The organism is Ekhidna lutea (assembly GCF_900188325.1).
GTDB lineage: Bacteria > Bacteroidota > Bacteroidia > Cytophagales > Cyclobacteriaceae > Ekhidna > Ekhidna lutea.
The window spans coordinates 365,515-423,185 of the sequence record NZ_FZPD01000004.1; the positions used below are offsets into that span (position 1 = coordinate 365,515).

Annotated in this window: 61 protein-coding genes and 2 tRNA genes (2 of these 63 only partly in view); 35 read left to right on the top strand and 28 right to left on the bottom strand. The window is 38.9% G+C overall.

What is annotated here, in order from left to right:
* Window positions 1–467, bottom strand: the 5' end (the start) of a protein-coding gene (gene porU2, locus CHB71_RS12720) for a putative type IX secretion system sortase PorU2 (RefSeq protein ID WP_089357302.1). Its footprint begins 4,504 nt before the window's first position; the window shows 467 of its 4,971 coding nt (coding positions 1–467); its start codon is at window positions 465–467; the stop codon falls past the left edge of the window.
* A complete protein-coding gene (locus CHB71_RS12725) occupies window positions 454–1,548 on the bottom strand; it encodes a putative type IX sorting system protein PorV2 (protein ID WP_089357303.1) in 1,095 nt (364 codons plus the stop codon). The genes porU2 and CHB71_RS12725 overlap by 14 nt, the downstream gene beginning before the upstream one ends.
* 261 nt (window positions 1,549–1,809) lie before the next feature.
* On the opposite strand from CHB71_RS12725, the gene CHB71_RS12730 reads away from it, so the two are divergent.
* Together CHB71_RS12730 and CHB71_RS12735 are read left to right on the top strand one after the other, a co-directional pair.
* On the top strand, window positions 1,810–2,154 hold the full coding sequence (locus CHB71_RS12730; RefSeq protein WP_089357304.1) for a PadR family transcriptional regulator: 345 nt from the start codon (window positions 1,810–1,812) through the stop codon (window positions 2,152–2,154).
* The gene (locus tag CHB71_RS12735; protein WP_089357305.1) at window positions 2,151–4,580 is read left to right on the top strand and encodes a PspC domain-containing protein; all 2,430 of its coding nucleotides are present in this window, start codon (window positions 2,151–2,153) and stop codon (window positions 4,578–4,580) included. The genes CHB71_RS12730 and CHB71_RS12735 overlap by 4 nt, the downstream gene beginning before the upstream one ends.
* Before the next feature lie 86 nt (window positions 4,581–4,666).
* On the opposite strand, the gene CHB71_RS12740 is transcribed toward CHB71_RS12735, so the two are convergent.
* Both CHB71_RS12740 and CHB71_RS12745 read right to left on the bottom strand, forming a co-directional pair.
* Entirely contained in the window at window positions 4,667–4,951 is a 285-nt protein-coding gene (locus tag CHB71_RS12740; RefSeq protein WP_089357306.1) for a putative quinol monooxygenase, read from the bottom strand.
* Between the two features lie 2 nt (window positions 4,952–4,953).
* Complete coding sequence (locus CHB71_RS12745) at window positions 4,954–5,730, bottom strand: SAM hydrolase/SAM-dependent halogenase family protein (RefSeq protein ID WP_089357307.1); 777 nt, start codon at window positions 5,728–5,730, stop codon at window positions 4,954–4,956.
* A gap of 166 nt (window positions 5,731–5,896) precedes the next feature.
* On the opposite strand from CHB71_RS12745, the gene CHB71_RS12750 reads away from it, so the two are divergent.
* The 3 genes from CHB71_RS12750 to CHB71_RS12760 are packed head-to-tail and all read left to right on the top strand — an operon-like array spanning window position 5,897 to window position 9,480.
* Complete coding sequence (locus CHB71_RS12750) at window positions 5,897–6,859, top strand: PhoH family protein (protein ID WP_089357308.1); 963 nt, start codon at window positions 5,897–5,899, stop codon at window positions 6,857–6,859.
* Window positions 6,828–7,265 (top strand): GNAT family N-acetyltransferase, encoded by a 438-nt coding sequence (locus CHB71_RS12755; protein ID WP_089357309.1) that lies wholly within the window; start codon window positions 6,828–6,830, stop codon window positions 7,263–7,265. Before CHB71_RS12750 ends, CHB71_RS12755 begins: the two co-directional genes overlap by 32 nt.
* Before the next feature lie 49 nt (window positions 7,266–7,314).
* Window positions 7,315–9,480: a ComEC/Rec2 family competence protein gene (locus CHB71_RS12760; RefSeq protein WP_089357310.1), complete on the top strand. Its 2,166-nt coding sequence runs from the start codon at window positions 7,315–7,317 to the stop codon at window positions 9,478–9,480.
* A gap of 90 nt (window positions 9,481–9,570) precedes the next feature.
* Here CHB71_RS12760 and CHB71_RS12765 read toward each other — a convergent pair whose 3' ends face one another.
* From CHB71_RS12765 to CHB71_RS12780, 4 genes are all read right to left on the bottom strand, one after another.
* Complete coding sequence (locus CHB71_RS12765) at window positions 9,571–10,539, bottom strand: ketoacyl-ACP synthase III (protein WP_089357311.1); 969 nt, start codon at window positions 10,537–10,539, stop codon at window positions 9,571–9,573.
* Window positions 10,540–10,640: 101 nt separating this feature from the next.
* Window positions 10,641–12,662, bottom strand: coding sequence for an excinuclease ABC subunit UvrB (gene uvrB, locus CHB71_RS12770; protein WP_089357312.1), 2,022 nt, complete (start codon window positions 12,660–12,662; stop codon window positions 10,641–10,643).
* A 3-nt stretch (window positions 12,663–12,665) separates the two neighbouring features.
* Window positions 12,666–13,403 (bottom strand): shikimate dehydrogenase family protein, encoded by a 738-nt coding sequence (locus CHB71_RS12775; RefSeq protein ID WP_089357313.1) that lies wholly within the window; start codon window positions 13,401–13,403, stop codon window positions 12,666–12,668.
* Window positions 13,404–13,452: 49 nt separating this feature from the next.
* Entirely contained in the window at window positions 13,453–14,331 is an 879-nt protein-coding gene (locus tag CHB71_RS12780; protein WP_221406724.1) for a DUF368 domain-containing protein, read from the bottom strand.
* A 122-nt stretch (window positions 14,332–14,453) separates the two neighbouring features.
* Between CHB71_RS12780 and CHB71_RS12785 the strand changes: the two genes are divergently transcribed.
* Entirely contained in the window at window positions 14,454–15,062 is a 609-nt protein-coding gene (locus CHB71_RS12785; protein ID WP_089357314.1) for a DUF3575 domain-containing protein, read from the top strand.
* Here CHB71_RS12785 and CHB71_RS12790 read toward each other — a convergent pair whose 3' ends face one another.
* The 6 genes from CHB71_RS12790 to CHB71_RS12815 all read right to left on the bottom strand — a co-directional run bounded on the left by CHB71_RS12790 (window position 15,063) and on the right by CHB71_RS12815 (window position 22,384).
* Window positions 15,063–15,818, bottom strand: coding sequence for a phosphosulfolactate synthase (locus tag CHB71_RS12790; protein ID WP_089357315.1), 756 nt, complete (start codon window positions 15,816–15,818; stop codon window positions 15,063–15,065).
* 66 nt (window positions 15,819–15,884) lie between these two features.
* Entirely contained in the window at window positions 15,885–17,288 is a 1,404-nt protein-coding gene (locus tag CHB71_RS12795; protein ID WP_089357316.1) for a tetratricopeptide repeat protein, read from the bottom strand.
* 97 nt (window positions 17,289–17,385) lie between these two features.
* Entirely contained in the window at window positions 17,386–18,105 is a 720-nt protein-coding gene (locus CHB71_RS12800) for a tyrosine-protein phosphatase (protein WP_089357317.1), read from the bottom strand.
* Window positions 18,105–20,483 (bottom strand): GumC family protein, encoded by a 2,379-nt coding sequence (locus tag CHB71_RS12805; RefSeq protein WP_089357318.1) that lies wholly within the window; start codon window positions 20,481–20,483, stop codon window positions 18,105–18,107. Before CHB71_RS12805 ends, CHB71_RS12800 begins: the two co-directional genes overlap by 1 nt.
* Window positions 20,483–21,235 (bottom strand): polysaccharide biosynthesis/export family protein, encoded by a 753-nt coding sequence (locus CHB71_RS12810; protein WP_144017417.1) that lies wholly within the window; start codon window positions 21,233–21,235, stop codon window positions 20,483–20,485. The genes CHB71_RS12805 and CHB71_RS12810 overlap by 1 nt, the downstream gene beginning before the upstream one ends.
* A 39-nt stretch (window positions 21,236–21,274) precedes the next feature.
* A complete protein-coding gene (locus CHB71_RS12815) occupies window positions 21,275–22,384 on the bottom strand; it encodes a glycosyltransferase family 4 protein (RefSeq protein ID WP_179213413.1) in 1,110 nt (369 codons plus the stop codon).
* Window positions 22,385–22,451: 67 nt separating this feature from the next.
* On the opposite strand from CHB71_RS12815, the gene hflX reads away from it, so the two are divergent.
* The 12 genes from hflX (at window position 22,452) to CHB71_RS12870 (ending at window position 34,470) form a co-directional block, all read left to right on the top strand.
* The gene (gene hflX, locus CHB71_RS12820; RefSeq protein ID WP_089357321.1) at window positions 22,452–23,576 is read left to right on the top strand and encodes a GTPase HflX; all 1,125 of its coding nucleotides are present in this window, start codon (window positions 22,452–22,454) and stop codon (window positions 23,574–23,576) included.
* Between the two features lie 103 nt (window positions 23,577–23,679).
* Window positions 23,680–23,862, top strand: coding sequence for a hypothetical protein (locus CHB71_RS12825; RefSeq protein WP_089357322.1), 183 nt, complete (start codon window positions 23,680–23,682; stop codon window positions 23,860–23,862).
* Between the two features lie 119 nt (window positions 23,863–23,981).
* A tRNA-Arg gene (locus CHB71_RS12830) sits at window positions 23,982–24,053 on the top strand.
* Window positions 24,054–24,239: 186 nt separating this feature from the next.
* Window positions 24,240–25,163 carry a DUF4382 domain-containing protein gene (locus CHB71_RS12835; protein WP_179213414.1) on the top strand — a complete coding sequence of 308 codons (924 nt, stop codon included), beginning with the start codon at window positions 24,240–24,242 and terminating at the stop codon, window positions 25,161–25,163.
* An 80-nt stretch (window positions 25,164–25,243) separates the two neighbouring features.
* Window positions 25,244–27,625, top strand: coding sequence for an ATP-binding protein (locus CHB71_RS12840; protein ID WP_144017418.1), 2,382 nt, complete (start codon window positions 25,244–25,246; stop codon window positions 27,623–27,625).
* Window positions 27,626–28,984, top strand: coding sequence for a sigma-54-dependent transcriptional regulator (locus CHB71_RS12845; protein ID WP_089357325.1), 1,359 nt, complete (start codon window positions 27,626–27,628; stop codon window positions 28,982–28,984). It begins immediately after the preceding gene.
* A 125-nt stretch (window positions 28,985–29,109) separates the two neighbouring features.
* Window positions 29,110–29,610, top strand: coding sequence for a hypothetical protein (locus CHB71_RS12850; protein WP_089357326.1), 501 nt, complete (start codon window positions 29,110–29,112; stop codon window positions 29,608–29,610).
* Window positions 29,611–29,620: 10 nt separating this feature from the next.
* Window positions 29,621–29,785, top strand: a complete 165-nt coding sequence (locus tag CHB71_RS18840; RefSeq protein WP_179213415.1) for a hypothetical protein — start codon at window positions 29,621–29,623, stop codon at window positions 29,783–29,785.
* A gap of 12 nt (window positions 29,786–29,797) precedes the next feature.
* The gene (locus tag CHB71_RS12855) at window positions 29,798–30,703 is read left to right on the top strand and encodes a Cbp1 family collagen-binding glycoprotein adhesin (RefSeq protein WP_089357327.1); all 906 of its coding nucleotides are present in this window, start codon (window positions 29,798–29,800) and stop codon (window positions 30,701–30,703) included.
* Between the two features lie 87 nt (window positions 30,704–30,790).
* On the top strand, window positions 30,791–31,390 hold the full coding sequence (locus CHB71_RS12860; protein ID WP_089357328.1) for a porin family protein: 600 nt from the start codon (window positions 30,791–30,793) through the stop codon (window positions 31,388–31,390).
* Between the two features lie 118 nt (window positions 31,391–31,508).
* The gene (locus tag CHB71_RS12865; protein ID WP_089357329.1) at window positions 31,509–31,841 is read left to right on the top strand and encodes a PadR family transcriptional regulator; all 333 of its coding nucleotides are present in this window, start codon (window positions 31,509–31,511) and stop codon (window positions 31,839–31,841) included.
* Window positions 31,828–34,470 (top strand): FtsX-like permease family protein, encoded by a 2,643-nt coding sequence (locus tag CHB71_RS12870; protein ID WP_089357330.1) that lies wholly within the window; start codon window positions 31,828–31,830, stop codon window positions 34,468–34,470. The genes CHB71_RS12865 and CHB71_RS12870 overlap by 14 nt, the downstream gene beginning before the upstream one ends.
* A 36-nt stretch (window positions 34,471–34,506) precedes the next feature.
* On the opposite strand, the gene CHB71_RS12875 is transcribed toward CHB71_RS12870, so the two are convergent.
* From CHB71_RS12875 to CHB71_RS12885, 3 genes are all read right to left on the bottom strand, one after another.
* A complete protein-coding gene (locus tag CHB71_RS12875; protein ID WP_089357331.1) occupies window positions 34,507–34,917 on the bottom strand; it encodes a type II toxin-antitoxin system VapC family toxin in 411 nt (136 codons plus the stop codon).
* A complete protein-coding gene (locus CHB71_RS12880; RefSeq protein ID WP_089357332.1) occupies window positions 34,918–35,151 on the bottom strand; it encodes a ribbon-helix-helix domain-containing protein in 234 nt (77 codons plus the stop codon).
* A gap of 62 nt (window positions 35,152–35,213) precedes the next feature.
* A complete protein-coding gene (locus tag CHB71_RS12885; RefSeq protein WP_089357333.1) occupies window positions 35,214–36,032 on the bottom strand; it encodes a sterol desaturase family protein in 819 nt (272 codons plus the stop codon).
* Between the two features lie 120 nt (window positions 36,033–36,152).
* Between CHB71_RS12885 and CHB71_RS12890 the strand changes: the two genes are divergently transcribed.
* Window positions 36,153–37,421, top strand: coding sequence for a hypothetical protein (locus CHB71_RS12890; RefSeq protein ID WP_089357334.1), 1,269 nt, complete (start codon window positions 36,153–36,155; stop codon window positions 37,419–37,421).
* Here the strand turns inward: CHB71_RS12890 and asnS are convergent.
* Window positions 37,418–38,872, bottom strand: coding sequence for an asparagine--tRNA ligase (gene asnS / locus CHB71_RS12895; protein ID WP_089357335.1), 1,455 nt, complete (start codon window positions 38,870–38,872; stop codon window positions 37,418–37,420). The two genes, CHB71_RS12890 and asnS, sit on opposite strands and share 4 nt — an antisense overlap.
* Before the next feature lie 153 nt (window positions 38,873–39,025).
* Between asnS and rpoN the strand changes: the two genes are divergently transcribed.
* Window positions 39,026–40,462, top strand: a complete 1,437-nt coding sequence (gene rpoN / locus CHB71_RS12900) for an RNA polymerase factor sigma-54 (protein WP_089357336.1) — start codon at window positions 39,026–39,028, stop codon at window positions 40,460–40,462.
* 8 nt (window positions 40,463–40,470) lie between these two features.
* The gene (locus tag CHB71_RS12905; protein ID WP_089357337.1) at window positions 40,471–41,073 is read left to right on the top strand and encodes a phosphatase PAP2 family protein; all 603 of its coding nucleotides are present in this window, start codon (window positions 40,471–40,473) and stop codon (window positions 41,071–41,073) included.
* Here the strand turns inward: CHB71_RS12905 and CHB71_RS12910 are convergent.
* Entirely contained in the window at window positions 41,070–41,762 is a 693-nt protein-coding gene (locus tag CHB71_RS12910; protein WP_089357338.1) for an outer membrane beta-barrel protein, read from the bottom strand. The genes CHB71_RS12905 and CHB71_RS12910 overlap by 4 nt on opposite strands.
* A gap of 161 nt (window positions 41,763–41,923) precedes the next feature.
* Between CHB71_RS12910 and CHB71_RS12915 the strand changes: the two genes are divergently transcribed.
* Together CHB71_RS12915 and CHB71_RS12920 are read left to right on the top strand one after the other, a co-directional pair.
* Window positions 41,924–41,997, top strand: a tRNA-Arg gene (locus tag CHB71_RS12915).
* Window positions 41,998–42,253: 256 nt separating this feature from the next.
* Window positions 42,254–43,498 (top strand): site-specific integrase, encoded by a 1,245-nt coding sequence (locus CHB71_RS12920; protein ID WP_089357339.1) that lies wholly within the window; start codon window positions 42,254–42,256, stop codon window positions 43,496–43,498.
* On the opposite strand, the gene CHB71_RS12925 is transcribed toward CHB71_RS12920, so the two are convergent.
* The gene (locus tag CHB71_RS12925; RefSeq protein WP_089357340.1) at window positions 43,488–43,682 is read right to left on the bottom strand and encodes a hypothetical protein; all 195 of its coding nucleotides are present in this window, start codon (window positions 43,680–43,682) and stop codon (window positions 43,488–43,490) included. The genes CHB71_RS12920 and CHB71_RS12925 overlap by 11 nt on opposite strands.
* Before the next feature lie 146 nt (window positions 43,683–43,828).
* On the opposite strand from CHB71_RS12925, the gene CHB71_RS12930 reads away from it, so the two are divergent.
* The 4 genes from CHB71_RS12930 to CHB71_RS19230 all read left to right on the top strand — a co-directional run bounded on the left by CHB71_RS12930 (window position 43,829) and on the right by CHB71_RS19230 (window position 45,972).
* Window positions 43,829–44,602, top strand: coding sequence for a hypothetical protein (locus CHB71_RS12930; protein ID WP_089357341.1), 774 nt, complete (start codon window positions 43,829–43,831; stop codon window positions 44,600–44,602).
* Between the two features lie 7 nt (window positions 44,603–44,609).
* Window positions 44,610–45,233, top strand: a complete 624-nt coding sequence (locus CHB71_RS18935; RefSeq protein WP_221406725.1) for a DUF5675 family protein — start codon at window positions 44,610–44,612, stop codon at window positions 45,231–45,233.
* The gene (locus CHB71_RS12945; protein WP_089357342.1) at window positions 45,226–45,429 is read left to right on the top strand and encodes a hypothetical protein; all 204 of its coding nucleotides are present in this window, start codon (window positions 45,226–45,228) and stop codon (window positions 45,427–45,429) included. The genes CHB71_RS18935 and CHB71_RS12945 overlap by 8 nt, the downstream gene beginning before the upstream one ends.
* 411 nt (window positions 45,430–45,840) lie before the next feature.
* Entirely contained in the window at window positions 45,841–45,972 is a 132-nt protein-coding gene (locus CHB71_RS19230; protein WP_089357561.1) for a helix-turn-helix domain-containing protein, read from the top strand.
* A gap of 142 nt (window positions 45,973–46,114) precedes the next feature.
* Here the strand turns inward: CHB71_RS19230 and CHB71_RS12960 are convergent, their stop codons facing one another.
* Window positions 46,115–46,486, bottom strand: coding sequence for a DoxX family membrane protein (locus CHB71_RS12960; protein ID WP_089357344.1), 372 nt, complete (start codon window positions 46,484–46,486; stop codon window positions 46,115–46,117).
* A 125-nt stretch (window positions 46,487–46,611) separates the two neighbouring features.
* Between CHB71_RS12960 and CHB71_RS12965 the strand changes: the two genes are divergently transcribed.
* Both CHB71_RS12965 and CHB71_RS12970 read left to right on the top strand, forming a co-directional pair.
* Window positions 46,612–47,283: an RNA polymerase sigma factor gene (locus tag CHB71_RS12965; RefSeq protein ID WP_089357345.1), complete on the top strand. Its 672-nt coding sequence runs from the start codon at window positions 46,612–46,614 to the stop codon at window positions 47,281–47,283.
* A 2-nt stretch (window positions 47,284–47,285) separates the two neighbouring features.
* Window positions 47,286–47,951, top strand: coding sequence for an FAD-binding oxidoreductase (locus CHB71_RS12970; RefSeq protein ID WP_221406726.1), 666 nt, complete (start codon window positions 47,286–47,288; stop codon window positions 47,949–47,951).
* A 124-nt stretch (window positions 47,952–48,075) separates the two neighbouring features.
* Here the strand turns inward: CHB71_RS12970 and CHB71_RS12975 are convergent, their stop codons facing one another.
* Genes CHB71_RS12975 through CHB71_RS18730 form a run of 7 tightly spaced genes read right to left on the bottom strand, consistent with a single transcriptional unit; the run spans window position 48,076 to window position 52,006 of the window.
* Complete coding sequence (locus tag CHB71_RS12975) at window positions 48,076–48,432, bottom strand: cupin domain-containing protein (protein ID WP_089357347.1); 357 nt, start codon at window positions 48,430–48,432, stop codon at window positions 48,076–48,078.
* Between the two features lie 18 nt (window positions 48,433–48,450).
* Window positions 48,451–49,068 (bottom strand): MCP four helix bundle domain-containing protein, encoded by a 618-nt coding sequence (locus CHB71_RS12980; protein WP_089357348.1) that lies wholly within the window; start codon window positions 49,066–49,068, stop codon window positions 48,451–48,453.
* Window positions 49,069–49,118: 50 nt separating this feature from the next.
* A complete protein-coding gene (locus CHB71_RS12985) occupies window positions 49,119–49,757 on the bottom strand; it encodes an MCP four helix bundle domain-containing protein (RefSeq protein ID WP_179213416.1) in 639 nt (212 codons plus the stop codon).
* Between the two features lie 11 nt (window positions 49,758–49,768).
* Complete coding sequence (locus CHB71_RS12990) at window positions 49,769–49,963, bottom strand: hypothetical protein (RefSeq protein ID WP_089357350.1); 195 nt, start codon at window positions 49,961–49,963, stop codon at window positions 49,769–49,771.
* 39 nt (window positions 49,964–50,002) lie between these two features.
* The gene (locus CHB71_RS12995; RefSeq protein ID WP_089357351.1) at window positions 50,003–50,404 is read right to left on the bottom strand and encodes a GreA/GreB family elongation factor; all 402 of its coding nucleotides are present in this window, start codon (window positions 50,402–50,404) and stop codon (window positions 50,003–50,005) included.
* Between the two features lie 20 nt (window positions 50,405–50,424).
* Window positions 50,425–51,720 carry a Glu/Leu/Phe/Val family dehydrogenase gene (locus CHB71_RS13000; RefSeq protein ID WP_089357562.1) on the bottom strand — a complete coding sequence of 432 codons (1,296 nt, stop codon included), beginning with the start codon at window positions 51,718–51,720 and terminating at the stop codon, window positions 50,425–50,427.
* Between the two features lie 37 nt (window positions 51,721–51,757).
* On the bottom strand, window positions 51,758–52,006 hold the full coding sequence (locus CHB71_RS18730) for a hypothetical protein (RefSeq protein ID WP_144017419.1): 249 nt from the start codon (window positions 52,004–52,006) through the stop codon (window positions 51,758–51,760).
* A gap of 276 nt (window positions 52,007–52,282) precedes the next feature.
* On the opposite strand from CHB71_RS18730, the gene CHB71_RS13005 reads away from it, so the two are divergent.
* The 6 genes from CHB71_RS13005 to CHB71_RS13030 all read left to right on the top strand — a co-directional run.
* Complete coding sequence (locus CHB71_RS13005; RefSeq protein WP_089357352.1) at window positions 52,283–53,110, top strand: helix-turn-helix transcriptional regulator; 828 nt, start codon at window positions 52,283–52,285, stop codon at window positions 53,108–53,110.
* Between the two features lie 150 nt (window positions 53,111–53,260).
* Window positions 53,261–53,809 carry a YceI family protein gene (locus CHB71_RS13010; RefSeq protein ID WP_089357353.1) on the top strand — a complete coding sequence of 183 codons (549 nt, stop codon included), beginning with the start codon at window positions 53,261–53,263 and terminating at the stop codon, window positions 53,807–53,809.
* Window positions 53,810–53,900: 91 nt separating this feature from the next.
* Window positions 53,901–54,419, top strand: coding sequence for a VOC family protein (locus CHB71_RS13015; protein ID WP_089357354.1), 519 nt, complete (start codon window positions 53,901–53,903; stop codon window positions 54,417–54,419).
* 99 nt (window positions 54,420–54,518) lie between these two features.
* Window positions 54,519–56,498: a cation:proton antiporter domain-containing protein gene (locus CHB71_RS13020; RefSeq protein ID WP_089357355.1), complete on the top strand. Its 1,980-nt coding sequence runs from the start codon at window positions 54,519–54,521 to the stop codon at window positions 56,496–56,498.
* A gap of 33 nt (window positions 56,499–56,531) precedes the next feature.
* Entirely contained in the window at window positions 56,532–57,437 is a 906-nt protein-coding gene (locus CHB71_RS13025) for a pirin family protein (RefSeq protein WP_089357356.1), read from the top strand.
* Window positions 57,438–57,552: 115 nt separating this feature from the next.
* On the top strand, window positions 57,553–57,671 hold the beginning of the coding sequence (locus tag CHB71_RS13030) for an SDR family NAD(P)-dependent oxidoreductase (protein ID WP_089357357.1). It continues 640 nt past the right edge of the window; the window shows 119 of its 759 coding nt (coding positions 1–119); it begins with the start codon at window positions 57,553–57,555; its stop codon lies beyond the right edge, outside the window.

A 57,671-nucleotide genomic window follows, 5' to 3' on the forward strand; every position in this document is an offset into this window, starting at 1 on the left:
TGAAAAGCCTCCGGGGTTAATCCGGTAGTGTTTTTGTCGGTGGAGAAAGTCATCCGCTTTGCGCTTTCATTCCCAAGTTTATAGGTAAGGAAGTAAGTGGCTGAATCTGAAAACAAATTATAAAATGTATGTGATTGGTCACCAACTTCATAAAGCGGAGAGTCACTTTCGCCATTATTTCTCTGTCCATAAAACTCCAGGTAGTTTAAAGTTCCATCGCTATTTGCATTAACATTGAGGGCTACCTCCTCTCCTCTTCTAAATAGTTGGACTCTGCTAGCCGGAACACTGCTTAACGGGAAGCCCACTGCCTGTAGTTCTTCTTGTGTCACTCGGTAAAATCCATCCTCAGCTATTTTTATTTTATAATAGGATTGATTGAAATCAATCCATTCGTTTCCCATCTGACCAACCGCTAAGAAACTAATCATGCTAATTAGTATCGCTATGAGTCTATTTCTCCACATTGAAATCAACTTTTACTGAAAAAACATGTGAAAAGAGTCCGGGAGCCAAATCTCCAATATCGGTTAAAGCATAATCGATAGTGAGTTCTTTGATGGTTACACCTACCCCGAGATTTGGTTGGAAGGTCCATGATTTAGATCCATCAAAGTCTTTTATTTTTTGAAATTGATTTACACCGAACCTTAAAAAGGCTAATTTTTTGTAATCGAATGCTACACCTGCCTTCGGGTCAAGAGAAATTAAATCACTTTTAACAAGCGTGTTCCGCTTACCATCAAACGTCATATCTATATCCAAGGAGCCCATCAAACCAAATTTTTCTGTCAACTCAAATTGCCGGGAAGCTCCAAATATCAATCGAGGTAATGTTATTTCTACCGAGTTGATTGGAACATTATTGCCAGTCAATGCATAAATCTCTTCTACTTCCTCAGCATTGTGAGACCAAGCGTTGAAGGTTCCGAGTATATCCCTGGCTACCAAACCAAATTGCCAGTTTTTCACAGATTTCTGCATGCCCATATCAAATCCAAATCCCCATGCCTTAGAGAAAGCACCTACCGTTCGATGAATAACTTTCAGATTTCCACCGGTCTCGATTCCTCCTAAAAAAGGAAGCTTACGCGCATATGAGACTAAAAATCCATAATCCGCTGAAGAGAAAAACTGGATATTATCATAATTTATTGAGCCATTTGCATCCACCAGAAATCTTGTGTCCGGTATATCATCAACAGAAAATCGAATAAGAGAAAGTGCAATTTTACTTTGGTCATCAACTGAAGTGGCGAATGCTGCATAATCGTAATTCGCCAACCCTCCGAAATAGGATGAGTGCATTAAAGCCATCTGATGGTCGGACTTCATTTTGTTAAGTCCAGCCGGATTCCAGTATCCGGCAGTCACATCATCTACAAAAGAAACAGCAGTAAACCCCATCCCAAACGAACGGGCACCAACACCAATGTTCATAAACTCATTGCTATACTTCGGCGTATTATCGCGAGAATCAGGTTCATTCTGTGAATGTGCAGAATGAACGATTACCAGACCCAAAAATCCAACTAACAGGTATCTCATACAAATAGAATCATTGGCAATTTAGCGATAGCCAACGGATTGATATAGCGAACATTCGTTGAATAATATCTTATATACGACAAAGGTTTGAAAATCGTGTTTATATAATAAATCTAAGAATTCACATTACTATTTAAAGAGATTTAGTGTGTTTTGATATTTTTTCATAAAGTACTTGGCCATGCATAGTACCTTTCCGTATACAAGACCGAAACCTTACCATGTATAACACAAAGTTTGACCCGAAATGAGAAATGAAGCATGAATATTGAAAACACACAAGTTCAGATGAGAAAGGGTATCCTTGAGTTTTGCATTTTGCATATAATCTCGAGGGGAGAAGTCTACGCCTCCGATATGTTGGAGGAGCTCACTTCTGCCAAAATCATGGTAGTAGAAGGGACACTATATCCATTATTAACCCGCCTGAGAAAAGCAGGTCTTGTCGATTATAAATGGGTGGAATCCAAATCAGGACCGCCACGCAAATACTACACACTCACAAAAGACGGAGAAACATTTCTCGGAAGCCTGGATCAGACCTGGACCGAATTGGTATCCTCCACCAAAAAAATCATCGCGAACAAAAACACGAAGAAGAAATGAAGAAGAATATAAGTATCAATATTGGCGGTATCATCTTCCATATAGAGGAGGATGGATATGATAAACTCAAAAACTACCTTGATTCGATCAATAAATACTTCTCTTCCTTTGAAGACAGCAAAGAAATCATTGATGATATTGAAGGAAGAATAGCTGAAATATTCCTATCTAAGCTTGAAGAAGGCAAACAAATCATTACTCCGGAAGATGTGAATGACCTGATTGCCACTATGGGAACAACAAAGGATTTTGAAGCGTCTATAGAAAGCGAGCCTGAACCAGAGCCAAAAAAAGAGGAAGAAAAAGCCAAAGAAGAGCCGAAAGATGAACCAAAAGACTCTTACGAAAAAGCAAAGAGACTTTATAGGGACAGTAAGCGTAAAGTCATAGGTGGTGTAGCTGCGGGTATTGCCAACTATTTCGGGATAGATCCGATCTGGGTTCGCTTGCTTATGCTCGCATTCCTATTCAATATCTTTTTCTGGGGACTAAGTGGTTTTATATTCCTGACCTATATCATCCTATGGATTGCCATACCAGCCAGTGATAAACTGGAAGATGATAAAGCCATCAAAAAGCTATTCAGAAGTACCGATGATCGAGTATTAGGTGGTGTTTCCGGTGGTATTGCATCCTATTTCGGGACAGACCCTGTGGTTATAAGAGTGCTATTCGTAGTATCTATTTTCCTAGGTGGCGCGGGGCTTTTGGCCTATATCATCCTATGGATCATAACTCCTGAAGCAAAATCCATTACAGAGAAAATGCAAATGCAGGGTGAACCTGTGACTATCTCCAACATTGAAGAAAATGTAAAGAAAAGTCTGAATGTAAAAGAAGGGGAGGAAAATGTATTTGTAAAAATCCTTCTTTTCCCTTTCCGCTTGATTGCCATCATCTTCAAGGCCTTGGGAGAAATCCTCGGCCCACTACTTAAATTTAGCATAGAAGCATTACGTATTGCAGTAGGAGTTTTCCTTGTATTTCTTGGGTTCGTCCTAATGATATGCTTTACCATTTCTTTAGCGGTATTACTCGGAGTGGGGGGAGCAATGGATGCCTGGGTTCACTTTGGTGATTTTCCTGCTCAGGAGCTATTCAGTTCATTAAGTACTGTAGCAATTATTTCATGCTATATCACATCGATGGTGCCATCGTTAGCCATCCTTCTGGTTGGACTGATTGTAATCACCAAGAAAAAGGTGACAAGTGCCTTTGTAGCCTGGGGTCTGTTCGGATTATGGCTCTTAGGAATGATTGGATTGGCTGTATCGGTCCCTTCGATAATTAGAAATTATAGCGTTGAGGGCACATACCAGGAAGAGCGAAGGTTTGCGTTGAACGAAGGAATCACTGAATTGAAATTCAACGAGTTGGATTGGGACTCTTATAACAGTGTAGATCTTAAAATCCGAGGGCATGAAGATTCAGCAGTCTACTTATTGGAACTTGAATTTGATGCACGTGGATATTCAAGAACCAATGCCAAAGAGAACGGTGAAGCTGTAGACTATGTAGTGACTCAGGAAGGGGATGACTTCTACTTTGACTCAGAGATCACTTTTGGTGATGCTCCATTCCGTTTCCAGGATGTGGAGGCTACCTTCTACATTCCCTATGGAAAAGTTTTCCGAATGGATTACGATCTGAGAAAAATCCTCAGAAACACGCTTTGGATGCATGGATATAATGCCGGTGATATGGGCGACAATGATTGGGTTTTTGATGAAGATGGGCTGAGATGCCTGACTTGCGACAATTCAAAACGAAAATCTAAAAGAGGTGCATATAGTTCCGATTCTCAGAGCTATGAATTCTCAGATTTTGATGAAGTGGTTCTGATTTCACTTTTTGATTTTCAAGTAACCAGAGGAAATAATTACGCTGTAAGGCTGGAGGGAGATGACGATGACCTGGACGAGGTGTACTTGCAGCAAAACGGAGATGAGCTGGAAATCCGGTACGGAAGAAATACTGACTGGTGGAAAAACAGGAAAAGAAGAGATAAAATCAAAGTTTTCATAGAAATGCCGGAACTGGAATACCTTAAAGCCACCGGGGCATGTGAGGGGGAAATTCGGAATTTTGAGGGTTCAGATATTGAACTCGATATTGAGGGTGCATCAGAAGTATGGGCTGATTTAGATGCTGAAAACCTGCGAGTTGACCTAACCGGAGCATCAGAACTAATCCTGGTAGGAAGAGGTACAGATCTTAAAGCAGACTTGTCGGGAGCGTCAGAGTTAGACGCATTTAACTTCATTGTCGAAGATGCTAATATCAATGCAAATGGAGCATCTACAGCTAAAGTATATGTGAAAAATGAGTTGGAGGCAGATGCCTCAGGAGCTAGTAAAGTACGTTATCGAGGAGATGCGCGGGTCTCCTCTGACAGCAATGGCCTTAGCTCAATTCGAAAGGACTAAAGATATCTAACTGGTCGAGAGTCAAGAATTTGGCTCAGTCATTTAGGTTTTGGTATCCTCTGCTTTTGGTCGGGCAGAGGATTTTTTTATTGCTGATCAAGCGAATAAGCTACGGGCTTGCCTCCGAATAACACTTTCGTCTTAGCCCAGGTGTCTTCGAAAAGTGGGGAATGACGATATTTTTCAAGATCATCTTCACTCTCCCATTTACTGAATGTATAGTAAACATGATCCAGCTTCGCATCCTTGCATAATTCTAAGTGATTGCATCCGGGGAAAGTGGCTATTTTCTCTTTAACTGTTTCAAATAATGCTAAAAATTCAACTACTTTTTGTGGATCAAAGTCCATTCGGACAATTCTTATAAGCATAATCAATTCGTTGTAAATTCAATAAGTACCGGTGAATCAGTAGATAGTCCCAGTAGTTCAGAAGCATTCCCTTTATTGATACCAATTTGAAGCTGGCCATTGGAATTAAACAGAACAAAACAATCACCGGACTCTACGTCACTAAAATAGCTATGCAGACCTTGAAACTGTTCTCTCCCAAACCGAATGACATACCTCACCCCGGCACCATTAATCTCTAAAATTTTCTCAAACTCCGTCCTATTGATATTTGTTATCAGGTTTCCGTAATGATCCACCGACACTACATGACCTGCAATTTCTCTTTTCGTCACCTTCAACTGCCGGGCGAATAGCTCTGTCATTTCATTAACCACCGTTCCAACATCCTTAAGGGATTTGCCGTTTGCAAGCTGGAGTGCCGTCTTAGCGAGTACGTCTTTAGCAGGAAAAGTAGATTGGCCATTTTCTAAAACAGCAATTGTGTCCGGTTTTTTATCTGAAATCAAGCTAAAAATTCCAGAATCAAATCCCACAAACAGGTGGCCTTCCAATTCGATGGCTAGTGCTCTCGACTTTTCTCTCATGGCGTCTACCGCCACAATGTGAACGGTCTTCCCTGGAAAATCCTTATATACACTACGGAGCACATTTGCAGCATGAGAAATATCAAATGGCCGGATGTCATGCGTGATATCAGTGATGGGCTGAGAGGGTAACTCTGAGACAATGGCTGCCTTCACAGCAGCCACATAGTGGTCTACCGTCCCGAAATCAGACATGAAAGTGATTAGCGCCATTTGAGGGATTTTCAGCTTACATTTGTTCTTACAAAGCTATATATTTTACTCACACAGTGAGTTCATAAACCACTGGGTTTAGCTCAAAAAAACGCCATAAAAACAGAAATAAAATGATGCGTTATAATGAGAACTTTACATTTGAAGGATTAACAGAAAAGTTGTATTGCTGGAAAAAATAATTACACTCGAAAACGTCTCCCTGGTAGATTTCCTGGGAATTGAAAATCAGAACATCAAAACAATTGCTACGGCATTTCCTGATAGCAAAATTGTTAGCCGTGGCAATGAAATCCGTATCAAAGGATCAGCACCCCAGATTCTAAAAATCAACGAAATACTTAATTCCCTGCTTGCCCACTACCATGAGTACGGCAAAGTGACCACAGAAAACGTAAAAGATTATGTGGACAATGAGGAAAACACCATAGATGCTGATAAAGACTCGGCTGTTTTGGTTCATGGAACAAGAGGTTTCCGAATAGCTCCAAAAACAGTCAATCAAAAAAAGCTGGTAGCGGCAGTTGAAAAAAACGATCTGGTGTTTGCCATTGGACCTGCCGGGACCGGGAAAACGTATATTTCTGTGGCACTGGCAGTACGTGCGCTTAAGAATAAAGAGGTTAAAAAAATCATCATCACCCGACCAGCTGTAGAAGCAGGTGAAAATCTTGGGTTCTTGCCGGGTGACCTAAAGGAAAAAATAGACCCTTATCTACGTCCAATCTATGATGCGCTCCGGGATATGATTCCAGCTGAAAAACTTCGCTATTACCAGGAGAATGGTGTGGTAGAAATAGCCCCTCTCGCTTATATGAGAGGTCGGACGTTGAATGATGCTTATGTGTTATTGGATGAGGCGCAGAATACTACTCCCATGCAGATCAAAATGTTTTTGACGCGAATGGGCCCGCAATCCAAAGTAATCATAACCGGCGATCAATCTCAGATTGACTTACCTAAGAAGCAAACCTCCGGACTCATTGAGACAATGAAGGTCTTGAAAGATATAAACGGGATCGGTTTTGTGAATCTAGACGACCGAGATGTGGTACGCCACAAACTCGTAAAAGCAATCATAAAAGCGTATAACAAATATGACATTCAGAGTGATTCCAGCAACAAGTAAAGAGCTGAAGGATAAATCATTTGCCATTCGTGAAGAAGTATTTGTGGTAGAGCAGCAGGTTGCTCATGATGAGGAATTTGACGAATTCGAAGATGAATCCCATCATTTTGTTGCACTTGACGAAAATGACAACCCCATAGGCTCGGCTCGCTGGAGGTATACAGACAAAGGCATTAAGCTAGAACGATTCACTGCAAAGCAAAACTGGCGAGGTAAAGGACTCGGAACTGCTATTGTAAAAGCTGTGATGGATCATATCTCACAAACTGCTCAAAAAGGAACTTACCTATACCTTCACGCTCAATTACATGCCGTACCTCTTTATCTCAAGTTTGGCTTTCAGACCGAAGGTGATCAGTTTGACGAGTGCGGGATCATGCATTATTTGATGTGGCGAAAGTTGTAATACCGCTTTTTGCATTTTAAGAGTTAGATTCGCTCTTTTAAGCAACGGCATGTACTTTTGGAACTCCTATCCTTTTGTGCGATTTACCATCGCATTAATCATGGGAATTTTATGCTATGATCACTTCCCATCAATCTGGGCACAGTATCAGTGGAAAGTAATTTCAGGGATACTCTTGCTCAGTGTTTTAATTTATTTCTCCAGAAAATATAGCTTCTATAAACTCAGGCACTTCAACGGCTTATTAGCCTTGCTAATAATTTCCTTTCTGGGTGGTTACTTCACTATGATTAAATATCATCAGCAAGAGAAAAATCACTATTTAAATACAAACAAAGAGGTCAGCGGTTTTATTGGGATCATTACTAGTCCTGTAAATGAGCGGACAAATCATCATAGATATAACTTTAAACTCTTACAAGTCATAGATGAGAATGACTCAATTATACCAACATCTGGTATAATTCATCTTTACATAAAAAAAGATTCCAGCACACAATCTCTTTTATATGGAGACAAACTAGCTGTTTATGGAAAATATCATCCGGTACCAGGACCGGACAACCCCTTTGAATTTAACTACAAACAATACCTGGAACGACAAAACATTTATGCACATGCATTTGTCGATCACGACCAATTCAAGGTTGTATCCAACGAACCACCAAGCAGATTTTTTCAGTGGGCATACGACCTGAGAACTGCTTCATCTGAAGTCATTGATAAGTATATACAGCAACCCAGAGAAAATGGGATTGCCAAAGCACTTTTACTTGGCATTAAGGATCATTTGGATAATGATGTAAAACGAGCATATTCTTCCGCTGGAGCGATGCATGTGTTAGCTGTATCTGGTCTTCATGTCGGGATTATCTATTTGATTGTTCAATTACTCTTTGGCAAATTGAAGCAGACCGGCAGGTTAGGAAAATATGCTTTTGGCATCATTAGTATTCTGCTAATCTGGCTATATGCAACTGTGACTGGCTTGAGTCCTTCGGTCCTTCGAGCCTCCACAATGTTTTCATTGGTGGCCTTTAGTCAGGCTTCTGCAAGAGAGGGCAATATTTATAACACGCTGGGGTTTGCTGCATTTATCCTTCTGTGTGTTGATCCATACCTCATTTACTCCGTTGGCTTTCAGTTATCATTCGCTGCAGTTATTGGGATAGTGTATCTGCAACCAAAGTTGTATCGACTATTAAGTTTCCGGATCGTACTGTTTGATAAAGCCTGGGCAATAACTTGTGTCTCAATAGCAGCACAATTAGCTACATTCCCACTTTCAGCTTACTATTTTCATCAATTCCCAACTTACTTTCTGGTTTCAAATCTCCTTGTTATTCCTGCAGCATCAATTCTCTTAATTGGCGGCATGAGTATGCTATTAATAGAATCAATTTTACCGGCTCTGGCTAAAATCATTGGGTATTGCCTGGCTAAATTGATGTGGGGCATTAATGAGCTGATTGGACTTGTCCATTTCTTTCCAAACAGTCTCATTGAGTGGATATTTCTTGATCAGGTGGGTTTGTTTCTTACTTATGGAATAGTTCTCACCTTCATCGCTGGGTTTCACTTTCGCTCTTTCAAAACATTAACCATTTCTTCATCACTTTTTATTCTGTTCCTTTTTTGGAATCTGACAACACATCAAAATCAATCCAGAAGGCATGAATTAGTTTTCTATGAAGTCTCCGACAAAACCGCCATAGATTATATACAAGGTCATTCAGCCGACTTATATATTGATGGCTTTAATGATTCTGACCTGGAACTTCTGGCATTTCAGATAAACCCACATCGATTGGCATCCCATCTTGATCCGATTGAATATTCCATTTCCAATCTAGATTCTGACACCAGTAATTCAGCTATTAAGGCGACTTCTATAGGAGACAAGAAAATCATCATTTTTGATTCTACAACCTATCATATTGATTTCCATCAATTCATAACCGCTGATTTGGTTATCATAAATAACCAAGCTGTAAAGAGCTTAGAATGGCTGAAAAAACACTTTCAGGCAGAATTGGTCATTATTGGGAATAAAAATCCAGGTTATTACTCTAGAAAAATGAAGCAACAAGCTGCTGAGCTCAACCTGAATATACACTCACTTAAAGAAGATGGAGCGCTAACGATAGATCTAAAAAATGGCATAAAAAAAGAGCGGACTATTACGCCCGCTCTGTTCACCACCAATCCCGACTAGCATCGGGAAAAAACTTACTACCGCCTAGTAGTACTACAAATGTATATACATAAGCGTTTGCACCAAAACGAAATACTGAAAAAGATATAATTAAATTTCCCATCTAACGATTGTACCTGCAAACGTCAGACCGCCTCCAAATCCAATCATCAGCACTATATCTCCTTTCTTTATACCTCCATTTTTCTTAGACTTTGCAATAGCTAAGGGTATCGAAGCAGATGATGTGTTTCCGAATTCAGTTACACTTTCCGGCACCCGCTCCATTGGAAAGTCAAGTGACTTGACAATCGCTTCAATTATTCGAAGATTCGCACTATGAGGAACTATGTAGTCTATATCATCTAAGGTAAGTCCTGCTTTATCCACAAGCTCGCGAATCTTGTTTGGAATATTGCCTACTGCCCATTTAAAAACCGATCTGCCATTCTGCACAATTTTGCTGTTGGCGTTTATGCCAACCCCGTTTATACTATTCTTTTTATGACTCAAATAGAGGTCATGCCCTAAATCTCCATTTGTACCTGAATTAAAGGCTAAAAATTGCTCTGTTTCCCCAGGCTCAACCAAAGCAGCTCCTGCAGCATCACCGAATAAAATACAAGAAGTTCGATCCTCAAAGTCTGTGATTTTTGATAACGTTTCGGCACCAATCACCAATACTTTTTTATAGATTCCGGAATTCACAAAACCATGTGCCATCTGGAGGCCATAAACAAAACCCGCGCATGCAGCATAAATGTCGTTACACCCACAGTTTTCGATTCCTAGTTTGTATTGAACCCTTGAAGCAGCGTTGGGCATAGGCTGGTCTGGGGATGTTGTACAAACGACAATAAAATCAACGTCCGAAATTTCTTTTCCACTCCTATCTACGAGATCCTGAACAGCCTTTACACCAAGATCACTCGTATACTCTCCGTCTTTTGAGAAGCGTCTGGTCCTTATACCTGTTCGTGAAATTATCCACTCATCATTCGTGTCAATGAACTTTTCGAAGTAGTGGTTGTCTACGATTTTTTCAGGCACATATGTGCCAAATGCGGTAATTTGTGACATAATGAAAATTGTGGAATTTAAGTTTGAAAAAGATTAATCTATTGGGATAGTTGTCTGTTTCAAAAGCAAGTTGAAGTAGGAACTTCTTATTTCCAAAGAAGCTACTTACTTTCTTTTAACAATTTCTCAACTTCCTGTAATTCATCTCTCAACCTTGCTGCCTCCATGAAATCTAAATCTTTAGCTGCTTTCTCCATCTTTCGCTTAGTTTCATTGGCAAGTTTTGTCAACTGTTCTTTTGACATGTATGCTACCACAGGATCTGCAGCTAGCGTATGCTCTTCTTCCATGTAGTATTTCTTAGCTCCTTTTTTCTTATCGGCTACACCTGTTTGCCTTAGTATTTCCTCTCTATTCTTTTTCAGAGAAACAGGAGTGATCCCATGCTTTTCATTGTATTCCATCTGGATACCACGCCTCCTGTTAGTCTCATCGATAGCTAATTTCATAGAGCCTGTTACTTTATCGGCATACATAATCACTTTGCCTCGATCGTTCCGGGCGGCTCTACCAATCGTCTGAACAAGTGATCGCTCATTTCTCAAATAACCCTCCTTATCTGCGTCGAGAATGGCTACTAATGACACCTCAGGCAGATCAAGACCTTCCCGAAGTAAGTTTACCCCTACCAATACATCAAAAACACCCAACCTCAGTTCTCGTAAAATCTCAACCCTATCAAGTGTATCTACTTCCGAGTGGATGTAGCGAGTTTTCACTCCAGCGTTCAACAAGTATTTGGTAAGCTCCTCTGCCATACGCTTGGTTAGCGTTGTTACAAGCACCCTGTCTTCCATTTCAATCCTTTGCTGGATTTCCTCCATCAGATCATCAATCTGATTCTGACTTGGACGAACATCAATCACAGGATCTAACAATCCGGTTGGGCGAATCAGCTGCTCAATAATCACTCCCTCAGATTTGCGAAGTTCATAATCACTTGGAGTGGCGCTTACAAACACCACTTGATTAATCATATCCTCAAACTCATTGAAAGTGAGAGGTCTGTTGTCAAGTGCAGACGGCAGCCTAAATCCATAGTCTACCAAATTCACCTTTCTACTTCGGTCCCCACCCCACATGCCGCGTACTTGAGGAATTGTCACATGGCTCTCATCAATGATCATTAAGAAATCATCTGGAAAATAATCGAGTAGGCAGAATGGTCTGCTACCCGGATTCCTTCTGTCAAAATATCGTGAGTAGTTCTCCACTCCGGAGCAATAGCCAATTTCACGTATCATTTCCAGATCAAATTCAGTGCGCTCTTTCAAACGCTTAGCCTCCAGAAATCTTCTTTCATCTTCAAAAAACTGAACCTGCTCAACCATGTCATCCTGAATCTCCTTTATTGCTACCTGAAGCTGATCCTTTCCTGTTACAAATAAGTTTGCTGGAAAAATGCTTACAATCCGCTCATCTGATTGCTTTTCACCTGTTACTGGATCAATGCGTTGAATTGACTCAATCTCGTCTCCCCAAAAAATAAAACGATAAGCAAAATCCGCATAAGCAACAAAAACATCTACAGTATCTCCTTTCACACGAAAGGTTCCTCGCTTGAACTCTGCTTCAGTTCTACTGTAAAGGATATCCACTAAATCAAACAAGAATTTATTTCTGGGAATCCTATCCCCTTCCTGAACCCTGATGACATTTTTACCAAATTCCTCAGGATTGCCGATTCCGTAAATACACGAAACGGATGCCACTACAATAACATCTCTTCTGCCAGAGAGCAAGGCACTGGAGGCACTAAGCCGAAGCTTTTCTATTTCATCATTGATAGAGAGATCTTTCTCGATGTAAACGTTACTCGTAGGTATGTATGCCTCCGGCTGGTAGTAATCATAGTATGAGATAAAATACTCTACCGAATTTTCAGGAAAAAATCGCTTGAACTCCCCATAGAGTTGAGCTGCCAGTGTTTTGTTATGACTTAGAACGAGCGTTGGTTTTTGGACTTTTTCTACCACATTGGCCATTGTGAAAGTCTTTCCGGATCCTGTTACGCCAAGCAAAGTCTGAGCCGCCTCCCCTCCTTGTATTCCTTCAATTATTTGCCTTATTGCCTCCGGTTGATCGCCTGTTGGGCTGTATTCTGAAACTAGTTTAAAGTCCATTGATTATTCACTCCAAATATCCCAAGATTTTTCTGCCTGAAGCTCCAACATCTCCAAACCATTTTTAGTTTTTGCCCCGTATGATTTTCCCTTGACAAGAAAATTGGTTTCAGCAGGATTGTAAATCAGATCATAGAGATAGCTCCCTTTTTGGATGTTTTTATATGGGATGTCCGGAAAAGTATCTACGTTAGGGTGCATTCCTAGTGGAGTGGTATTAACTATGAGTTTGAAACGCGAAACAATCTCAGGATTTGCTTTTAATTGATCGTAAGTATAGTCACCTCCTCTAGTTGTTCGGCTTACCTGATTGTATGGAATGTTTAAATCTGTAAGTCCAGCCTGAATTGCCTTTGATGCACCTCCTGAACCAAGGATTAGTGCTTCACCTTTAAATTTTCCAATCCAGCCACGCAAAGACTCTCTAAAGGCCATATAATCAGAATTATATCCTATTAATTTGCCACCATTTTTGTAAATCACATTGGCAGCTCCCACCTTAATTGCACTTGCATCCAGTTTATCAAGGTATTTCACCACCTTTTCCTTATGAGGCACGGTTACATTCACACCAACCAGGTCCTTATATTTCATCCACAGGGCAGGAAATTCATTTAGGAATTCCATTTCAAAAAGATCATAAACATGATCCTTGAGCTTTAGTTTTTTAAACTTATCCTGAAAAAAACGCTGTGAAAAACTATGCCCTACCGGGTATCCTATCAATCCAAATCTCTTCATGAAAAAATAAAGTTACCATGAAATAACTAGTATAACGGAAATACAAGAACTACTCTGCCGCTCGACCATATCGCTCAAGCACAAACACCACAAGCATACCAAAAACCCCAATACAAATAGATGGTAGTAAAAGGCTTGGCTCATTGGTAAGTTGCTCATATTTCAAAGGAGAAATATTCCGAAATGTTATATCATCCGATAATTTCCAAGGCCAAATTTTATTGAGAGATCCCAGCATAAACCCAGCCAGAAGAGCCATGACAGTTCCTTTGTGACGTTGCAAAAGCCAATGGATTAACCTGGAAAATGAGAGCAGTCCCACAGCACACCCCAATCCAAAAACAAAAATCACTTTAAAATCAAAGACCTTTACTGCATTGAGTACATACTCATATTTAGCTAAGAGGATCAATATAAATGATCCGGAAATACCGGGCAGAATCATTGCACAAATGGCAATTGCTCCTGAAATAAACACAAACCACAGTTGATCAGGGCTTGATGCCGGAGTAAGCGAGGTAATCAGATATGCGACAATAGCTCCGATCAAAAATGACAGATAAGTAATGCCATTATTTTTTCTAGGCATCACATAGAATGATGAAATTAGAATCAACCCGAAAAAAAAGGACCATAGCAGGATAGGGTGATTATCCAGCAGGTAGCTAATTCCTCTGGAAAGAAGGAAAATACTCATAAATATCCCCGCAAATACTTGGACTAAAAACTGACCGTTTACATGATCCCATAGGTCTTTAAATTTTAATTTAAATGCCAATTGAGCAGCGGTTAGATCAAAAGATTTAATTGAATTAATCAGTTCTTCATAGATGCCGGTGATTAAAGCAATCGTACCTCCTGAAACACCTGGAATCAGATCAGCGCATCCCATTGCAGCACCTTTTAATACAAGTTTCGCATTTATCATTATGCGAACTTACTCAGTTCTATCCAAGTATTATAAATCAGGTTTGTTACATTTTTCACCTCACATTTTTAGGGGAGTCATTTCAGAATTATTACTAATAGAAAACTCACATCAAGAATATTATGAAAATTATCACCACACTCCTGACTGTTCTTATAGCCTTTTCTATATCGGCTCAAACGATTGACACTGACTATTCAAACCATAAGAAAAGGGCGATCAAGTTTGAATTCTTTTCACCACTAACAGGTAACTCAACTTTTGGATATGAGAACTACATCAAAGACTGGCTTTCATGGGAAGCAAAAGTTGGTTTCATTGGACTTGGTTTGGACAATAATGATATAAATCCATCTGGATTCTTGTTTAAGGGTGGTCCTAAATTCAAGCTCAATCCGGATTTCGTAACAGATGACTTAAAAGGATCGCATCTTCTCAGTGGAAAATATATCCGTCCGGAGCTAATATTTGCGCACTACACTCAAGATGAACCATATTATAATGGCACTTCTGAGTTTAATAGGGAAACATTTACCTCAGTTGGATTCCTAATTACCTATGGAAGGCAATATATCCTTGCCAATATTATGACGCTAGACTATCATATTGGTCTTGGCTATGGATGGGACAATTCAAATGATGGTAGATACAACTATGGCCACTCCAATGGAGACACCTCATTCCCTGTTGCTATTTCAGCAGGATTTACGATTGGTGTACTTATGAAGTAATTATAAAAAATGACTAAAAGTATCGCCTCTTAATCCGATTCTTATCGTTTCGAGTGGAATCACCTCATTAGGGGCGATATTTCCAAGATTAACGTTTGTACCACACAATTTAATAAACCAAACCTGTTGTGCTTTTTGAGGCGCCTCCCATAGGATTTTTTCTTCGGGGATTTGTGTAAGAATTTCTTCCACCAAACCCTGACGTACCTCACCAGAGTCTCTAAACAAACCAACGTTACCACTTTCTCGAGCTTCTCCGATTACTTTCCACGCTCCAGCTTCTAGCTCTGTTTCCATCTGCTGAATCCACTTATATGGAGGAATGATCTTAGCCGCATCCTTGGACCCCACTTCGCTGAGAACGGTCACTTGCTTTGCCAGTGTGCTTATATACTCACACTTGATATCATGATCCATCTCTATAGATCCATCCGATACCTCAGCATACTCAAGTCCAAACTCATCAAGAATTTTTTGATAATCAGCAAATTGATCCCTAGCAATGAAGGCCTCAAACAAAGTGCCTCCAAAATAGCATGGAATACCCGCCGATTTATAGAGTGCTATTTTCTCTTTTAGTTTTGGATATACATAAGATGTAGCCCATCCAAACTTGACGATATCAATGTAGTTCCCACTTGTTTCGATCAAATCTTCAACCTCTCTTAGACTTAGGCCTTTGTCCATGACCATAGTGTAGCCTTCGGTTCTTGGTTTACTTGTTCGCTCGGGTAGATTGTTAAGGTTATAATTCATTTAGGATTTTTGGTGCTTTGTAAAAACAAGCCTCAAAAATCAGAAATATTCCTTAGACGGTCAAGATTATTTATTATCCTGTCTGAACTGATCAATAATTCGGTACAGTGCTTTTTGGGTGGGCAGATTGGGAAAGAAATCGAAAAGCACTTCATGCCCTTCAAAATCTAACATCAAAGCAGTCTCCAGTCTGTTTATTGCATTTTTATAACTTCCTGACCCGATAAGATACACAACTCCTCTGTAGTACATCTCAGCATTGTCAGGACACTCATCAAGTCCCCTCTCTAATATCTCAATAGCTTGATCATAATCTCCCTGCTCATAATATACCATTGACCAGTCTAACCAAATTTTAGGATCTTCAGAATCCATTTCGCTGGCCTCTTTATAAGCATCAATGGAAGAAACAAGGTTTCCTGTTTTGTACTCCGCATCCGCTACAGCCTTCCAATAGTGAGCATTTTCAGAGTCAAGTTTTAGGGCTTTATTAAGAAAATGAATGGCCTCATACCATTTATCTTGAAGGGCCAAACAAACACCTACCCCATACCAAGCCTCATGATACATCTGGTCTAACTTAGTAGCCTTCTGATAATACTTTATTGCTAATTCAAGTTGTTGAAGTTTTTCATATGCCGCGCCAATATGGCAATAGGTTTCAGGTGAAGCCCCTTCCTGATCGTAGGTTTTTAGGTATGCCGCAAGGGCCTGATCATATTTACCCAGATTCATAAGGGCATTGCCCATGTTGAACCACGCACTGCTAAATTCATCATCTATGGCAGTGGCATATTCATATGCATCCACAGCCTCTTCAAATTTTGCTAATTTATTGTACACAATCCCAAGGTTGTACCAGGCATATTCTGAGTAAGGGTCCTGATCAATGAATTTCTGATAATACGACAGACTGCTTTTGAGCTCTCCTGACACATCAAGACAATATGCTAACTCATACAGCGCATTCTCATTAAGCATGTTAATTTCAATGGCCTGTTTATATTGCTCAGCTGCTTCTTTGTATTTTCCGAGTCCCTGATAGGCCATCCCGATGCTGAAGTAGACCTCATCTCTTTCTTCAACATTCATTAGCGCACTTTCATATGCCTCAATAGCCTCTTCAAATTCTGATAGTAAACAGTGAATAGCACCCTTTTGAAGCAGCAACTCCGGATCATTTGGCTGAATGTTCAAGGTTTCGTTAAGGAGGTCAATTGCATCATCAGACCTTTCCATTTTAACCAGAACATCAGATTTCTCAATGGTTATATCTATTGAATAAGGAAATTGTTCAAGTCCTAGTGTCGCGGCTTTAAGCGCATGATTTAACTTATCGTGTGTACCGTAGTAACAAATAATTTGAATCATAGCCTCCTCATCGAAAAAATGATTCTCCCTGTTTTTAAGGAATGCTTCAAACTTTCGAATCAACTCTCTCTCTTCCTTGCGTTTATGTTCCTCAGCCATATTAAAGCGTTAAAATTCGGTGGTTTTTATCAAAATGAATTTAGGGGAAAATGACATCAAAAACCTTAACCAAAGGCCTAAAAAGTTTTCCACACCCTCATAAAAGTTCCTGGTTTTTTAAACTTCCGTTCTTTATCAGTTTTTGGATTTCTGATGATTCCAGGCCCTTTTTCATAAATGGGATATGCGCTTGTCTATGCAAATCTGAACCTAAAAAGTCGACCAATCCCAGTTTAATTAAATACTTTCCTAATTTCTGAGGTACTGCTCCATAATACCCACCAATTGAACCTAAAGTAATTTGAAACATCACCCCAATTTCTTTTAGTTCCTCAAGCCAATTGATACTTCCTTCTAAAAACTGATATCTCTCAGGGTGAGCTAACACAGGTTGTAATCCAATTGCCATTAGGTCAAACATTGCTGACTCAAAATAGATGGGTTTATTTTGAAATGGAGCTTCCACCAAAATCATATTATCACCAAAAGAAAGTAAGGTATCTCTTGCTTTAACTTTCGCAATGAAGTTTTCATCTACATAATACTCTGCTGCTGCTTCTACTTCCATTTCAACATCACACCTTTTAAGCTCTTCCTGCAGCCTCTTAAGGCCAATCATTATTACCTCGGGGGTATTTGGATAGCGTGGATGTATATGAGGTGTGGTTACAACCTTATTTATTCCTAGCGCTGCTAATTCCCGAATCATATTGATGCTTTGGTCCATCGATTGTGAGCCATCATCAATATTTGGGATTAAATGAGAGTGGATGTCAACACTTAATGGATGTATCTTTTTCTTCCCAAAAAGAGCCATCAAAACAAATTTTTAATTCCATTGGCAACCTTCCTACGCTTCGATTCATCTTCTGTGTAATAACCATAACCGTAACCATAACCGTAACCATAACCCGGAGTTGAGTCAATTGAATTTAGAATGGTCGTCATTTTGTTAAACTGACCTGTTGATTTAAGATCATTCAACACTTTAACAAAACTTCTTTTAGAATAATCTGCCCTAACAATATAAAGTTGGATATCGCAAAGTTTCATTACCAGACGCCCATCTGTGACTAATCCTACTGGTGGAGTATCTAAAATGACAACATCATAAGATTTATTTAAATCCTTAACCATTTTTTCGAATGATGGCTGAAGAAGCAGCTCTGATGGATTGGGAGGTGTGGGTCCTGCTGAAATAAAGTAAAGGCCCTCTATTGGTGTTTTTTGAATGCTTTCTTTGATTGTGCTTTTTTCTGAAAGTATTGTACTTACTCCACTGCTTCCGCTAACTCCGCCAAATGCAAGATGAACCTTGGGTTTACGCATGTCCAGATCAACAACACATACTTTCTGACCTGTCATCGCCATTATGGCTCCCAAATTAGATGCAACGAACGTTTTTCCTTCGCCAGAAATTGTTGAGGTAACACTAATAGATTTAGAACCCTCATTTGGATGAATGAAATCCATATTCGTTCTAATTGTTCGTAGGGCTTCACTCAGTGAACTTTTTGAGTCCTTCTTTACTACTAGTGATGTTTGGTTTAATGCCTCCTTAGAATAATGTGGAATAGCACCCAGTACAGGCACATTTACCAGTTTCTCAAGCTCACGAACTCCGGCTACTTTGTTATGAGCCAGGTATCTAATTAAAAGAAAAACAATACTTAGCATTGAGCCAATCATAAATCCAGCCCCGATTATAAGTCCTTTTTGCGGCTTGATCGGAGCGGATGGCAGAGATGCTGGCGAAAGGATAACATTCTTTGTTACTGTACCTGCTCTGGTTATTTCTAACTCCATTTTTGAAGTCTGCAGTTGTAGCATAAATTCTTCCTGAAGATCATAAACCCTTCTATTCTTTCCATATTCTGTACCCATTGAAGGTAGCTGTGACAAGTTGCCTTCAAGAATATTCCGTCTGCGATCAATTTGTAATAACCGATCGCTTAAGGTGCCGTCATAAGAATCAAGTAAATCAGTTAGTAGTTTCTTTGATTTATCTAATTGAGTATCTAGTTGCTCAATTACAAATGAGGTTTCATTGTAGGAAGCTAGTTTTAGTTCGCGCTCTTGTTGAAGTTCAGAATATTCGTTAATTGATTCGGAAAGTGATTTTGGTAGTTGCTCTAAAAGTAGTGGATTAACCACAATAGCCCCCTTAGCACTTACTTGATTCTGAATGAGGTTCAAATCATTGATATTTCTTCTTAAATCATAGCGTTGCGAGTCTAAAATCGCCAATTGCTCGATAGTCCTATTCAGATCTGCACTTAAATTGGTCGTTCTGTTTTCAATAGTGAATTGCTCAAAGTAGTCTTCATACTCTGACAATTTTTGCTCTGTACTCTCAATCTGGGAGTCAAGAAAAGATATTTTCTGTTCAATAGCTACATTTTTGACCTCTCTCGTATAATCCAGATACAAAGAATCAATTAAATCGACCAGGTCTCTGGCTTTATATTTATTGAAATCTGAGTACGAGATTCGGATGGTCTTTGCGTTAAAGTTTTCAGGCAATACATCAAGATTGCTTTGAAGCTCATTAACTAAAGCATCCCGGCTGCTGATTATAAAAAAGTATTTGTTATCATCAGAAGGATCAAATGAGTCTGTTCGCTCAACTAGAAGGTTAAAATCCTTTGTTTTAATCTCTTCTCCAAATGAATAGGTTTCATTTACCTCTTGCCCGTTTTTTAAATAGGTAAGGATAAATGAATCTTCTGCACCAAATCGAATATCAAATGGAGTATCAAAATAAGATGTATTATGAATTTTATGAGATACTATGAATGGTGAATTTCGATATCTCTCATCAGTTAGGTAACGTCCGTAAACATGGTATGATACATCCATTTTAGCTGCCTCAGCTACTCGAGAAAGAAAAAGCTTTGATTTAATAAGCTCAATCTCTCCGGATATTTCATTCCTTTCCTGTGTATTCACAACTTCGACCAGCCCAAGTACATTTGCTTCGCTTTCAAATTCCAGCTTAACTATGGATGATGAACTATAAACAGGTTTTGTATAGCGTACGTAAACATATGCAAGAGAGGTCGTCAATAGTACAAATGCTATCATCCAGAATTTGCTACGTTTAAGTACGTACCAAAATCTCTCCAGATCAAATGATTCAAAAAAGTCTTTTTCCGACTCGATGTGTTGGTTGTTTGGCGGTAAATTATTTTCCATCACAAATTCTGAACTACAACAATTAAAGTGAGTACGCTGGAAACAAGACTAAGTGCCGGAGAAACATCTCTCAGGGTTTCAAGCCAAGGTCGTCTCCACGGTTCAATGTAAATAATATCGCCAGGCTCGACGATCATATTAGTCTTCTTCATTCCACTAATAGTTGCCAGGTTAATCTGATACACATCATCACCTCTTACCAATCTAATATTTTGTGCCTTTGAGCCCAAATCAAGACCCTCCGCAGAAGCCAAAACTTCCACAAGGTTGGTATTTTCATTTTGCAGTGGAATGACCTTTCCACCCGGAGCTCCCAAAACAAAAACCCTCCTATTAGTGATTCTCAATTTGACAAAAGAGCCCTTATACACATCATCAAATTTTTCCGCCACCTTATTTTCGGCTGCAAACAAAGTCATACCAGCTAATTCAATATTTCCAATCATCGGAAATGTGACAATTCCATCTGACTGAATAACATACTGGAATCTATCTTTGAACTGTTGCTGCTGTTGTGCTGGACCGGATACTAGTTCGAGATTTGGATCAATTAAACGCTCTCCATTATGGGTGAATACATCAAGCAAAAGAATATCATTTCTCTTTAACTCATAATTCCCCTCAACTTCATCAGTAACCTTTGAAAGGTCCTCCTCCGTAAATTCGTCATCAAAACGAAACATGATGTCTTGTTTATAGGCCTTACAGCTACTTAAAACAGCGATTAAAATAATAAATACTAAACGGTTCACAGATAAGTGTTTATAAGTCGTAAAAATAGAAGAAATATTCTATGACAGCCCGATGATTCGACGTATTGTCTGATCATACATGTCAATAACAATATTTTCATCAAACCGCTCTTCCACTAACTTACGAGAGTTCTTGCCAAGTTGCCTTCTTTCTTCATCATTTAGTGAAAGTAATAGCTTGATTTTATCAACAAGGCTTTTAGCATTCTTGGCTTCAAATAGGAATCCATTATGGCCATCCTTCACAACTTCACGACACCCTGGCACATCTGTTGTTAAAATAGGTTTGGCTAAAGCTGCTCCCTCCAATAACGTGCGTGGAGTACCTTCCCGATATGAAGGCAAAACCACAACATCATGCGCAGAAATTATTCGCTTTATTTCATCGGAATGTGAGTAATACTGAATCCAACCATTTCTTTGCCAACTATCCAACTCATTCTGAGTAATAGACCGGCTATGCTTTTGATCAAATTTGCCTATTAAGGTAAAGCTTACCCTGTCATCATCACTAAAGGTTGATGCCGCTTCTGCATATTCTCTTACTCCTTTTTCAATGATAACTCTCGATATCATTAAAAGCTTAAGAGGCTTAGCTTCTTTAAATTCTTCAGGTGCGAAATCATTTAAATCTATCCCAGATCCGGGCAAAACGCCTACCCTATCATCTTTAAGATGGATGATGCTTGTAAAGAAGTTCTTATCATCCTCATTTTGAAAAAAAACATAGCTGGAGTATCTGAACGCAAGCTTATAAAGTTTCACAGCCAGTTTGCCAATCAATCCTTCCACCAAAAAAACGGTTCCTAATCCGCTTACATTACAAATGACGGGAACTGATGTAAACTTACCAGCAAGCGAACTATAGATATTTGACTTTATCGTGTATGACAATGCTATATCGGGCTTTTCCCTTCTAAAAATCTTATGAATTTTACCGAAATAGGAAAAATCTTTAACAGGATTGGATCCGGTACTATCTAATGAAATGAGTATACACCTTACTCCCCAGTCTTCCAGATAAGCAGTGTATTCATCCTGAGGAGCTAAAACAATCACTTCATCACCCTTAGAAAGAAAGTGATGAACCAGGCCTTTCCTAAAATTGTAGATATTCCAACAAGTATTGGCAATAAAAGCAATCTTCACCTTGTAAACGCTTTGAATAGCAAACTTTTGTAAGCTATGTTTTATTGAGCAAACTTTGCATAAGAATATGATCGAAACTGCAAAAAAGAATGAACGAGGCATCCTCGTTGCTTTAGGTTCAAAATCTGAGTCTGATGAACGATTGGAAGAAATGATGGATGAGCTGGCTTTTCTATCCCAAACGCTTCAAATAGAGATTTTAGGGAAATTCACCCAAAAACTTGAACACCCTGACCCAAGAACTTTCGTGGGAAAAGGAAAGCTTGAAGAAATTAAAACGATGTGCACGGTTGACAAAGTCGATGTTGTTGTTTTTGACGATGACCTATCTCCTTCGCAGCTCAGAAACCTAGAAAAAGAACTAAAGGTCAAGATTTATGATCGAAGCTTGCTCATTCTTGACATATTTCTTAAAAGAGCGAAAACAGCACAAGCAAAAACTCAAGTAGAGTTAGCGAGGTATCAATACTTACTTCCTCGATTGACAAGAATGTGGACACACTTAGAACGACAAAGAGGAGGAACAGGAACCCGTGGTGGTGCTGGTGAGAAAGAGATTGAAACGGATAGAAGGATCATTCGTGATCAAATCAATGTCTTAAAGAAGAAACTGGAAAAGATTGAGAAGCAGTCTAATACCCAGCGAAAATCACGGGATGGAATTGTAAGAGTCGCACTAGTGGGATATACAAACGCTGGAAAATCCACACTTATGAAAATCCTAAGCAAGGAAAAGGTCTATGCTAAGGATGAGCTTTTCGCTACAGTTGATTCCACGGTAAGAAAAGTTGTTCTGAATAATATTCCTTTCCTTTTATCCGATACCGTCGGTTTCATCAGAAAATTACCACATTCACTCATCGAGTCTTTTAAGTCTACGCTTGCGGAGGTCATGGAAGCTGATATTTTACTCCATGTGGTAGATGCTTCTAATCCTTCACATGAAGATCATATGAAAGTAGTGGATGAAACATTGGCTGAAATCGGTGCTGGAGAAATCAATACTATCAAGGTTCTGAATAAAATTGATAAAACGGAAGAGCCAATTGCCAAAAATGGAAACGGCCTCTCCATCCAAATAAGTGCAAAAACTGGAAAAGGAATCCCCGAACTTCGTGAATTACTCACACAAGAAGTGAAAAAGGTACATATGAAAATCTATCCTCATTTTATGCAACAAGAAATCTATTAATTAGAGGCATGACAAAATGACCTAAAGCTCTCATTTCGCTCTCAAAAAACAAGCCTTTGGAAGGAATTTTGATTGGTCGATTTTTTATAAAAAGGAGGTTAAAATGGGAAAACTAGCTTTAGGATTAACATTAATAGTAATTGTTATTACGGTCTTCTTTATAGCGCTTATGACAATCTTGGGTATTGTTGAAGAGAAAGATCTGAAACAACTTAAAAAGGTTATTGCACAGCCAAATCAAAGAAGAACAAGAAATGTGGATAAAAATAAGCTACCATTTCAATAGACTTTTCTTAGAGGTAAACTTTTATATTTTTGTCATGCCTACTCATGGGATGATATAAGTCTTCTAGACTTTTGATTTAGACGGTTTTTTGCTCCAGTTAGGTCAATATCATCAAACATGGCCTCTTAGTTCAAGGGATAGAATAGGCGTTTCCTAAACGCTTGATCCAGGTTCGAGTCCTGGAGAGGCTACTTTTTCTATCTAAACTTCTCAAAATAAAATTCATTTTCTCATATTGAGAAACCCCGCAAATTACTCATCGAACAAATTCGCTCGTTCGTCAATGTATTAGGTGTTTTCATCCCATTGGCACAGCCTTGGCAACAATGGTGGTCACAGGAATAAAAAAATGTAGAACACTTAAAATCATTTATATCATGAAAAAGTTAAGATTAACATCGAAATTATTAGGCATTGCGTTGCTTACCAGTTTATTCGCATGTGGCGATGGAAGTTCTGAAGTATCTTCCAACGGTAAAGCAAGTGTTGCAGTAACAGATGCAACAGTAGATGCAGAAAATGTAAATAGCGTGAATCTTTCCGTAAGCGAAGTTCGAGCAACTGCTGACGGAGAGTCTAGAACAATTGCTACGTTCAATTCTCCTAAAACGTTTAACCTGATGGCATATCAAAATGGCGAAACGTATTTCTTAGGTGAAGGAGACGTTGAAGCAGGTACTTATTCAGACGTTAGATTTATTCTTTCTGGCGCATCAGATTCTTATGTAGAAATGAAAGATGGGTCGAGAAAAGATTTGATCATTGAAAATGCCACTACAACTGGATATCAAATCAATGGAACATTTGACGTTGCAGCGAATAGCACAACCAATCTTGTTGCAGATATCGATTTGAGAAAAGCGCTTGTTACGCAAGCTCAAAACAGTTCTGAGACTTCATTTAAGCTAAGATCAACTGCGCGTGTAGTAGTTGAAGATGCTACAGGTGAAATCAAAGGATCAGTTGAAGGGCAAGCAAATTCGTCTGAAAGACTTGTAGTGTATGCCTATAAGAAAGGATCTTTCTCTGCTTCAGAAGAAGATGCTCCAGCAGAAGGTAGAACCAGATATGAAGGGTCTATTAACTCTGCGGTAGTTGCTGAAGATGGATCGTATACACTTGCCTTTATGGAAGAAGGAGATTATGAAATCATTGTTGCTTCATATTCAAATACAGACGATGATGAAGATCTTGAATTCCAGGGACGAGTTGAATCAGAACTTCTGATTGACGGTTCGCTTTTCAACACACTTAGTGTGACTTCAAATACAACAGTGAACGCTAACATCATGTTGAAATAATATTCATACTATTAAAAAGGGGCCTTTGCCCCTTTTTTTTGTTACCATAACTCTTTCCACCTTTGTCTAAAAAAACATCTTTGAAAAGAAGTCGATTCCCTTATATACTGGGCACGTCACTTTTGGTACTTACCATAGGTGCTTCGTTCCTGGGTTTTTTTGCTTATACGAATCTGAACCAGATTATTGGCACCCTGGAAGATGAAGCTAAGCCGCGAGTAAACCTTCTATTACTGAACAATATCTCTATGGAACTTCAGAAAGTGGAGTACGCAATGGAGCGATATGTTTATACGAATGAAGAAAGACATATGATTGAGTTTCGTGAAAGCATTGCTTCATCAGTTCAAATTCTGGATACCCTTAAAAAACAAAACAACGAACCAATAATTCTAAATTCTCTCGATTCACTTCAGGATCTCATATTAAATAAAGGCACTATTCTATCACAGGTCGCTGACCTTGATTATGAGTCAATGGAGGAAACCTTCGCCAATTTAAAATTGCAACTAAATGACATTCAGACTAAAACAATCTTAGAGGATACCTTACTGAGAAAGAAAAGAGGATTTTTACAAAATTTATTTGGTAAAAAAGAGGAAGTAATCTCTTCAGATACAATTGACATTTATGGATCCGATGAATATCAAAATATCATTAACTCACAGTTAGACTCTATAGCTAGTCGCTCACAAAGACAAGCTTACACGCAGAAACTAAAAGAGTTTACACTGCAACAAGATCACCAGGATATTCAAGCAAGGATTACAGCGCTACTAGCTACAATGGAAAAATGGGAGATTGACCGAATAAGAAGTCAAGCTACCAACGCCCAAGGTATTGCCCGACATACAAACAAATATGTGACAATGTTTAGTGTAGCTGTGCCGCTTCTCTTACTAATCACCTTTACAGTATTGATTATTTATATCATGCGTACTAAAAAACATCAGGAGGCGCTTGATTCATCAAGAAAAAACGCATTAAAACTTGCAAAGGAAAAAGAGCAATTCCTGGCTAATATGAGCCATGAAATTCGAACTCCAATGAATGCCATTAGTGGTTTTGCCAAAATTCTATTAAAAGGAAACCTTAATGAAGAACAGTATGACTATATCAGAATCATTGATAAATCCACAAAGCATCTCACACATATCTTGAATGATGTACTTGATTTTTCAAAACTCCAAAGTGGTAAAATCAAGTTAGAATCAAAACCTTTCAATCCTACAGAGTTACTTGAGGATACGCTTCGATTAGTGGAGGATAAAGCCGAAGAAAAAAATCTTCGACTAGAATTTGAAACGCAAGACTTACCAGAAATAGTAGTCGGTGACCCATACCGGCTCAGACAAATACTGCTAAATCTGGTGTATAATGGTATAAAGTTTACTGAAAAAGGAGGAGTCTATGTTTCAGCTCGAAAAGAAAAATCGTCTAAAGGTGGTGTTCGGTTAGCATTTGAAGTGATGGATACTGGTATAGGAATACCTTTAAACAGGCAAAAACATATTTTCAATGAATTCGAGCAAGTAAACAGAGAGGACAAGCGAAAAGGAACAGGGCTTGGACTCTCCATCACCAAAAAACTTGTTTCAATACATCGTGGCAAAATCAAAGTAGACAGTGAAGAAGGAAGGGGAACAACTTTTAAGGTAGAGCTTCCCTATAGATTATCTGACCAAGCACCAGCAGAAGACATTTCCAATAGCGAAGAACCTGTACTGCAGAAAATGCATATTCTTATAGCAGACGATGAAGAATTTAACAGGAAGTTATTGATGGCCATTTTTAAGGAACATGACATCTCATATGATATTGCTGTAGATGGAGCAGAAGCCTATGAACTCATGAGTACAACTGATTACGATGTGATATTAATGGACTTTAGAATGCCAAAAATGACTGGTCCTCAAGTAGCAGAAAAAATCAGATCAGAACTAAACAAAAATCATACTACCCCGATTATTGGACTAACAGCTACTGTCTCTGATCATGATATGAAAATGGCAAAGGAATCCGGAATCAGTGAAGTACTCAGAAAACCATTTGATACGGATGAGCTACTAAATATTATTAAAAACAGCTATACATTGGATGAGCAAGCTAGTAATACACCTAGTCCTCAACCCTTTGATTTGAAATCACTTAAAAACATGGGGGATGATGAGTTTGTAAAGGATATGGTGGAGACTTTTATCTCAAGTACAAAGGAAAATTTACGCGAGCTTGACAAATGCTACAATCAAAAAGATTGGCAGCAGACTGCAGAAGTACTTCATAAGATTATAGCCCCAGCAAGACACCTAAAGGCTGAAAGTCTTGTTAAAATACTAAAATCACATGAACTCGAAGCAAGAGATGGAAAGGCCATCTCTTCACTGGAATATGAAAAGATCAAGTCATCCATCCAGGCTTTGGTTGATTCCCTTCAATTACATTTACACCAAAAAAATCAATAAATGAGTGAGCAGTCTTTTCAAATTTTTGTCGTCGAAGACGATGATTGGTACAGAAAACTACTGGTCCACACACTTTCGCTCAACCCGGACCATTCTGTAAAAGCGTTTGCGGATGGTGAGTCCATGCTCAAGGAACTAAAAAACAAGCCTCAGCTAGTTACATTAGATTTCAGGCTACCGGACTACAGTGGGTCTGAGCTTTTTGATAAAATAAAATCTGTAGATCCCGAAATAGAGGTCATCATCATCTCTGAACAGCAAGATATTGAGACAGCAATCAATCTGCTGAAGAAAGGAGCTTATGATTACCTCACAAAGACCGACGACATCAGGGATAGACTAATCCACGTTCTCAATAAGCTGGGAAAAAATAAAAAGCTGGAGGCTAAAGTAGAGTCTTTGCAGCAGGAAGTTGAAAAAAAATATGAATTCCAATCCAACATTATTGGTCAAAGCGCCGGCATCAAAAAGGTATTCCGACTGATCGAAAAAGCAATCACCACTAATATTACTGTGATGATTACCGGAGAAACCGGCACAGGGAAGGAGGTAGTTGCAAAATCCATACACTATAATGGAAAACAAAAGTCAAAACCATTTGTGCCTGTGAACATGAGTGCGATTCCAAAAGATCTGGTTGAAAGTGAATTATTCGGACATGAAAAAGGCTCATTTACCGGTGCTACAGGAAAGCACATAGGCAAATTTGAGCAAGCTCAAGGCGGTACCTTATTTCTAGATGAAATCGGTGAAATGGATATTTCACTACAAGCCAAACTTCTGAGGGCACTTCAGGAAAAAGAAATTACGCGTGTTGGTGGCTCATCACCTATAAAGGTTGATTGCAGAGTTATAGTCGCGACACACCGAAACCTCCAAAAAGAGGTAAAGGAAGGTAATTTCAGAGAAGACTTATATTATAGACTATTTGGACTGCCAATTGAACTACCTCCTTTGAGAGAACGCGATAAGGATGTGATAATTTTAGCCAAACACTTCGCTGAAGCATTCGCAAAAGAAAATGATCAGGAAATAAAGTCTTTTACAAAGGATACCCTTCAAAAACTTATGAATTACAGCTTCCCTGGAAATATCAGGGAGTTAAAGTCAATAGTTGAATTAGCGATGGTGATGGCTGATGGAAATGAAATAAGTCCTGATGACATCACATTTGCTCAAAAAGATGTACTTGCTGATGTGCTAACGGAGGAAATGAGCATGAAGGAGTATCAGATGAGGATCATTCACTTATATCTAAAAAAGTATAGTGAAGACATTAAAATGGTGGCTGACAAATTAGATATCGGTCAATCCACCATTTACAGGCTACTCAAAGAAGAAAAAGAATCCTCCCAATAGGAGATAATTTCTCAAATCGAGAAAAAATAAATTTTAAATAAATTCTTAACTATTTGATTATCTGATAGTTACAATAAAGGCACGTTGATTGACATTTCATAGTCGGAATAAAACGAATGACGACTATGAAACTTATAAAATCAATATCTATTCTAACATTGAGTTTACTGCTGATGCACCCATTAAGTGCGCAGCTAAAGACCGGAACAACTTATAATACAGCAGTCGGTGTGAGAGGGCTTGGAACATCAGGCCTTACAATCAAACATTTTACAGGAGCGAATAAAGCACTGGAAGGCATTGTTGGATTCTATCCAAATGCATTTTCAGCTACGCTTTTAGTAGAAAGATATGCACCAGCATTTTCTGAACCTGGACTCAACTGGTATTATGGTATAGGAGGTCACATAGCTACTCAATCTGATGTGATTCGAAACGATGGACTATACCGAAGAGAAACGTCTGAAGTAGGTCTCGGAATTGACGGAATATTTGGTATTGAATATAAAATTCAGGAAGTGCCTATAGCCATGAGCTTGGATTTCAAACCATTCTTTGAAGTGGCCACTGATGGCGATGCATTTATCGCTCTTGACCCTGGCTTAGGTATTAAGGTAACCTTTTAATAAAAACATTATGGAACTGATAGCTCTGGCGTATATCATTCTCGGAATTACGGTTTGCACCATTGCACATTTAAGTGCCTACGGAGAAACCTATGCAGAACGTGTACCGGTAATATTCAGACTAAACAGTTTAAAAAGGTGGCTGAAATCAATTTTAAACCTAGTGAAAATCTAAAATAACAATATTATGAAAACGAAAACTAAAAACATATTGGCTGTGGTAATAGGCCTGGCCATTACTGCAGGACTTGCAGCAGTGTTTATATCCATGCAAGAAGAAAAAGAAGAACTGACCGTACAGTCAATCCAACTGGAAGAAGAGTTACAGGAGCGTGATTCCGCTTACAATGAAATCATTGACATCATGTACGGAGTAGAAAGTAAAATCGAAAAGATTAAGCAGAGAGAAAGTCTTCTTTCTGAAGTAAGTGCAAGTGATGATTTTACCAAAGCTGATAAAAAACAAATGGTAAAAGACATGAGTATGATCGATAGCCTAATCATTGAAACCAATGAAACAGTTGCGCGGTTAGTCTCTAAGCTTGACAATGCTAATATCAATCTGAACTCATTTAAGAATCGTGTCAATAAGCTCTCTCGAGAGCTAGAGGATCGTAAAAAATCCATTGCTTCTCTAAGGGGTGAGCTAAAGGAGAAAGATGTACAGATTGCCAATTTAAATACGGACATCAAATCCCTTGAATACAGAGTGGACACTCAGGACGAGACGATTGATACACAAATGAATAAGATCAATCTTCAACAAGAGAAATTGAACAAGGCATTTTTTGCGATAGGAACCGAAAAGTCACTTGTTGAAGATGGGCTTGTCTCTAAAGAAGGTGGCTTCCTTTGGTTTGGTAAAACAAATGAACTAGACCCGGATGCTGCTAAAGAAAAATTTAGTGAGATCGACATCAGAACTACAAACCGACTGATTGTGGATGCTGAAAAAGTAGATCTGATTACTGAACACCCATCTGACTCTTATGAGATTGTAAAAGATGGAGAAATAATAAAATACATAAACATTAAAAACCCGGACAAGTTCTGGGAAATATCAAAATACCTGGTTGTAGCCGTTAAAAGCTAGGATCAGTTATGGGTTGTGGTGACTCAACGGGTCCGCGAACAGCGGGCCCTATTTTTCACAAATCAGATGGAATAAAACAATACAATTATGAAAACTAAAGCATTAATTCTAAGCATACTTTTAATCGCATCAGGAACAATCATGGCCCAAAGAAGTGGTCTTAAAGGCGGGGCAAACTTTGCCAACCTTTATGTAGATGATGTGAGTGATGAAAACATGAAAATAGGTTTGAATCTTGGTCTTTGGCATCAGGCTGCAAATGAATCATTTCAGGCTGAGCTAAACTATTCAAACAAAGGAGCAGAAGTCATTTATGATGGTGCACTAGGTAGTGGTAAATACAGATACAATCTGAATTATCTTGAGATGCCTCTATTATTTGTTGGTCATGTTGGTGATTTCAATCTGCACGTTGGCCCATATTTAGGTTTTCTTGTTGGAGTAAACATTAAAGATGTAGACTCCAATGGTAATGTAAATGGAGTGGCTCAGCTAGACAGAGATGATTTCAACACATTTGACTATGGGTTGTCCGGGGGAGCTGCTATTGAATTTGACGCAAGTCAAATTGGCTTAAGATACAACTATGGACTGAGGGAAATAGGCAAGTCTGGATCCTTTGCTGGTGAAGCCGCCAATAACGCAAAGAATTCGGTGTTTCAGCTTTATGTAGCACTTGACTTTTAAGGCTTGTTTTATTCCTCACCTGAAAAGCCTTCCCGAGTTTCGGGAGGGTTTTTTTGTTTCATATCCGTTTGTTATACGATTAGGAAACTAATTATAAATCCTTTCGTATTACCATACCATGAAGCACACACAGCTAGGTGAGTTCGAAGAGCTTGTACTACTCATTGTCGGATCACTGCATGACAATGCCTATAGCATTTCTATAAAGAATGAACTTAAGGAAAAGACTAAACGCAACCCGAGTATAGGTGCCCTTCACTCTGCGCTTAATAGGCTGGAAAAGAAAGGTTTCATTTCCTCTCATGAAGGAGGGGCAACTGCCGAGCGAGGCGGAAGACGCAAGCGGTTCTATCAAATTACGGCCTTTGGCAGAAAAGCGCTTGATCAAGTGTACGAATTAAGGTCTTCTTTATATCAAACATTACCCAACGTCAGCTATGCAGGGGAATGATCACAGTAAACATCCTCCAAGGTGGCCTGATAAGTTCTTGGGATGGTTTTGCCATGAAGAACATCTCGAAATTTTGAGAGGTGATGTGTACGAACTCTATGCTGAACGGATCGCAGAACACAGAAAATGGAAAGCAAATCTTCTCTTCTATCTTGACATAATTGGCTTATGCCGGCCATTCGTATTTAAACAAAAATCTCAAACTCCAAACACCATTGCCATGTTCAAAAATTACCTGAAGGTTACTTACAGAAACTTTGTTAATCAGAAAGTCTACTCCGGTCTCAATGCCATCGGTTTAGCAATCGGGCTGGCTTGCACTATTTTGATTTGTATTTATATCAATGATGAGCTCAGTTTTGACAAGTTTCACTCCAAATCAGATCGTATTTATCGGGTAGTTGAAAAATTTGAAAGTGAAGGTGTAGGAGAACATTCTGCCAGCCTCCCCTTCCCGACCGGGCCAGCTTTAAAGAATGATTTTGAAAGGCAAGTTGAAGGGGTTGTTAGGTTTTTCAACTTCCAGTCTCCAACATTAGCCTTGGCTAATAAAGTAGCTGACAAAGGCTTCAATGAGCCAAACATATTTTTTGCTGACTCTACATTTTTTAATGTGTTCGATTTCGAGTTGATAGCCGGAGATAAGCAATCGGCACTTGCTGAACCAAATTCAGTTTTGATCACCCGATCAATGGCAAAAAAGTATTTCACAGATGAAGATCCAATGGGTAAGACACTGGAGTTTCAGGGAAATCATCATTTATTAGTGACGGGAGTACTCGAAGACACTCCTAAAAATGCCCATTTCAAGTTTGATTTCATTGTTTCCTTTTCTAGTTTGAAAAAAAATTACGGAGGAGGGTACCCAACTACCTGGTATTGGAATCCCTGCTGGACCTATATCGTACTTGAGGAAAACACGGGCAAAGAAGAGTTTGAAGCTCAACTGGAACCTTTTGTTCTTAAATACTTCCCCGATTTTATTAAAGAAGACATTGAACTTCAGTTACAACCAATTGAGGACATACATCTCCATAGCAAACTGGACTATGAAATTACTGGCAATAGTGACATCAAAAACGTTTACATCTTTGGGCTAGTGGCAATATTTGTTCTCATTATTGCATCCATAAATTTCATAAACCTGAGTACCGCCAGAGCCAACAAGCGAGCCAAAGAGGTTGGTGTTCGCAAATCGCTTGGCAGTGCGAAATCGCAGCTTATCAGTCAGTTTATTTTTGAATCGATTGTGCTGACATTCGTGTCCCTTATTTTAGCCATTGCGATTGTTGCCCTGGTGCTTCCGGCATTTAACCAGTTGACTGAAAAAGCGGTACCACTTTCCATCCTATTAGAACCTGCTTTCTTCTTTGGCCTTATTGGTGCCGGACTTGGAATTGGACTCTTGGCTGGCTTCTACCCAGCCTTCGTACTTTCCTCATTCAAAACAATACTTGTATTAAAAAACAGTCACTTAAAAACAAGTGGCCTCAACTTTCGAAGGGTTCTAGTGACCAGTCAGTTCGCAATCTCAATTATGCTAATCATTGGAACGTTCATTGTACTCAACCAGCTCAACTACTTACAAAATAAGGATGCAGGATTTAGTGATGAGGATGTGGTAATGATACCGGTGCTTCAATCACCAATGGGCCAGCATTATGAAAATTTTAAGAATACAGCACTGCAAAGCACACACATCCACTCCTTAACTGCCGTAGAAGAAATAGTAGGTGCAAAATCACAGGTTGGCAACTACAAGTTTGAAGGAATGGAACAGTCCAAGCCTTTTCCAAGGTTTAACGTTCGTCATGATTTTACGTCTACAATGAATATCCCGCTGGTGGCCGGCAGGGCGTACGACCAATCCATTCAGACAGATGACTCTCTTGCACTGATCGTAAACGAAACGTTGGTGAAAAGCATGAACTGGTCAATCGATGAGGCGGTTGGGAAACGATTTGAATATCGAGGAGAAATGAAAGGTCAAATTGTGGGGGTTGTGAAGGACTACAACTTTGCTTCAAAGCATCATCCAATAGCTCCACTTGTATTGACTCTTAACACTCGTCCTGGAGCTTTCAATCTATTTATTAAATATGTGGCTGTAAAAATTGATGGAACGCAGGTGCAAAATGCGCTTTCAGATTTAGAACAAGCATGGGTGTCCGTTTTACCACAACGTCCATTTGATTTTTTCTTTTTAGATGATCGTTTAAACGATTCATACAAGTCTGAACAAAAACTAAGTAGTGTGACGCTTATATTTTCAATATTGGCAATTTTAGTGGCCTGCCTAGGCTTATTTGGACTGGCTACATTTAGCCTGGAGCAACGAACAAAGGAGATTGGGGTTCGAAAAGTACTGGGAATAAGTACCGCGCAAATCATGGTACTGTTATCTAAAGAATTTATGTTTCTGATAGCTGTGGCATTTATTATATCGATTCCACTAGCATATTATTCACTTAATGAATGGCTTAATGGGTTTGCGTTTAGAATTGGCATTGAAGTATGGCCCTTTATTGTAGCAGGACTAATCACTTTCATTATTTCCATGCTTACAGTTTCCTATCATGCATACAGAGCATCATCTATAAACCCCGCTAATACACTAAAATATGAGTGATGGTAATTGAGTCAATTCATCTATTTTAATGGTGTATTATCTCTCCTCATATCTCCAGTTTTCAATTTGAATACCTTGAATTCTTTCAAATTCTCTTTCATTCGAAGTTACCAGTATCAAGTTATTCGCAATTGCAGTGGAGGCAATAAGTATATCATATGCTCCAATTGGAGTTCCAGCTTTTTCAAGTGATGCTCTAATATTTGAAGCAGCAATAGATTCTTTTGACCCAAAAGGCAGAATAACTACATCATTTAGAAATCCCAAAACAGCATCCTTAATAGCTCTTTTTAGATTAGAATTCTTTTCCAGACCATAGCGCAACTCATATTCTGTAATTGCAGAAGTCCCAATTTGAAGTGGGGAGGTAGATTTTATTTTCTCAATTGTATTTAGATCTCCCTTTACAAAATCACTTATTACACATGTATCAAAGAGATACTTCATCTAAAAAATATCCTGATTTGGAGGTTTTAATTCATCCCTGAATTTCTCAAAGGGTTCAATCGATTGATCACTTTCGAATTTATCAATCCACGTACCCCATGAAGTGTTTTTATCCTGCTTTAATAAAAGCTCTATCGCGTTTCGAAAAGCTGCACTTCGTGATATTCCTTTACTTTTAACGTAAGCCTCAAATTGCTCTTTTAGCCCATTAGGTAAATAAATTGAAAGATTCATGGTGGTAAATATATTTATATTATAATATATTATAATACATTCCGCCTCTATCTAAAGTTCCACTAATAATCAGTCTTGATACTTTTGTTCAATGGTAGGCCTAGTTGATAGCCAACATTTTCATCTTTCGTTTCATCAACCACATCCAGTCCGTATTTAATTTTTCGGGGATCATCATAGACGAACGTGCCAAAAATTCGATCCCAAAGTGAAAAAATATTTCCAAAGTTCGTATCAGTCCATGGTCGTTCAAAGTGATGATGGAACTTGTGAACATTTGGGGTGATAAACAGATAACTTAATGGTTTATCCAGCCATACCGGCAAGGAAATATTCGCATGTGAAACGTAGGTGAAGAAAATCGTGCAAATCCGGTAGAAAACATAAAATGAAACCGGAATTCCAAATACAATCACTGTGGCTATCGCAAAACATTCCCGAAGCAAATAATCGCCAGGATGATGCCTTGTACCGGTTGTTGCGTCCACTTTGGTATCACTGTGATGCACCATATGAAATTTCCACATCCACTTGACTCGATGAAGCATATAATGCACTACATATTGAGCGATAAAGTCCAGAGCCATCACAGCAATTAGCAATTCAACCAATAAAGGAAGTTCCACCATTTGAAGTAGCCCAATGTTAGATTCGCTCACCCAGAAGAAGACTCCAACAGTGGCTATTCCAACTAATACATTTATTACGAGCGAAAAGGATAGAAATATCAGATTAACGCCATCATGCTTCCACTTTTTATAGTTGTGCTGAACCAAAGGGATTATTGCTTCCAAAATCCAAACAAACAACAGGCAGGCAATCACCCATAGCAATTTTTGGATGGCAGGCATATTTTCAAAAAGGACCAGAAAGTCTTCCATAATAGTAAAAATACGTTAAGTGAATTGTGATCCAAAATTCAGGGTTCCTTCCTCCGTTCATGTTTTTTAGCCATGAGGATCCTGTATTTCATATCGATAATTCTGCTCTCCTTCAATCTGATGGCTCAAAAGCCTGGCATTGTGACTGATTCGATTATCTGCAAGCATGATAAGTCTCAGACATATGCTGTTTATCTCCCGTCAAACTATACAGAAGATAAAAAATGGCCAATTGTTTATTTTTTTGAACCCGCAGCGAGAGGTAAGGTTCCGGTTCAGTTGTATGCGGAAGTTGCAGAAGAATTAGGATACATTCTTGCGTGTACTAACAACTCCAGAAATGGCAGCTATGATAACAGCTTCAAAGCTGCAGATGCAATATTTGTTGACACTGAAAGTCGGTTTTCAATAGACAACAGCAGGATAATACTGAGTGGCTTTTCAGGGGGTTCCAGACTGGCACTTTCAATAGCAGTGATTACAAAGGCTGCTTACGGAGTGATTGGTGTTGGCGCTGCACAGCCCACCGTGCCACACTACATGGTTTTGGACAGAAAAAACTTCAAATATGCAGGACTTGTTGGAGCCAGGGATATGAACTACCTGGAGCATAAAACATTCCAATCACTTCTGAATGCTCTTTCAATGGACAACCTCCTACTGGTCAGTAACCTCAAACACAACTGGGCAACCCCAAGTGACTTTCGGATCGCATTATTGTGGATGCAAATGGTTGAAAGACCTAATGATCCCGGTAAATTTTATGAAGCATTGTACTCAAAAATCACAGTAGAAAAAGATTCTATTCCACTTTCTGATTTGATCTACATGGATGAGTTGACAATGGAAAAACCGTTGATCAATGAAAAGGACAAAAACACGAAAAAATTACTGCGAGAAGAATCTAAAATCATTAATAAAGAGCAAGGGATGGTGAAGGCTATCCAAGACTCAATTGCATCTGCTTTTAACCTGAACAGCTCAAATAACAGAAGTTTAAACTGGCTTTTGAAAAAAGTTGGTCAGATTAAAAATCTCAAGGAAAAATCTTCCAGCCTTTATGAAATAATGATGTATGACAGAGTACTCAATTATATGAGCGCTGCATGCTATGAGACAGGATTAAGCATGAAAGCTCGTGGGCTTATAAAACAAGCGCTCATTGGAATAGCCATTTGGGAGGCTGTTACTGAAAATCGTGTTTATGCAAACTGGTTGAAAGCAAGAGTTTACGCTCAAGATAAGAACACAACCCTCGCTATCCAGCACTTAGAAGCTGCCCTTCAATCCGGTAAAATTCAAAAAACGACCATATTCCGTGAGTCAGATTTCATTCACCTTCATGAACAGCAGCTTTTTAAAGATTTAATCGAGAGTTACTACAATTAAAACTCGCAGTTTCCCGGGGTTCGAGGAAATGGAATGACATCACGGATGTTACCCATTCCGGTTACAAACTGAATCATTCGCTCAAAGCCAAGACCATACCCGCTATGAGGAACCGTACCAAACTTTCTTGTATCCAGGTACCATTCCAGCTCATCTTTCGGAATATTCATTTCCTCCATTCGCTTTTCAAGATTACTCAGTCTTTCCTCTCTTTGTGAGCCTCCTACAATCTCACCGATACCAGGGAATAAAACATCCATTGCGGCTACTGTCTTCCCATCATCATTTTGTCGCATGTAGAATGCCTTGATGTCTTTAGGGTAATTAAAAAGGATAACAGGCTTTTTAAAGTGTTTCTCCACAAGAAAACGCTCATGTTCGGATTGTAGATCAGCACCCCATTCCTCAATTAGGTATTGAAATTTTTTCTTTTGATTCGGTTTAGATCGCTTTAAAATTTCAATGGCATCTGTATAGGAGATTCTTTCAAAATCATTTTCAGCCACAAACTGAAGTCTTTCCAAAAGAGACATTTCACTTCGCTGATTCTGAGGTTTGTGTTTCTCTTCCTCCAGTAATCGCTTATTCAAAAACTCCAGATCATCCTTGCAGTTTTCAAGGGCATGACACACCATGTATTTCAGCATCTCTTCAGCTAGATCCATGTTGTCATCCAGGTCATAGAAAGCCATCTCAGGCTCTACCATCCAGAACTCTGCCAGGTGCCTGGTTGTATTGCTATTCTCGGCACGAAAAGTCGGACCAAAAGTATAAATCTCAGAAACCGCTAGTGCCGCCAGCTCTCCCTCCAGCTGACCTGATACAGTCAGGTTTGTCTCTTTTTCAAAAAAGTCTTGTTTATAATCGACATGTCCCTCATCATTCTTTGGAACATTATTTAAATCAAGCGTAGTAACACGGAAGGTTTCTCCTGCCCCTTCTGCATCAGATGCAGTAAGAATTGGCGAGTGGAGATTTACAAAGCCTTTCTTGTGGAAGAAGGTATGCAAGGCATAAGCCATTTCATGTCGAACCCTCAGTATAGCCCCGAACGTGTTTGTTCTTGGGCGAAGGTGTGCTATCTCTCGCAGAAACTCCATTGAGTGACGCTTCGGTTGCAATGGGTATTCTTCTGGGTCAGCTTCTCCAAGCACTTTTATTTCTTTAACTAAAAGCTCCACACTTTGTCCAGCCCCCTGTGATTCCTCCAAAACTCCAATCGCTGAAATACTAGCACCTGTAGAGATTTTACGAAGCGTTTGCTCATCAATTTTTGGAGCGTCAAGTACGAGCTGTAAATTATTTATGGTAGAACCATCATTTAACGCAACAAACGCAACATTTTTGCTTGCACGCTTCGTTCGCACCCAACCTTTTACACATAATTCTGCTCCTGATTTTCCATCATTCAGAATTTGCCTGATTTTTGTTCTTCTAATTTTGTCTACCATCGTTAAATATTTGCGCCGCAAAAGTAACGAATGTGATATTTTTGACTCACATTGTGAGGTCTTATGCTTTTAGGCTTGCCTCTTAGAAAAGACTTTATTAATTATAATGCCTCAGAGCATAGCTCAGAGGTAGTACTGATTAGGACTTAAATAATGCAGAAACTCACACTTTCACAATCTCTACAGCAAAAACTGTCTCCACAGCAGATACAGTTTATTAAGCTTTTGCAGGTTCCCACTGCAGAATTGGAAGCACGCATAGAAGAAGAGCTGGAAGTGAATCCTGCGTTGGAAGAAGGAAAAGAAGAAAAAGAGTCTGACGAACAAACAGACGAATATGAGGAGGAATACGATACCACCAACGAGGGTATAGAGGATTATCTTCAGGACGACTATGCAGGGTACAAAATGCAAGGAGATGGAAGAAACCCAGATGAGGAAGAGAAAGAGTCTCCTATTTCCATGGGTAAGACGCTCCATGAGCACCTCATTTCTCAATTGGGCTACCTTAAGTTAGATGAACGGCAGGAAATACTGGGACGTCAGTTGATTGGAAGTATTGACTCGGATGGATATATCCGAAGAGAGATTGAAGCAATTGTAAATGATCTGGCATTTTCACAGGGCGTAGAAACAGATGAAGAAGAGCTTGAGAATCTGCTGTATAAAATTCAAAATTTTGATCCAGCAGGGATTGGAGCAAGAAACCTTCAGGAATGCCTATCGCTACAACTAGAGAGGAAAGACGATGACAATGAAGTGGTACAGGTAGCTCAACGCATCATCGACTCTTGTTTCAACGAATTCTCTAAGAAACACTATGACAAAATTTCCAGAAAGCTTGGGTTAGAGGACGAAAACCTGCTAAGGGAGGCTATTTATCTGATCACCAAACTAAACCCTAAACCGGGCGGCACAGGAGATGATGTGGCCAAAACTCAATATATCATCCCTGATTTCATTTTGGTAAACAACGATGAAAAGCTGGAATTGTCTCTCAACTCGAGAAATGCTCCGCAATTGAAAGTGAGTCGGTCGTATTCAGAAATGCTACAGGCATACGATAAAAGCAATAAAAAAGATAAAAAGCTCAAAGAGACTGTTTCCTTCATTAAACAAAAATTAGACTCTGCTAAATGGTTTATTGATGCGATTCGTCAAAGACAGCAGACATTGCTAAACACTATGCAGGCAATTATTGATTTTCAGTATGAATACTTCCTGGAAGGTGATGAAAGCAAGCTTAGACCTATGATCCTAAAAGATATAGCCGAACGAATTAATATGGATATTTCCACCGTTTCAAGGGTAGCTAGCAGTAAATCTGTTCAAACAGAGTTTGGAGTCTTCCCACTTAAATATTTCTTTTCTGAAGGCATTTCTACTGAATCTGGTGAAGATGTGAGCAGCAGGGAGGTGAAAAACAAACTCAAATCTTTTATCGAGGCAGAGGATAAGTCAAAACCATTGTCTGATGAGAAGCTGGAAAAGGCACTAAAGGAGTGTGGCTACAACATTGCCAGACGGACCGTAGCAAAGTATAGGGAACAGCTAAACATACCTGTGGCACGCCTCAGAAAAGAGCTTTGAAAATATTCATGAAGATAATTTCAGTGGCATTTCACCCACTGTTGATGGCAACCTATTTGAGTGCTTTGCTTTTCACTAAGGCTCCTGAATTATTTCCCCGGGTGATGCCTGAGATAATCCCGCAGTTTGTATTGGTTGTATTTATTACGACTGGTTTAATGCCCGCACTGAGCATTTTGCTCCTACGGACTTTCTCTTTTATATCAAACCTTGAGCTAACTAAGCGAAGCGAAAGAATTCGCCCCTTTATTTTCATTGCATTTTATTATGCAGCTTCTTCCTATCTTTTTGATGAGAAGCTTGGAATGGGTCCGATTTTTATGACCGTCATGATTAGCGTTTCCATTATGATCTCTTTATTGCTGGTCATCACAGTAAAATTTAAAATCAGCATACACTCAGCTGCCATTTGGTGTGGTGTTGGTTTCGTTAGTGCACTGGTAGTGACTTTAGGATTAAACCTTGGATGGTATTTTTATGGGCTTATTCTGGCTGCAGGACTTACAAGCACTAGCCGCTTATATCTGGGATACCACAGACCTAAAGAAGTATGGATAGGAGCTATACTTGGTTTTGTGTATAGCTTCCTTACCATCATTTTCTTTCTTTAGAATCCTGTTACATTGATTCCAATGGTTGTCATTACCGGGTTGCTTCCGTCTTGAAAAGAATCCTGAAACACATTAGAGGTGTATCGTTTATAGAAAAAATGAACGCCTTTGAATCCTGCTCTTACCTGATAGCCATATCTCAGTGAGTTAAGGTTAAACTCTCCTGAAGTTTTCTCTATTACAGTCTCACCATTGTTTTCATACTTCCATTTAGTGTGAGCGTTTAGTCTTAGCCCAATGATTGCACCAGCTCCGATGAAAAGTCCTTCTCCCTCTTCAGTTCCTTTAGGGTGAAACCTCAACTCCAATGGAATATCAAGATAAGTGACAGCTAGTCTGTTTTTATCAAAATTATGTGGGTTAGGGTTTATAACCACCGACCTCAAAGTATCATCAACAATCGTATTACTAAAAAGCGTAGAGGAATCTCCCAGACTTATCTTTTCCATACCCAAACCCAGGCCGTAGTTAAAAGACAATTTATTATTCAATACTTTTCGTTTTGAATAGTATACGCCAATAGATTTCGAAGCGAATACTTTCTTTTTCAAAGGTCCAGGCATTGATGACCACACATTGAATCCAACATCCACCATAAGATCGCCAGGGATATCAGGTCGCTTCATGCCATCTTGCGCGCTAGCGGATAGTAAAGTAAGAGAAAAAAATACTCCAATTAGATACTTCATGTGTTTGGTTTTATTTCCTGCAAAGAAGAGGCATTTTCGTTGTTTTTCTTCTTAATGAATGTTAAATGATGAATCTGCCTCCTGAAAAATTTCGGCAAAGATAGAATCATGGAGCAGTAACGAAAATTTTAAACCATAATTGTTACTTTTGCGCTCCTGTTGGACTCGTAGCACAACTGGATAATGCACCTGGTTACGGCCCAGGAGATTGGGGGTTCGAATCCCTCCGAGTTCACTTTTAGACTATCAAACCGTACCAAAACCCTCCATACACTATGTATGGAGGGTTTTTTATTTCCTACCCTACCCATAATATTCATTAGTTTTCATAATATTGGTTAACAGATCGGTTAACAAAGAAAGTGTTAACCGAATGATCTTTTTTAGCTCAAAAAGAGACATTTTGATGCATTTTGAGTATATTTATATAGGGATTGGGAGTTCTGATCCCTCCTGCAAAACCTAAAGAATCATGTTTTAAACCATTTGTTATGAATAACACATTTAGCATTCTCTTTTGGCTTTTGAATAGTCGTATAAGTAAAAAAACAGGTGAAGCTCCTATAATGGCAAGGATTACTGTCAATGGTAAAAGGGCCGAACTCGCCACTGGCAAAAAAGTGATGCCCGAGAAATGGAATGTTAATGCTGGTAAGGTTCGTGGGAATTCAGAAGAAGCGCGGGTAATTAATTATCACCTTTCTAAAATGGAAGTAAAGCTTCAAAAAATCTATGATAAACTGGTTGAGGACGATCAGTATATTTCCTCCTCAACTCTAAAAAATTTATTCCTTGGTAAGACCAATAAGCAACACTCCTTGCTGAAGCTTTTTAGATATCACAATGATTCGATTGAAAAGCAGGTGGGTAAAGAGTATTCATCAGGGACATTGGAAAGATACAAGACCGCCTATCGACATGTTGAATCGTTTGTGAAAGATCACTATGGCCGAGAGGATTTTGCTCTGAAGGATCTTAACTACACGTTTGTGAATGACTATGAACTATACCTAAAATCAACTAAGGGTATCGGACATAATACGACAATGAAATACATCCGGCAAATGAAGAAAATCATCATCTTGGCCATAAAAAATGAATGGCTTGATCGCGATCCGTTTGCCCGGTTTGAGATTACCACCAAAGAAGTCAAGAAAGGATATCTAAACAAAGAGGAATTATCAGAACTATACTCTAAAGAATTTGGAGCTGAGAGACTTGAACATGTTAGGGATGCTTTTCTGTTTTGCTGCTATACTGGTTTGTCATACTCAGATGTTAAGAAGCTAACACCAGACAATATTTCAAAAGGTATGGATGGTGAATGTTGGATTTTTGTAGATAGAACCAAAACTGGATCTTCATCAAATGTTCCACTTCTTCCTATTCCAGCGGAAATCATTAAGAAATACGAAACCCATCCCATTGTATTGAACACAGGTTGTCTCTTACCTATCATTTCAAACCAACGGGTAAATGCTTACCTAAAAGAGATTGCGACAATCTGCGGCATTAAAAAGAATGTTACTTTTCACATGGCCAGACACACATTCGCTACCACGGTTACCTTATCCAACGGAGTAGCGATCGAATCCGTAGGAAGTATGCTCGGTCATAAGAATCTCAAGACCACCCAGATTTATGCTAAAGTGGTCCAAGAAAAAGTGAGCGAAGACATGAAAGCTTTGAAGAATAAACTTGGCGCAAGTGGATTCGGAAAAGCGGTCAATCAATAAACTCCTCAATGAGGTTCTGGTCTATTCCGGTATAATGTGAAAACTCATGGATGGTCACCAGCTGGTGATCATCTTTTTTTAGCTCCTCTTTGATTCGCTTGATCATAAGCCTACCGTAGCGCTCACTTTTACCAGTAATGCGCTGAATATCCTTCGGGTAGATTATGATTCGTTTTAGCTTCATTTAGTTTCCTTCATACGCCATCTATGCTTAATCCATGAGGCATCTTCGGCAATAAGTGTCAGATGGTATCAAAGCCGGAATACGGTAATTGTCAAGCACTTCTAAATATGCGTTTTTTCAGCCATAAACCAAATTTTTATAAAGTTATGGCTCGACAAAAGGGTATCATTAAACTGAAAGGAACCATCGGGGATGTGTCCTTTTACAAATCAAAAGATGGCTATTTAGCCAGGGAAAAAGGTGGCGTGGACGGTGATCGAATCCGCAACGATCCGGCCTTCCAAAGGACCCGTGAAAACGGATCTGAATTTGGACGTGCCGGCAAGGCCGGGAAGATCCTGAGAAATGCTTTGCGACTGCTTTTGCAGAATGCATCAGACTCAAAAGTCACAAGCAGGCTGACCAAGGAGATGTTGCGAATCATCAAAACTGACACGAACAGTGCCAGGGGACAAAGGTCAATCGCTCAGGGTGATTTGAACCTCCTCGGTGGATTTGATTTCAACATCAATGGGAAGCTGGGCGCTACTATGTATGCTCCTTACCAATCACAAGTTGATAGAGCTTCCGGAGCATGTGGTGTGACCATCCCAGATTTCATTCCGGGTAACACCATTGCCTTTCCTTCAGGTGCTACGCACATGAAGTTTTTGGTAGGTGCTGCAGGTGTTGATTTTGAAACAGAGGCGTTTGAATTTCAGCAAGTGGATAGCGGTGAATTGGTCATTGGACCGGATGTGGTTAACCAACTGGATTTGGCAGTGAACCTGACTGCAGACAATGAGCTGGATATCTTCCTGGTATTGGGAATTGACTTCTTGCAGGAGGTGAATGGAGCGATGTATCCATTGAAAAATGGATCATACAATCCGTTGGCCATTGTAGGACTTGACCAATTCGTGGAAGCCCCAGCTGAGTAATTGCCACATGGAAGTAATTCTGAAAAGAACCTACCATGAGAACGGAACCAATGGGAAGCTCTACCATGGAAAGCAGCTGGTTTGCTTTACCATAGAGCTTCCCTGGCTCCAAAACCGAAGGAATGTTTCCTGCATTCCGGAAGGATCTTATGAGATAAGAAAACGCTACACCAAGACTAGGGGAAGTCATTTGATCCTGGAGAAAGTGCCTGACAGATCGGGCATTCTATTGCACCCGGCTAACAATGCATTGAAGGAACTGAAAGGATGCATTGCGCCAGTAAGCAAATTAGATGCTCCGGGAATCGGGTCTTTATCTCAGAAGGCTACAGAGAAACTTCAAAACCTCCTCTTTGAAGTTTTGGATCGAGATGAGGAGGTATTTCTAACTATTCAAAAGCAAATCGATATGAACGTTGTTGATAGAGTGAAGGCACCCACTCCTAAATTCTTTAAGGTGCTTAGAACTATTGGGCTAGGCCTGGCCGCAGCTGGTGGTGCAATCTTGGCATCTCCAATTGCCCTACCTGCTGGAATCGTCACCGTTGGTGGCTACCTGGTTGCCGGTGGAACAGTACTCGGCGCTGTAAGTCAAACAGCCGTCGATGATAAATGTGAGGAGGATGAGTGATCATCAAATCGCATCAGGAACAAAAGCTGGTACCGTAGGTGGAACACTGTTGAGTGTTGTCATGAACATTGATGCCGGGGACATTCTCCGGACAGTGATATTGGCAACTGTTGGAGCAATAGTGAGTTTCAGCATCTCGGTACTTCTGAAGTGGCTGGTCAGATCCTCGAGGAGGAAAAGAGATTCAGTTAAATAATCATTCAGCCCTCAAAACAATGAGGGCTTTTTTTTTGGGAAATTGATTGATTGATGTGCCTGGCACCAAGCGAACAACCTGACGTACATCCTCCTCTTATTTCCATCAGGCAGGTTTAATGCTTTGCCTTTGATAAACTCCATGCATTCCTCAAACTCCTGCTGATTCATTCTACCAAGGACATTCGTAATAACTGATGGATTCATGTGATTGAAAAAGCCTTCCATATAATTGATTTCTAAAAGAAAAAAAGAAAAAAAAGAAAGCTCTCTTCAGAAGTGGCGTGGGTAAAATGCAAGGCTTTGGTTCAGCGTGGGATGTGCTGGCATTGCAATTTTAATTGGAGCGGTCGGACGTGTGGAGCCGCTTATTTTTGTTTGGTTTTTTTGAGGAGGCGCACATGCTACTCATATCTCTCGATTAGAGAATGGACATAAGCAACCTACTCTTACTACGCTTTTTAAAATAGCTGATAAACTAGAGGTTAGTGTTGAATTATTGATTTCTAAAATCAAAATTATGCACCAAGATCATGAAAAATAGAGGAACCTGATTCCATTAATTAAGCATCATGAATTTCACGTCTATGCGATTGCGTATCTCAAAGAAATAAGGGAAAACAGATAGGTGAATCCTTTCTTCACACCCATCATAATTCCCTTATTTTCATTAAGAATTTAAAATATCAATTACTATTTGGTTCGGATAATTTTGCCAAAGAAAACGCCCCAATTGCCATAACCAAATCTCTTACGGCAACATCCACATAGCTCCAGCTAAAAATTAATGTTAAAGCGATAGCAACCAGCCAAGCCGAAACAACATACGCCCCAATTTTTGTTTTGGTCAGCACCAAAACACCTGCAACGATCTCCACAACACCTACAATCATCATAAACGTTGCAGCTTCAAAGGGTAACATGCTGGCAAATCCATCCGAAAGATATTGGCTCCAATTGGTTAAAAGATTGGTGAATTTATCCAGACCAGCTACGATCGGGACAAGCCCAAAAGTATATTTTAGGAGGTCTCTCACAAATTGTACGTTAGCGTTCATGATTTCAAAATTTTAATTGTTCAAAACTTGTTACCTCCATTAGAGGATTCAATTCCAAAAAGGATACAAATTTTTGTACCCTTTTAGAGGTTTCGGCATCTAAAATGAAAAACAGATTGTGAACTATGGAAGCAGTAGATATCAATGATTTTAACAATCACAGAATAAAAGAGGAAACAGTTATTAAGCGCATTTTAGGTGGCGAAAAAGAGCTTTACGAAATATTGGTAAGACGTAACAATCAAAAACTATATCGTATAATCAGAGGCTATCTAAAGGATGAATCTGAAATTGAGGATGTGATGCAGAATAGCTATTTGAAGGCATACACCAAGCTGTACCAATTTAATTTGAAATCTCAATTTTCCACTTGGCTCATTCGGATAGCTATTAACGAGTCACTTGCAGAAATAAAAAAGAAAGGCAAAATGGTACATCTAGGTGGCAATAGCCAAGATACGGATGATCGATTTGTTTTAGAACTCCCCGACAACCGACAATTAAATCCGCTAGAAAAAATGACACGAAAGGAAACCAAGCATCTATTGGAAAATGCTATTGACCAATTAGAAGAAAAATACCGTACAGTTTACATAATGAGAGAGGTTGAAGAAATGAGTTTGAAGGATGTTGCAGCAGCTTTAGATATCAGCATTTCAAATGTTAAAATAAGACTGCATCGCTCGAAAGGAATGATAAAAGAAACCTTGTACGAGATGTCAAATGACACTGAGATTTTTGAATTTGGTTTTAGTCGATGCGACAGAGTTACAGAGCAGGTAATGAAAAGAATTTAGTCATGGAAACGGTAAAAATATTATCAATAGAAAACGCTACACATGATGTAGTTCACTTAAAAACCGAAAAACCGGCTGACATTGAATACGCTCCGGGACAAGCTGTTGATGTTGCACTGAACTCCGCCGGGATGGAAAATGAGCTTAGAGCATTTACAATCACCTCATTACCTACCGAGCCATTTCTGGAGTTTTATATAAAAATATACTCGGAACATGATGGAGTGACTAAACAAATCGCCAAACTAAAAAAGAATGATACCTTACTAATAGGTGATGTTTTTGGTGACATCCAATACAAAGGTGTTGGAGTTTTTATTGCAGGTGGTGCAGGTATCACACCCTTCATTGCCATTTTCAAAGATTTAGTGTCGCAAAATAAAGTTGGAAACAATAAACTGATTTTTGCAAACAAAACCAGTCAAGACATTATTGAAGGCGATTACTTTCACCAACACCTTGGAAAAAATTTTATTAATGTTTTGTCCATGGAAAGAAAAGATGGGTTCATGAATGGGCACGTAAGTGAATCGCTTATAAAATCGCAAATGACAAGCAAGGGACTGTATTACTATTTATGCGGCCCACCTCCAATGATGGATGAAGTTTTGAACCACTTGGAAGTTTTAGGGATTAAAAAATCTAAAATTATTATAGAACAGTTTTGATGTGTTTTTGTACACGTATTGACAGCTTATTTAGAAAAAAACGCCGTTTTTAACAGATCATTCTTCTGAAAGGGTGACTGAGGACTGCTAACTTAAATCTCTAAAAAATGTGCGGTGCTTTTGGTTAACCTTGCATTAGCAAAATCATACTATCCTCTCGTGCTTCCACTGTATGAGGCATAGATATCGGGATTTTATATTGATCTAGCTGATCCAATTGTAAAGTTTTGGCTTTTTCAGAATAAATGATTGAACCGTATAATACCAGCAGCGTCGTAGGTTTGTGGGTTACGTGCTCATTTAACTTCATCTCTCGATTGAATCCAATACACATAGTGCTCCCACAATCTGTTTTGTGAATTGCTTTTGCTATCGGTCTATTTGAATCAATAAGTTCACTTTTTATACTTCTAATAACTTCCATCTCATTTATTGTTCCAGTAGTTATTGGCAGCCGCTGCTTGTTTATGTCATAGATCACATTTGGGCCTATATGTTCCTACTTTATTGGTCTCAAAAAAATCAATAACTGTATCAAGAGGCCAATTACAATTAGTACACCTATTTCTATTCTTGATATCCGATTGCTTGTATCAATGGTTCGATTCGAATTGCTTATGACTCTATCACTCTCCTCGAGTTGAATTTTGAAAAGCGAGTCTAAATCACCGTAAATAGCTGAAAAATATCTTTCACTTCCAGCTATGTTTAACTCGGTGTTAATGGATTCATTTCTTAGAAGATTAGACTCATATTCATTCAATGAACGAATATGAGTTTGCAGAGACTCAAAAGCCAATGATTCATTTTCTGTAAGCTCTGTCGATGCAAAACGATGTATCAATACTTGAATAGAATCATTGAGCATTTCATTAAGGTCAGTCAATTCTTCAATATCAGAGCTTTGAATAATCACCTTCTTTTTCTGTACCTGACGTGAGATTTTATACAAATAATCTTTAGCAAGTAATCGATCTTCAAATACTGTGGTAAGACCTTTCTGAACAACTTTAAAGTGATTGCTGTCCATCAGGTTGGTAGCTAATACCAAAAGAAATACAACCACTAAAGCCGCCCCCATTCTTAATCGCTGCGACAAAGTCATTTTTGAATCCATGTCTTTTTTATATCTGGAAAGTTTTAAAGCTTGATTTAATAAGCTAGGTACTAACTATGCCAAAAGTCTTTTTGTATCAATACTTTAGGGGAAGAAGTAGCCATTAAAAAAACCAGAACCACAACAATCAGCAATGCAATTTCTAATCGACTGGTTATTCGATTTGATGCCATTACTTTATTTGAGGATTCCAACAGTCTTTTCCCTTCGTATAACTGAATTTCTGACAAGTCTTCTAAATCAGCCAAAATCAAATCATATTGATTATTCAGTTGCTGAATAACCATATCTCTTTGGGTCAACATTGGGTTATGTATAATTTGACTTTCAAATTCAAATGAAAGATCAATTTCATCTTTGAGCTTTAGAAACAGAGCGCTTTCTTCGCTGGTCAATTTTGTATTTTCAAAACTTACCAATAATTGATCTATTGTATGATTCGCTATCACTACCTCTTCAACCAACTCATCACTTGAGTTTAAAGCCAGCTTCTTGGTATTAATCGTTTTGGATAATCCAAATACATAATCTTTTGCTACCAATCTATCCTCATAAATAGAGGTGACTGCATCTTCCATATCAGATAGATGCGTTTTGTGCATATATCCAATCATTGCGATCATTAAGAGGATCGAGAACAATATCAATGCCTCGTTTCTTTTCTTTGTTAAAATTTCTTTCCATTTCATAACTGTAGTATTTAACTTAATTCCAATTCCAATCTTTTTTCTTTTATCCATTGCTTAAGCTCTACCTGATCGGCAGGACTTAAATATTTCAATCCTTTTCGGTACTCTTTTTCCAGGAGTTCCGGGTCAAAACTGAGTTTGTCAAGGAGATACTTACAGTACTCCAACATCGTCATTGTCCTTCCTATTCTGCTCGTTCTTTTCATTGTTTTATTGTTTTTAATGTTTTTAAATTTTTCTTTTTCCTAAGCAAGCTCCATTGCCGCATTATTGACTTTCAAAATCTGGATGGTTCCAGTACCCTTGGGGAACATCCATTTTACTTTGTCACCTTTTGCATATCCAATCAACCCTGATCCCAGAGGAGACAAAATGGAGATTTTATTCCTGCTAATATCCCGATGGACTGGAAGAACAATCTGCAAGTTGTGCTTTGGTCCAAATGGAGTTTGAACATCAACAATGCTATTCAGCCTCACAATGTCATCTGGCATTTCTTTATTGGATTTCACAATGGCATTCTCCATCTCATCCGATAATGACTTCATGCATTTTTGCGTAATTAGATCAGGATAATTGCCATTTTTAATCAGATTTAGAAGTAGCTGATATTCATTTTGTTCCAATATTATTTGTTGCTTTTTCATATTCTATACTGATTAATTAATTATGGGAAAATGCCCATTTGTTTATAGGCAACTTCTATCCTTGCAATTGCCTCGATATAAGCAGCTGACCTTGCATCTGTTTTATATTCTTCAGCTCTGGTCATAACTCGCCGATATGAATCAATAATGTAATTTTCGAGTTTATTCAAGACCATATCCACACCCCACAATTCTCCGTTTCGGTTTTGTAACCATTCGAAGTAACTGCCAATGACGCCTCCTGAATTGCACAGAATATCAGGAATAATGGTAATGCCGCGCTCAATCAAAATCTCGTCTGCTTCCGGATCTACAGGACCATTGGCTCCCTCAGCAATCAGACTTGCTTTAATCAAATGTGCATTTTCAATGGTAATTTGATTTCCAAGTGCCGCTGGGATACATATATCACAGTTCAAAGCGAAAAAATCCTCATCAGCGATGTGCATAGCTCCACTGAATCCGGCAATGGAGAAATTATTGGCTCTTGAATAGTTGAAGAGTGTTTCAACATCTATTCCATCCTCAGTGTATAAAGAAGCTGATTCGTCTTGAACTCCAACCATAATCGCACCTTCTTTAGATAAATAGTGAGCTGCCCAATAGCCAACTTTTCCAAAACCCTGAACTATAAATCGCTTACCTACTAAAGATTGACCAGTATAGTTTGCCCATTCTTTGATGTTTACTACCACTCCAAAACCAGTTGCCCTATCCCTTCCTTCAAGACCACCAGCACCTACAGGCTTTCCTGTGACAATGTGCTGTGATTTTGCTCTCTCGTCTGGCCCTTTTGTAGACATATATGTATCCGCGATCCAAGCCATAGTTTGTGGTGTGGTATTAACATCAGGAGCTGGAATATCATACTCCGGACCTATATTATCTCCCATGGCATACGTAAATCGACGAGTAACTCTTTCTACCTCTGCTTGAGAATATAAAGCTGGGTTGAATTGAACTCCTCCCTTCGCTCCCCCGAATGGCAATCTGGCCAATGACGTCTTCCACGTCATCCATGATGCTAAAGCACTGGAAGCATCCATGTCAATAGTTTCGTGATACCTAAGTCCTCCTTTGTATGGCCCTAGCGCATTATTGTGTTGCACACGAAAACCTTTAAAGATTTCAATCTCACCATTATCCATTCTCACAGGAAAATGAACCACAATTTCATTGTTGTTAATCTGAAGTATTTTCCTAACTCCCTGATCAAGGTTCATCAGATCTGCTGCTTTGTTAAACTGTTGCTTAACGTTCTTTAGTAACCCTCCTTTTGACTGTGCTTTTGACAAAATCATTGTGCTATTATTCATGATTATTTTAATTAAACTATTGATTTGATTTCTGTAATTAGATAGCCAACCTCGCTCTTGCTTCAATTGATTCTAAAAGCAGTATTCCAGGCATTAAATGAGAACTTTCATTGTTGTCAAACTCAGAGCAATCCCAAATAATCTTATCGCTTCTTAGAATACAATTTTCAAAGTGGTTGCAGGTGGAGCAAATACTTTCATTCGATGTAGCCATATCTTGAACTATTAATTTTGGTTGGCTCATTACAATATGCATACCAATAAAAAAAACGCCTTTTAATCGCATAAAAGGCGTTTTAGTATAATAGAGGACGATTATAAGTGGTTATTTTTTACCCGGCCGGGTAATTTTGTACCGCTACTTTTCGTGATTTTTAGGGTGAATTCATGAAGAATTAAGGCAATATTCAATCAGAATCATATTGACTCAAAGTGATTGAAAGTTTCATCAATTAAGATTTGCTTTCATTAAGCACACTGCGACAACATCCAAATACACTTTAGAAGAACAAAAATGAACAAATTAGTAACTATGTTTAAGGTGTAACGCCTTAGACGAACATTGGATCAACTAATTCACATATTTAAAGTTGACCTCAAAGAGGCCAACCGTATCGCTTCTATGCCGGATGGGATTCACCAACACGATTTTGAAGAATTGCTAATTGGTGTGGAAGGTTCACTTGAGCATTTTATTGATTTTGAGTCTGAAAAGTTCAATTCCCCATATATTAGCTTCGTTACAAAAGGGAAAGCCCACAGACTGATTCCACGAGTGGAGCAGGGGAAGTGTTTGATTTGGGGGATTCGCTTTAAAAGTGAATTTATTGCTGAACTAACCTTTCACTTATATACTCTATTTCATAATAGTGCGAATATAGAATTAGCAAAAGGCAGGTGTTTTGACAGGCTATTGGCGTTATGTGAGCTAATGAATGATGAACTAAAACAGGCGAAACCTGACTTTAGCATAATTAGGCATTTATTGAGCGCTCTTTTTGTAATGATAGAGGGAGAAATGGAAAAGCATGTCCCAGACATTAAAGGAATTGAATCTCAAAGCACAACATTCACTAATTTTTTACGAGTACTCGAAGAGAATTTTCATAGACCCGAAGGAGTTGAGTTCTATGCTGAAAAGCTATTTATGACCTCAAGAAATCTTAACCTTATTTGCCAGAAAATATTGCAACAGAGTGTTTCTGAAATAATAGAGACCCGGAAACTCATTGAAGCTAAAAACCTACTGGCCAGCTCAGATAAAACAATATCCGAAATTGCTTATAAACTTGGCTACAATGAGAAATCTTATTTTTCAAATGTCTTCAAAAAGAAAGCCGGCCAAACACCTTCTGATTTTAGAAAGGAAATGAAAACCCTGGTTGGCTGAGTCATATCTTTGAGAAAAACCTCTAAAGTGGATAGGGAATAATCTTTTTCCGAATCTTACAACATCTCTTCTGATAAGTGTTACCTCCTGCGTATACCTATGCAGGACATTTGCATTATAAATTATTTGAAACCTAAAAATAAAAATGCAATGGAAAACACAACAGTAAAAACTCAAACTAAATGGGTAATGGATCCTACTCACAGTGAGTTAGGATTTAAAGTAAAGCACCTCATGATCAGCAGTGTGAAGGGTGAGTTTAAGGACTTCAGTATTGAAGTAGATGGAGATGATCTTTTAAAATCAGCCATCAAGGTAGCAATTGATGCATCTTCCATTACTACCAAAAATGATGATCGTGACAATCACCTAAGAAGTGCTGACTTCTTTGATGTGGATGCGTACGATCAAATCACTTTCGAGAGCTCTACTTTCAAGCAAATTGATGATGATGAATACCAGCTATCTGGTGTGTTAACTATGAAGGGTGTTTCGAAAGAGATCGCTCTTCAGGTTGAGTATGGAGGAATGGTGAAGGATCCTTATGGCAATGAAAAAGTTGGTTTCAGCCTAAGTGGTAAAATCAGCCGAAAGGATTGGGGACTAAACTGGAATGCTGCTCTTGAAGCTGGAGGAGTAATGGTCAGTGATGAAGTTAAGCTCATAGCTGATGTTCAGTTTGTAAAACAAGCACAGTAAAATGAAGCTCAAATAAGAGGCCTGGTTGTTTGACCAGGCCGCTAAAGAGCTGATAGTATTTAAGGGAAACAAACTAAAAAAGGGAAATATCATGACAACAATATTAGAAGAAAAAAAGGTGGATACTTCCTATAAGGCACCAGCGAAAACTCAAATAGGACATGTTCACTTAAAAGTATCTGATCTGGAACGATCACTAAGCTTTTACAAGGATCTTCTTGGCTTTGAGGTAACCACTAAATATGGAGATCAAGCTGTATTTTTATCAGCTGGGGGATATCACCATCATATTGGGTTAAATACGTGGCACAGTAAAGATGCACCCCCTGCTCCCAAGCATGGCAATGGTCTTTACCATGCTGCCATTCTCTATCCTGAACGAAAAGATCTTGCTATCATTTTACAAAGATTGAATGATGCGAAATACCCGGTAAATGGGGCCTCAGATCATGGTGTTTCAGAAGCAATTTACCTAAGGGATCCTGACAATAATGGAATTGAATTGTATTGGGACAAACCAATAGACGCATGGCCAAAGGATGAAAATGGTGAGTTGGATATGCATACTAAACCGCTCAATATTCAGTCGCTAATGAGTGTGCTGAATTAGCTCTTGTATAGTTGAGAATATTGATATGTCATCCCTGAGAACACCAGTTTTAATGGATGACATTTTTTATATATTGCTCAGACTAACCCTCATAAAAATATGCACTTGCCATTACTCCAGGACTTACTCATACTCATTGGGTTCTCCACATTGATTGTTCTACTACTGAGTAAAATCAGACTACCATCTATTCTTGGTTTTCTTTTAACTGGTATCATCATTGGCCCTTATAGCTTAAGCTTGGTGAGTGACCCACATGATGTGGAAATTATTTCTGAAATAGGTGTCATCCTGCTCATGTTTGTGATCGGGATGGAGCTGTCCATAAAGCAGCTGGCATCCATCAAGAAAATGGTTTTTGTTGGCGGTCTTTTACAAGTGTTTGTCTCTATTGGAATCACCGCAGTGATTTACTCATTCACGGGCGCCAGCTGGGCAGAATCTGTTTTCATGGGCTTTTTGATCTCATTATCAAGTACTGCTATCGTTTTGAGAATGTTTCAGGATAGAAATGAAATGTCTTCAGCTCAAGGTAAAAACTCTCTTGCGATTCTGATTTTCCAAGACCTGATTGTAGTGTCTATGATGCTCATAGTACCCATAATATCTGGGCATTCAGAAAGTGTTATTATTAGTATTCTTTCACTATTGATTAAATCAGCTGTTGTGATTGTGATCACCATAATAAGTGCCAGGTATTTAGTCCCTAAGCTCATGTATGAGGTGGCTAAAACTCGAAGTAAAGAGCTTTTCCTATTAACCACTTTTACGATTTGTTTTGCAGTTGCTTTTCTGACCTCAGAGGCAGGACTATCGCTCGCTCTTGGAGCCTTTCTTGCAGGATTAATTATTTCAGAGTCAGAATACAGTCATCAAGCCACCAGTTTTATACTGCCGTTTAGAGCCATGTTCACGAGCTTTTTCTTTATATCAGTAGGTATGCTTTTGGATATTAATTTCTTCATTTCAAATATCCCTTTGATCCTTGGAATCACCCTTGGGGTTTTTGTAGTAAAAGGATCAATTGCGGCATTTGCTGTATTACTTTTAAAGTATCCTGCTCGCGTTGCAATTCTCACAGGGTTGGCGCTCTTTCAGGTAGGTGAATTTGCGTTTATTCTTTCCAGGGTAGGTATCGAATATGGCCTACTTACAGAATCTACAAATCAGTATTTTCTTGCAGTATCGATTGTTTCGATGCTATTGACGCCATTTGTTTTTATTTATTCGGAACAAATTGCCTCAATTTTTTTAAAGTCCAAACTTGGTTATGTATTGAATAAAAATGCAGCTAAGGATCTGCCCGATGATATCAATGTGGATGAACTTAATGATCATTTGGTGATCATTGGTTTCGGATTAAATGGATCTCATTTGGCAAAGGCCGCAGAAGCAAATGATATTGCTTTTATTGTGCTTGAGATGGATGCAGATATTGTGAAAAAGGAAAGAAAAAAGGGTACCCCTATTCTTTTTGGAGATGCAAGCCGTTTACATATTTTGGAAAAGGTTCACGTTAGAAATTCAAGAGCTATAGTTATTGCCATTTCAGATTACGAACAATCCAAGAATGTAGTAAGGGCTGTGAGATCCATTTGCCAGACCGCATATATTATTGTAAGGAGTAAGTATGTCCAGGAGTCAACTGAGTTGCTCACGCTTGGTGCGGATGATGTGATTCCAGAAGAATTTGAAACTTCAATCGAGATTTCATCCCGAGTGCTCAGCCGATTCTTAATTCCCACCGAGAATATAGAAAGCTTTTCATCGCTGGTTCGGGCAGACCAATATCATCTTCTGGAAAGCAATAAAAAGCTGCCAAAAACTCACAAATCCACCAACATGCCCGGACTGAACATTACTACAATAAAAGTTGGTCGGGATAGTGGTTCAGTAGTTGGGAAATCAATTGCAGATTCGAATATCAGAAATGAATTTGGAGTGAATATCATTGGGATTTGTAGAGACAACCAAATGCACTTCCATTTCGATTCTTCAGAAAAGATTATTCAAAACGATCTCTTATTTGTGTATGGTGAACCTGAGTCAATTCACAAATTTTATGAGAAGGTAAGCTGATACAATATGAAATAGTAACTAAGCAAAAGACACATGCAATCAAACGTTGGATTAATTATAGAAGAAAAGGCGGCCGATATTGGCAACTTCATTGTTGGAAGGCTTTTGCCGTTTCGGCAAAAGCGAGCGGTCGGTCCATTTGTGTTCATTGACCATATGGGACCTACGTGTTTGGCAGAATATGAAAATGTAGATGTGCTCCCACATCCTCACATAGGATTATCTACATTGACATATCTGCTGGATGGAGCGATTTTTCATCGTGATAATTTGGGCAATGCCATTGAAATAAAGCCAGGAGAAGTGAATTGGATGACAGCTGGCAATGGAATCGTTCACTCCGAAAGAACACCTGAGTATTTAAGGAGAGAAGACAAATACCTTCATGGTTTTCAGATTTGGGTAGGTCTTCCCAAAGAACTGGAACAATCTGAGCCAAGCTTCCATCATATCAATAAAGAAGATATTCCAACCTGGGAAGAGAATAACATAAAGTTTAAGCTAATTGCAGGATCAATCGATGGAAGAAAGTCTTCAGTCCCCGTTCATTGTCCCTTGTATTTTTTAGAAATTCGAACAGAAGCTAAACAGACAATTGGTATTGGAGATAAGCTATTCGGAGAAGTCGGAATGTACGTTTTGAAGGGGACTATATCTATTGATGGAAAGGAATATGGCAGTCATCAACTTCTGGTAGCTAAAGAGGCCAGGCTTTGCGAATTTGAAACCAATGGTGAAACTACTGTTTTCCTTTTTGGCGGAGAGCCATTCCCTGAAGAGCGATTTATGTTTTGGAACTTTGTCAATTCCGATAAGGAGCTCATAGAGCGGGCAAAGAGCGACTGGAAAGATCAGAATTTGGAATCCTTTCCTAAGATTCCTGGTGATGATAAGGAATTTGTACCACTACCTGATCTACCAAATTTTAAAGCAAAATGAGCCAGGGTTGATAATTTCCGAATCTTACAACACCTCTTCTGAATAGTGTTACCCTTTGCCTTGATAAAGGATAGACCTTTGTTCATGAATTTTTAGAAACATAAAATTTAGAACGATGAAAAGGTTAGATAATAAAGTAGCCATTATTACCGGTGCAGCCGGTGGAATGGGTGAAGCTGAGGCAAGGCTTTTTGCAAAAGAGGGGGCTAAGATCCTTATTACTGACGTTCAGGA

Coding starts and splice junctions, on each gene's coding strand:
- CHB71_RS12960 (WP_089357344.1), bottom strand. CDS start 46,486: ATGAACGCTAACGTACAATTTGTGAGAGACCTCCTAAAATATACTTTT.
- CHB71_RS12870 (WP_089357330.1), top strand. CDS start 31,828: ATGCAGGGGAATGATCACAGTAAACATCCTCCAAGGTGGCCTGATAAG.
- CHB71_RS12835 (WP_179213414.1), top strand. CDS start 24,240: ATGAAAAAGTTAAGATTAACATCGAAATTATTAGGCATTGCGTTGCTT.
- CHB71_RS13015 (WP_089357354.1), top strand. CDS start 53,901: ATGACAACAATATTAGAAGAAAAAAAGGTGGATACTTCCTATAAGGCA.
- CHB71_RS12980 (WP_089357348.1), bottom strand. CDS start 49,068: ATGGATTCAAAAATGACTTTGTCGCAGCGATTAAGAATGGGGGCGGCT.
- CHB71_RS12745 (WP_089357307.1), bottom strand. CDS start 5,730: ATGGCGCTAATCACTTTCATGTCTGATTTCGGGACGGTAGACCACTAT.
- CHB71_RS12865 (WP_089357329.1), top strand. CDS start 31,509: ATGAAGCACACACAGCTAGGTGAGTTCGAAGAGCTTGTACTACTCATT.
- CHB71_RS12920 (WP_089357339.1), top strand. CDS start 42,254: ATGAATAACACATTTAGCATTCTCTTTTGGCTTTTGAATAGTCGTATA.
- CHB71_RS12800 (WP_089357317.1), bottom strand. CDS start 18,105: ATGGCTCTTTTTGGGAAGAAAAAGATACATCCATTAAGTGTTGACATC.
- CHB71_RS12965 (WP_089357345.1), top strand. CDS start 46,612: ATGGAAGCAGTAGATATCAATGATTTTAACAATCACAGAATAAAAGAG.
- CHB71_RS12880 (WP_089357332.1), bottom strand. CDS start 35,151: ATGAATCTTTCAATTTATTTACCTAATGGGCTAAAAGAGCAATTTGAG.
- CHB71_RS12925 (WP_089357340.1), bottom strand. CDS start 43,682: ATGAAGCTAAAACGAATCATAATCTACCCGAAGGATATTCAGCGCATT.
- CHB71_RS12985 (WP_179213416.1), bottom strand. CDS start 49,757: ATGAAATGGAAAGAAATTTTAACAAAGAAAAGAAACGAGGCATTGATA.
- CHB71_RS12805 (WP_089357318.1), bottom strand. CDS start 20,483: ATGGAAAATAATTTACCGCCAAACAACCAACACATCGAGTCGGAAAAA.
- CHB71_RS12995 (WP_089357351.1), bottom strand. CDS start 50,404: ATGAAAAAGCAACAAATAATATTGGAACAAAATGAATATCAGCTACTT.
- CHB71_RS12775 (WP_089357313.1), bottom strand. CDS start 13,403: ATGAAGAGATTTGGATTGATAGGATACCCGGTAGGGCATAGTTTTTCA.
- CHB71_RS12825 (WP_089357322.1), top strand. CDS start 23,680: ATGGGAAAACTAGCTTTAGGATTAACATTAATAGTAATTGTTATTACG.
- CHB71_RS12780 (WP_221406724.1), bottom strand. CDS start 14,331: ATGATAAATGCGAAACTTGTATTAAAAGGTGCTGCAATGGGATGCGCT.
- CHB71_RS12845 (WP_089357325.1), top strand. CDS start 27,626: ATGAGTGAGCAGTCTTTTCAAATTTTTGTCGTCGAAGACGATGATTGG.
- CHB71_RS12735 (WP_089357305.1), top strand. CDS start 2,151: ATGAAGAAGAATATAAGTATCAATATTGGCGGTATCATCTTCCATATA.
- CHB71_RS12755 (WP_089357309.1), top strand. CDS start 6,828: ATGACATTCAGAGTGATTCCAGCAACAAGTAAAGAGCTGAAGGATAAA.
- CHB71_RS12875 (WP_089357331.1), bottom strand. CDS start 34,917: ATGAAGTATCTCTTTGATACATGTGTAATAAGTGATTTTGTAAAGGGA.
- CHB71_RS12795 (WP_089357316.1), bottom strand. CDS start 17,288: ATGGCTGAGGAACATAAACGCAAGGAAGAGAGAGAGTTGATTCGAAAG.
- CHB71_RS13025 (WP_089357356.1), top strand. CDS start 56,532: ATGCAATCAAACGTTGGATTAATTATAGAAGAAAAGGCGGCCGATATT.
- CHB71_RS12850 (WP_089357326.1), top strand. CDS start 29,110: ATGAAACTTATAAAATCAATATCTATTCTAACATTGAGTTTACTGCTG.
- CHB71_RS18840 (WP_179213415.1), top strand. CDS start 29,621: ATGGAACTGATAGCTCTGGCGTATATCATTCTCGGAATTACGGTTTGC.
- asnS (WP_089357335.1), bottom strand. CDS start 38,872: ATGGTAGACAAAATTAGAAGAACAAAAATCAGGCAAATTCTGAATGAT.
- CHB71_RS12945 (WP_089357342.1), top strand. CDS start 45,226: ATGAGTGATCATCAAATCGCATCAGGAACAAAAGCTGGTACCGTAGGT.
- uvrB (WP_089357312.1), bottom strand. CDS start 12,662: ATGGACTTTAAACTAGTTTCAGAATACAGCCCAACAGGCGATCAACCG.
- CHB71_RS12910 (WP_089357338.1), bottom strand. CDS start 41,762: ATGAAGTATCTAATTGGAGTATTTTTTTCTCTTACTTTACTATCCGCT.
- CHB71_RS12725 (WP_089357303.1), bottom strand. CDS start 1,548: ATGAGATACCTGTTAGTTGGATTTTTGGGTCTGGTAATCGTTCATTCT.
- CHB71_RS13010 (WP_089357353.1), top strand. CDS start 53,261: ATGGAAAACACAACAGTAAAAACTCAAACTAAATGGGTAATGGATCCT.
- CHB71_RS12855 (WP_089357327.1), top strand. CDS start 29,798: ATGAAAACGAAAACTAAAAACATATTGGCTGTGGTAATAGGCCTGGCC.
- CHB71_RS12930 (WP_089357341.1), top strand. CDS start 43,829: ATGGCTCGACAAAAGGGTATCATTAAACTGAAAGGAACCATCGGGGAT.
- CHB71_RS18935 (WP_221406725.1), top strand. CDS start 44,610: ATGGAAGTAATTCTGAAAAGAACCTACCATGAGAACGGAACCAATGGG.
- CHB71_RS12790 (WP_089357315.1), bottom strand. CDS start 15,818: ATGAATTATAACCTTAACAATCTACCCGAGCGAACAAGTAAACCAAGA.
- CHB71_RS12970 (WP_221406726.1), top strand. CDS start 47,286: ATGGAAACGGTAAAAATATTATCAATAGAAAACGCTACACATGATGTA.
- CHB71_RS12740 (WP_089357306.1), bottom strand. CDS start 4,951: ATGCTTATAAGAATTGTCCGAATGGACTTTGATCCACAAAAAGTAGTT.
- CHB71_RS12905 (WP_089357337.1), top strand. CDS start 40,471: ATGAAGATAATTTCAGTGGCATTTCACCCACTGTTGATGGCAACCTAT.
- CHB71_RS13020 (WP_089357355.1), top strand. CDS start 54,519: ATGCACTTGCCATTACTCCAGGACTTACTCATACTCATTGGGTTCTCC.
- CHB71_RS13000 (WP_089357562.1), bottom strand. CDS start 51,720: ATGAATAATAGCACAATGATTTTGTCAAAAGCACAGTCAAAAGGAGGG.
- CHB71_RS12785 (WP_089357314.1), top strand. CDS start 14,454: ATGAAAATTATCACCACACTCCTGACTGTTCTTATAGCCTTTTCTATA.
- CHB71_RS12990 (WP_089357350.1), bottom strand. CDS start 49,963: ATGAAAAGAACGAGCAGAATAGGAAGGACAATGACGATGTTGGAGTAC.
- CHB71_RS12730 (WP_089357304.1), top strand. CDS start 1,810: ATGAATATTGAAAACACACAAGTTCAGATGAGAAAGGGTATCCTTGAG.
- CHB71_RS12860 (WP_089357328.1), top strand. CDS start 30,791: ATGAAAACTAAAGCATTAATTCTAAGCATACTTTTAATCGCATCAGGA.
- CHB71_RS18730 (WP_144017419.1), bottom strand. CDS start 52,006: ATGCGATTAAAAGGCGTTTTTTTTATTGGTATGCATATTGTAATGAGC.
- CHB71_RS12890 (WP_089357334.1), top strand. CDS start 36,153: ATGGCTCAAAAGCCTGGCATTGTGACTGATTCGATTATCTGCAAGCAT.
- CHB71_RS12765 (WP_089357311.1), bottom strand. CDS start 10,539: ATGTCACAAATTACCGCATTTGGCACATATGTGCCTGAAAAAATCGTA.
- hflX (WP_089357321.1), top strand. CDS start 22,452: ATGATCGAAACTGCAAAAAAGAATGAACGAGGCATCCTCGTTGCTTTA.
- CHB71_RS12885 (WP_089357333.1), bottom strand. CDS start 36,032: ATGGAAGACTTTCTGGTCCTTTTTGAAAATATGCCTGCCATCCAAAAA.
- CHB71_RS12760 (WP_089357310.1), top strand. CDS start 7,315: ATGTACTTTTGGAACTCCTATCCTTTTGTGCGATTTACCATCGCATTA.
- rpoN (WP_089357336.1), top strand. CDS start 39,026: ATGCAGAAACTCACACTTTCACAATCTCTACAGCAAAAACTGTCTCCA.